We start from the raw sequence: 46,411 nt of genomic DNA on the forward strand, positions 1-46,411 counted from the left end.
CCCCATTTGGCAACGAAAGACGCCCCACAGGAAAATCTACTGACGCGTCATGTATTTCCTCCAGCTCGCAACGCATATAATCTCTCAGATTTCTGACAAATTTTATAAACTCCTTCGGTTGAATATAGAGATTAATTGTAGGCGAATTGAATCGCAGACTTAAATCATGCAATATAACTCCACCCGTACAGTTATTGCAAAAAAGAGAAAAATCTTGATTGACAAGTCGTCTCGATTTATGTTTATGATACCATAGTCGAGGATACTTCAGCAATCGATGGCACAACCCATGAATATGTCCGTTTATTCTTACCATTCTTCTATATGATCTTAGTTTACCATTGCCCTTAGCTGTGCTAAAGATTCTCGTTTATATTCTTTATACTTTTCGTTATCTGCCCTAAGCTGGTATAATTCGCTTTCTTGATAGGTATCAGAACTGTTATATGACGTTATGGCTTTTTCATTCCCAACATTCTTCATTAGGGTTGTACCCCGTCCATCCTTATCATTAGCCGTCTTGACAACGGCTAACAACGGCTTATCAAATACAGTTGCAAAGGCCGTTCCATGAAAAGACGTTGTTATCACGAACTTGGCATGCTGAAACAGCCAAATAAACTCGCATGGTCCAATATGCTCTATGGACAGACAATGGGAATCGTAGACTGTGTATTTACCACCATTATAAACAACCGGTAATCCTAAGGTTTCATGTCCTTAATAATTTATCTCATTATTCAAAGTAGGTTGTTATCTGTATAGTTCTGTTGCTATAGTCTCCAAGAGTGGGTTGTCAGTTATCTTCAGCGTCTATAACGTCCTAACAAGACGTCTTACTAAGAACACAATTCAGACAAGTTTTCTATGATAAAATTCTGTGAGGTTTCCCGCAAAGCCTGCAAGGTAACGTCTGCATTATCCATATCCACTGCAGTAAAGACAGGGCTGTCGATCATTTTTATAAATCGGTTTTTAAGATTTAAAAATCCCAAAAGAGACTCCATCCTTATATCTGCATCATTACCTTGTTGCACAACATAAAAAGGCGTATGAAAGAGAAGAGAAAAAGCAGTACCATGGAACGAGGTTGTTACAACGCAAGCTGCATTTTTTATATAGCCTAAGAACATCTCTGGGGAGGCAGCCTCGTCCATCGTGTCTCTATGATATCCAAGCATTCCATTGGTCAACTCTACAATATCAGCATTTAATTGCTTGGCTAAGCTCTGTGCTTTTTCATATACTTCTTGGTGAGGCTTAATCTCATAGACAAGTATATAAGGCTTGCTTCTATGAACAGGTGCCGCTATTTTATCAAAGACTCTTCTCCCTGCGAGCAGCGTAGGATCAACAACCACAGAAATAGATTTGCCTGTCAATGGCATTAAAAGATCTTTAAACTTATCTTCACGAGTAGAAATGCATGTAACGTTCTGCAGCAATTCTTTTAATACTTTTTTTTGCTCATCGTTAAGTTCAGCCTGGCTTGTACTTGGGGCATAGGAAATCACCTTACACTTAAATCCTTTCCCAAACATCACTGGATCATATTGCCCACCAGTATGATAGGGCGACCACACTTGGTCACTACCTATAAACACCGCATCAAAATAAGAAAAATCGTCATTTTGCGAGTATAGGTAAAAATTAAATCTTGTATTGATAAACTGATTAAATCTTTCCCAACGTTTATGCCTTATCCTTCTATATCTGATATAATAGAGAAGACGTTTTATACATAAAACGACATTACGCGACAGCCATTGCCGACATCCATCTTTTAAATAAGTATTGGTTATATAGTCTGGTCTATAATCGATAACACAAGTCTCGTGACCTTGTTGTTCTAAATACTTATATAGGCCATACGCCTGTAACGTTGCACCATAGTTGTGTGCACTGTGAAAAGTGAGTATTCCTAATTTCATGTCTTAATTCGTTTTAGAAAGGGAAAATATCGAGAAAGTCTTTGAATAATGAGATAAAAATAAACCAACCACAAAGGGCGGTTAATTTCTCTCATGTATTTAGCTAATAACGGGGCTATAGCCTTTTCGAAATCTCCATTGGATCGTTGAATATTTTGCTCAAATTTCAGTCTCATTTCTGTTTTGGGAGTAGGAGTTGTTAGCCGGGGATTGCCTTCCCGCGCTTCTTTTATCGGACGTTCTTCCACAAATAAATTTCTCTCCTTGACAACGTCCCTAAAAAACTCTTTTCCAACTTCCGTACATATCAACACACACGAGACCTTTTCATGATTATAGCTACACGGTATAGTTTTGCCCAACCCATAAAAATCACACAACACTATATCACCAACCCGCTGCTCTTTCGCAAAATGGCAATGATAGCAATTTTCCCTGTAGCTCACACTTCTATGGTAACCATATTGGTAGCTGTCACCATCCTTGGTTCTTTGAGCGTAGAAACATTTTCCATCCTTGTCGTACAACGTAAACATAAAAGTTTGAGTTTTAAAGGCGGGGTCTCTGAAGTTCACACGAAAAGCCTTTGTGCCCATGCCTCTTTCTATCGTTGCAATGTGTTGTTGAAGATAGGTATGTGGTGTCATGCCATGACAGAGTATCTCTACAAAAATAATGTTTGGCTGGTTTCGATACATTTTTCGCATCGCAGCGATTTGGCATGATACTCCGATAGCTACTACATGATGGCCTTGTTTCAGATGATCTTTTATCTCGTTAAAAGCAGTATAACCGGAACTGAATACATATTTTGAATTCTTAAAAGCCGAAATATCTTCTTGTTTATCGGTTACTTTCAATGAGACCGAGAAATCGGGATTTGTTGATGCTCCTACTACGTAATATCCTCTACCAAGTGTATAGTCGTAAATTTCGTGTGCAACACCTCCTGACGCACTTGTACGCCTGTTTTCCATATTTTGCGACCAAGAGGCGTATGCCTCAACGGGACTGTTGCCCTCTGGCTCATTAAGAATAGGACATGTTTTTTCACATGCATGACACTCAATACATCTGTTACCATCAATAACGGGATATATCTGCCCTATCATATCCTCCCGCATCGTAATACATTGCTTAGGGCAAGGATAAGCACACGCACCACAGCCGGTACACAATGATAATGGAGCTAACTTTATCATGATGCTTTTATTTTGTCTTTCACCAAGTTTATCAGAAACTGTTTTTCATTCGATGTCATTCCCAACAACCATATTGATATGATGGATGAGAACACCGCTGCTCCACATACAAATATTGTATTTATCAGAGAAACAGGAAGCCTATAGTGCATATAATAAGGAAGTATTACCGAGAGCATCGACACCAATATAACTGCAACGAAAACCTCCCTCATATATTCTTTTATTGAGAAAGTAGGAATCAGAATTTTCACAATATATAGTCTTAAGAAATAGGCAACCAGAGTCATACATAAAGAAACTTCAAATACGATGATAGGCGGAAAATCATTTGCCAAATATATGTATGATATTGGAAGTATCAATATTTGACATAGTCCCACAACCAACTGATAAGTTCTGATTCTACCGGTTGCATGTGCCATTGTCATAATTGGAGACGACATTGCTGTTATAGCCGAAATAAATATGGTAAATCGGGTAAAATCTACAACATACTCCGGCAATTGGCCTAACCATAAATTAATGATATACGGTGCCTCAATGATAATTGGTAGCGCTACTGTCCAGATTAGATAATATGAATATTTAGAACTCCTAAAAACTAATTTAAACATACTCTGAAGTTCGTCCTGGGCATAGTATTTTGTAATTTGGGGACGCACCGCAACATAAAAGTTTGAAAAAAACATTCCTACCGCCCCGTTTACCTGTGCCGCTATGCCATTGGCTGCATTGACCACCGGAGTAAAAAATATATTAAGCAAAATATTCAATCCCTGTCCTTGGGCTATGCCTGCAACAGAGCCAAATAAATTCCATCCGGAATAGCTTAATATCTCCTTGAACAGCTTCGTATCACGGTAAATCCGGAAATGACACTCCCTGAAATTCCTTATGCAGTATATACGATATATCATTGTAATGATAAGTGATACCAACAGGTATAACGCTCCATAAATTACGAGTCTGTCCAACGGAATAAGGGGTAAACAAAAAACGATCAACAGTTTTAAAGCATTGTCTAAGATACTTACGTACGCAAACACATCCATTCGCTCGTGTGACACGATGGATGCATTATATGGGTCTGTTAGCAAAGAGTTGATGACTGCGAATATTGAAAATTGGTAAACCCAGTTTGCTGCACTGATACGGTCGGGAGGAATGATTAATTGCGTGTTTAAAAACCAAAGCCCTATTGTTTCGCAGATGATGAAGAAAACGATGCAGAGAATGATATAAATAGAAAGGGAAATACAAAACGTCCTGTTCAGCCTTTCAAAATCATCTCTTCCTATTTCGAACGAAAGATAACGTTGGGTAGCAACGGTCATTGCGCTGTTCAACACGCCCATCATGGCAGTGATGCCCCCTACAACATTATAGATTCCAAAATCTTGTACACCTAAGTATTTCAGTATTACCCTGCTTGTATATAGGTTGATGATAAGAATAAAACACATTCTTATATACAGCAGCAACGTATTCTTGGCTACACGCTTATTATTTTCTTGTACTGATGAAGACATTTATAAAGAAATAAGCTTTCTACTTACAGCAGTTAGTATAGTACAAAATCCTGTCATAAAAAACGTTCTCAGTCCTGTCTACAAGCTTTGATATCACGTATGATATCTTGGGTGAACCTTTCTGCGCCAATTCTATTTAAATGATCTCTATCTTTATAATACTTCGTTGTCAAATAGTTTTCATCCTCCGACATATCACGAAAATGTACATCGTTTTCTGTACAATATTTTTTTAGATAAGCATTAAACAACTTGTTGTTATGATAATGACATGGAGAGATATACATGTATAATTCTATGTGTTTTGTCCTACACGTCCTTACAAGTTCGTCTAAGCTTTGCTGTTCTATTGGTTCTACTACCAACTCATCTGCTGGAACCAACTCAGCCCTTGTGTATTCACCATCTAAAGGTGTATATCCGTCGTTACCTCTATTTTGGCCTCTTATGGTACCTATTAATAATGGGAATAAGTTATTGTATCTATATAAATTTGATTTCAATTTTATATTCTCTTGCCATGTATTTATTTGTTCAGCATATTTGTCAACCGTTGGTGACAATCCATATAAATATTTAGGAACACTTGGGGTGTTGTTTAAAGAAAGAGGAGCCATATCTACAATAACTATCTTCGGCGTAGAACGAGAGAGCATTCCTTGTAAGATTAAGTTATAAAAAAACATATCTTCACCGTCTTCCCCCGCATTATAACAGTCCATTTGAAAATCTCTCTTTAGCCTTTTAGGATCTATGCCATGTTTTGCCTTACTTGCTCCTAAGATTAGAATGTCTGTAGTTTCTGTCATAAGTGAGTTTACAGTATGAGGAACATTAGCATTGCTTTGGGGCAGGTGTGCTAAAGTGTATCTACTTACATAGCCTACGACAACATCAATTATAACAATAGATACCAGAATTATAAAAGCCTTGTATAAAAACGTTTTCATTTTTATTTAAAACTGAAAATAAATAAAAGATTTTCCTTCTAATGCTCCAAATAAAATAATATACGAAATGAGGAAAATAACAGTCATAAGTCTGACTACCGAGCTATTAGAACTCATAAAATATCTATGATGACAAAATTCATCCAACGAATCCTTCAGTATCATCATTGCCGTTGAAACTAAGCCCACCGTAAAAACTCGAGGATCGATAAGCGCAATATTTCCAAAACCTTTTTCCATTTGCGAAAAAATAATATTGTAATCCAACAATGAGTTTATACGAAAGAGCTGCCAAGCCAGGCTTACTATGATAAATGTGGAAATGATTGACACTACTCTCTTTAATCCTTCAGGGTGGTATTTGTGACTACGCTTTAAAATAGATTGCGACCAGAGCTTATGGGCGCATAAGGCTATTCCGTGCATAAAACCCCACACCATAAAATTGAGTGCAGCGCCATGCCACATACCACAGAGAGTCATGGCTACCATTTGGTTAATATACATTCTGATTTTCCCTTTCCGGTTTCCACCCAATGGAATATAAATATAATCTCGTATCCACGAAGATAAGGTTATATGCCATTTACGCCAAAAATCGGTTACAGAATCCGCAAAATATGGTCGATTAAAGTTTTCGGAAACCTTGATCCCCATTATTTGAGCAACTCCTATCGCCATGTTCGAATAACCATTAAAATCTGCATAGATCTGAAACGAATATAGAACTGTTGCGAACAGGATAGAAGATATATTATGTTCTGATAAATTGTTAAATACTGCATCTGTGTAAGAAACGAGAACGTCGGCAATGCATAATTTGGTAAACAGCCCCCAAAGTACTCGCTTTAATCCTTCTGACACATAGCCGAAATTGATCAAACGTTGATGATACAATTGTGGAATGAAGGTATTGGGACGATCAATGGGGCCAGACATAATCGTGGGGAAAAATGCAATGTAGGTCGCGAAAGTTATAAAATCGGTTGCAGTGCTTATATTCCCCCTGCGTATCTCAACGAGATAGCTAATTAACTTAAAAGTAAAGAAACTTATACCAATGGGCAAAACAATCTTGAAAGTACTATAATTCGTTTGTAACCCCATCAACGAAAATAGATTGGCAAAGCCTTCTATAAAGAAATTAAGATATTTAAAGTAAAGCAGCAAAACTATTCCTATAATAACTCCAAAAGCTGTTAATTTTGATGCATACTTTGATCTTTCGTGTATAGAGTGGGTTATCGCTTTTCCAAGATAATAGAATATTGCAGTAACAATGAATAACAGTATAGCCATTCTCCTATCAGCCCACCCATAAAAAATATAGGAAGCCAACAGCAGCAATACATTTTGTTTTCTACCACTATTGAGTAACGTGAAATAGGGTAACAAAACTATAATGAAAAAAAACCAAAAAATGATAGAATTGATAAGCATTTCTTGTTATTATTAACTTAGTCCCTTATTTTAATATTAATGCAGATTGGTATATTTTCCTTTATAACAACTTATCTATCACGCGTATTGCCCACCATAAAACAGATTGTTTACCCATCGTATTCTTGATGTAAGTCTGACAATATAGTAGGAAATAAAGGTGAAAACGATGCCAACAACAGGCAGCAGAACCAAACCTTCAAGAACTCCTATCTCAGAAACCTGAAAAAATGGGATAGCAACAGCTAATCATTCAAACACGAAAATCTGCACAACATAGATGCCAAACGTGTATTTTCCTATATTCGACAACTCATCTATGAGTTTTGAAAGTGAAGAAATAGAACTTATAGTTTTGCATATACCCAAACATAGCATTGTGCCTGCAAAGCCTACGATATATTCCGTCGCTATGTAAGTCGGCTTCAATATATTGGCTTGTTATGCCCTAATCCTTACATAAGGGTATGCTTATTATTCCAAAACTAAGAACATTCTACTCCCACCCATCTCCCCACATTTCCTCTGTATCAAGATCGAAGGATTTGGAGTGGGTGCCGCTGGCATCGCCTTCGATGGGATTGCCACTGGTATCAACATTATTGTCTATGTTTATTCCCGGATGCTCTGAGCCGGCTAAAAGCTGAGATGTTGAGTTGTGTTGAGGAGTGCGGTTGTTGGCTGTATATATGGTTTGTGTTGCACGGTATGATTTTATTTGCGAACATACATTTTCTTCCCGTTCCTGATGTAGATTCCGGGTAGCAGGGGCTTGGTGTCGTCCACGGCTATTCCCTAGAGGGTGTATGTTCGGTTGTGGAGTGGTCGTCTATCTGTGTTAATGGTTTTGACTGTTGTCGTTTCGTCCTCGAACTTTATGGAATATTTGGCTTTTGCCGATGCACCCGACGATTTTTGTATCCTGAAGAAAGCGCGCATGCCATTCATCCAATTGCGTGAAGTTGAGGGCTTGTACAGTCTGTCACCGTTGCCGAGGAACAGCTCCGTGCCATCGGTTTCCAACTCAACAGGATCGTAGGTGCCAACAAATGAGTACATTCCTGTGGGAACATTCACCGATTGCGATTTTTGCGCCGTGAAAACCACATTGGTAAAAGTTGGGTTCTTTACTGTTTTCGCGGGTTTGAGGAGATAAGGATTGCCAGCTTTTATTTCTGATACCTTGCTGAATATCATCGTGTTGCCTTCAACCTCACCCGTGAACGTCCTTAATAATTTTCCGGTGCCAAATTTGGCATTTAGGTCGTCCTTGTTTACATCAAACGGCAGACAAATCGTATTCCAGTAGTCTTTCGAGAATGTGCGCTTCACAGTGCATGAAACTGTATCTCGTGCCTTGTCGGGGATTTTTATATTTTGCTTATCGTCCAATCCCGTGACCACCTCAATGGACTTGAGGTACATCTGCTTATTCCGGAAGTCAGGAAACTCGAACCTGACGCTTACCTTGCCCGTGACACCGTAGAAAGGAGCAGTATGTTGCACAAAGTCTTTGCCGTCTCCGTCCTTCTTTTTGCAACAGAAAGTCGTGTCGCTTACTTTTATCGTTATGGTGTAGGCATATTTCAAATATGCATCTACCTTGACTGATTCCACATGGTCGAAGGCGTCTAAAGATTCAATCTCCACGTATCTCACACTATCTTTTTTGGATCCCATATGGAGAACTATATCCCCTGCATTTGTCGCATTGTAGCCGTCTGTCTTCAGCGTCCATTGTGTTCCATATTCCGTGCAGGTGTGCACATCGCCCATATCATCTCCACGACCAATACCTCGGAACATTTTATATAGGTCAAACTTTTGCGCTTGCGCAGTCGATAAAACCAAACAGGCAAGGAAGCTTAATATGAGTCTTCGTGACATCATTACCTATAGGTGTCGTTCAATTTTTGCGTCAATTTTTCTCACCACGGCTCGTATCCATCATAAGGAAGTTCTTCAACCGTCTCACGCACTTCGTCCACGTCAAAGTCGGTGGCATCGATCTCGCCGGTCTCTTTCATCTGCTCATAACCCCAGATGCCACCGCAGTCCTCTTCGGGACATGCTCCCTTGCCGGCAGTACAGGTAGCGTGTTCGGAAGGTTGGTCGAGCACCTTCTCAAGGGCAATGTCGTGTGTCCAGTCGTCGCCAAAATCGTAGACATAGCAGAGTTTTTTTGTCACACTGCCATCTCCAAAAAACTCGCCCAAGGTGTAGGTGTAGGCATCGTAGTCGGGTTCCTGCCAGTCGTCTTCGCTGGGTTCGGCGATGGTGAGTACACGACTGTAGGGCACGTCGCAGAAATTATAGAGATGCTCGTTCCACCAGCCAAAAGCTTCCTGAATAACGGCATGGAAGCCGGAAAACGTGAAGTGGTCAGGCACAAGCACGCGGCGCCATACAGGTGGCTTCGACGTTCCCCGTAATTTTATCTTGAACTGATAGGTCACTTTCAAACCTTTCTTGCCCGAGGGTTGCACCTGGCTTTTGCCCTTGAATAGGTCCGACATTTCACCAGCGTTTTCGAAAATCTCACGCAGACTATTAAGGTCGGATATACTTTCAAGCCCGGGGAAAATAGGAATGATTCTCGCTTTTTTCTTCATGACTCTATGTTATTTGTTATTCAGCAACGGAGTTAGGTGGGAGCAACAAGTCGCTGATTAAATGTTATGTTTTTTGCAACGACTAACACGACTGGACACAACTTAAATGTTGTGAAGAGTTGTGGGTGTCGATGCAGAAATAATTATGAATTATAAATCCGCAGCACCTTCTCCACTATCGGTGCCATGTCGTAGTATTTGTATTCGGCCAGACGACCGCCGAAGATCACGTTTTCTTCCTTGTCGGCCAACGCCTTGTAACGGGCATACAGTTCGCTGTTGCGACTGTCGTTCACGGGATAGTAGGGTTCCATGCCGGGTGCCCACTCCGTTGAATATTCGCGCGAGATGACAGTCTTGGGATTTTTTTCTACATCAGGACCGAACATCTCGAAGTGCTTGTGTTCGATGATACGCGTATAGGGTACCTCGGCCTCCGTGTAGTTCACCACCGCGTTACCCTGGTGGTTGGCCGTGTCGAGCACCTCGTTTTCAAAACGCACGGTGCGGTACTCAAGGTTGCCCTGCGCATAGTCGAAATACTCATCGATTTTCCCGGTATATACAATCTTGTCGGCCACTTTTCTCCACTTGTCCCGATCGACAAAGAAGTCGGTATTCACCCGAGTCTCAACACCATCCAACAGTCCGTCTATCAGCTTGTTATATCCACCGATGGGAATGCCCTGATAGGTGTTGTTGAAGTAGTTATTGTCGAAAACCAACCTCACAGGCAACCGCTTGATGATAAACGCGGGCAGCTCGGTGCACTTCCTCCCCCACTGCTTCTCGGTGTAGCCCTTGATGAGCCGTTCATAGATGTCGCGACCAATGAGTACCAAAGCCTGCTCCTCCAAGTTACGAGGCTCGTCAATGCCATCGGCCTTCATCTTGGCCACAGCTTCGGCACGCTGCTCGTCGAGCTTAGCCTGCGCCTCTGCCGGCGTGGTGACGCCCCACATCTGATAAAAAGTGTTCATGTTGAACGGCAGGTTGTAGAGCCGTCCCTTGTAGTTGGCCACGGGTGAATTGGTATAGCGGTTAAACTCAACGATGGAGTTTACAAAATCCCACACCCTTTTGCTGTTGGTGTGGAAGATGTGGGCACCATACTTGTGGACGTTGATGCCTTCCACATTCTCACAATACACATTGCCACCGAGCTGGGCACGCTTGTCGATCACCAAGCATCGCTTCCCCTGCTTCCTGGCAAGATGGGCAAAAGTTGCCCCAAACAGGCCTGAGCCTACAATAAGGTAGTCGAAATGCATCTTGAAAAAGTTTAGACATTGGACGGACACACCCTCTCCTCCCCCATTGCAAGGCCACAGACGGGGTATGTGGAAGAAAATTATCTTCCGAGGCTGAGAAGGTCGTCCGCTTCAGAGGTTGGCCGAATGTCAAAGGCAACAGGGGTGCTCCATGAAAATACAAAGGGCTTTGCGCCTTTGCTTTTTAACAAATAAGATACTCCCTTTCATCAACCATAGTTGATTTATCCACATGGCCTTGCTCGCAGATTATCAATAACAGTCTTTGTACTGATTGCAAATGTACTATAAAAATAATGAATGTACAACTAATTTCAGGAAAAACACGTAGAGTGACCGGCACGTGCAAATGACCGCAGTAAACCATGTATGGGAATATGGCCACATCATATCTCTATACTACCACTCCATAACACAACAGTATAACCTTGTTACCCTGTCCTTTTTACTTATCGAAGTTGGAAGATTCATCTATTTTATCTACTTTTGTAACCTTATATACAGTATATTACATGAAAAAACAGATACTCTTATTCACTCTATTTGTCGTTAGTCTCTCGTCTTGGATGCGAGCCTCCACCCCACTATATTTCTACCACATAGGGCTGACCGAAGGCTTATCGCAAAGCACCATATTTGATATTGCCCAAGACAAGAGAGGATTTCTATGGGTAGCCACAAGTGCAGGCCTCAATAGATACGACGGTTACGAGTTTAAAGTATTCCGCCATTCAGATAGCAATCAGTATAGTATTGGCGACGACGCCATCAAAAACCTATTCATAGACAGCACAGACCAACTATGGATAGGAACCGCAACAGGTTTGGCGCACTACAATGTTGACAAGGGATACTTTGAAAACTACAAGGCTCCAAAAGGTGGAAGCATACGCCATCTTTGCCAATATGCCAAGAGTAAACTCATCGTGAACAACAATGGTGGCGTGTATCTGTTTGATACACAAAGCCGAAAATTCATTCAGAAACTCCACCTGCCGTACACTTCGTGTATGTATCAAGCCGGCCACACAGTATATATTGCAACCGTATCCGGGCTGTATATGCTCAACACACAGACCCGGAAAGTATGGAAATCGGATTTTGCCAAATGGCAGGGACGGCATATACAAGACATGTTTTTACACAAAAATCGGCTATGGATAGGAACTGAGGGGGAAGGTCTGTACTGTATTGACTTGCAAAACAAGCAAGAACGGCATTTTACAGCGAGCAATTCACCACTATGTTCCAACTATGTGCGCAGCCTGTCAGTAGATAGTGACGGACAGTTATGGATAGGAACGGTCAATGGTCTGAACATCGTTGACATCCAGGACAAATGGCAATACATAGGTAGCAACTCATTCGACGAAGGCAGTCTATCGCAAAACTCTGTCAGATGCATATTGCGCGACAATCAAAAAGGTATGTGGGTAGGTACCTATTTTGGTGGTCTGAACTACTACAACCCACAGAAGAACCGATTCACCAAGATACGCCACAATCGCAGTATCGATGCCAACAACCACAATATAACCAGCTTTATAACACAAGATTCGCATCAAAGACTGTGGCTAGGGACCAATGGTGGTATCGCTATCTACGATTATCAGCAACACGCCTTCAACTATATCACAACACGAGACGGATTACGGTCGAACGACATCAAATCCATCTACATACATCCTACCAACGGAAATATCTATGTAGGAGCCCAATTAGGAGGGTTGTGTATCGTCACCCCGATAACCAATAAGACTCAAGTCTACACTACACATACCGGAAATGCCGACGACAACAGTATCTATGCCATCACCAAAGGTACCAATGCCCATACCTTACTACTAGGTACACTCACCGGATTGAGACACTTCAACACCCTCACCCATCAATTCTCAGAAGTGCGCACAGCCACAGGTGGCAAACTACCCCAACGCAAAATCAGGGTCATAGAACAAGACGGCATGAACCGTCTATGGACCGGAGCCGAAAATGGACTGATAGTCTACGATGCCAAGGAAGCCACACTACGAGAGAATAGTATCATAAACCAGAAGCATCTACTACGCCACGTAGCCATTAACAGTATCACCCTCACCGACCGACAGGCGTGGGTGGGTACCCAACGGGGACTCTATTGTGTAAATATAGCTACGGGGGCTACCAAACAATACACCGTTGCCAGCGGTCTGCCTAGCAACATGGTTTACGGCGTTGTCGTCGATAAGCGCGGTAGTTTATGGATTAGTACCGACAACGGCCTATGTTGCTGGAACACCAAAACCCATCAATTCAGAAACTTTACCAATGCCGACGGCATCTCCAGCAACCAGTTTCTGCCCAATGCCTACTATCAAAGCCCTACCGGAGACATCTATTTCGGCAGCGTAAATGGCATTACAAAATTTAATCCGCAGCACTTTGCGAACAATCATTATGCCCCACAGCCTATACTCACCGAGCTCAGACTGTTTAATACGGTCGTCACTCCAAACGACAAGACCCACATATTACAGACGCAAATAGAACGCACCCATGCCATCACTTTATCCCCCGGACAATCCATGTTGGCCTTTAAATTTTCCGTACCCAACTTCATTGCCGGTGCACACAACACATTTGCCTACAAACTGGAAGGCTACGAAAGTGAATGGCATCAAGGAAATAAGAGCCGTATAGCATCCTATTCCAACCTTCCTCACGGCACCTATCAATTATTAGTAAAGGTAGCCAACAACGACGGTCTATGGGGAAAGGCAAAGAATATGCTCGAAATCGAGGTCTTACCCCATTGGTATCATACGTGGTGGTTTAGGCTATTAAGCCTCATTGTGATAGCGCTGGCGTCTATCATGATATTCCGTTATCTGTTAGAAAGGAAAAAGATGGAAATGCAGTTGGCTCAGGAGCGAGCCGAAAAGAGGCGCATCAGCGAAGTCAACGAGATGAAACATAAATTCTTTATCGACATTTCTCACGAGCTTCGTACGCCACTGACCTTGATAACATCGCCCTTACAAGAATTGCAAGAACGCACAACCGCCCCATGGCAACAGCACCAATTACAACTGATACATACCAATACCAATCGGTTGTTGCACTTGGTAAACCAGCTACTAGACTACCGAAAGGCCGAAACCGGTAATTTCCAACTGCAGGTAAAGCCTATATCGCCGGCCAATCTATTGACAAGATTGTATGAAGTGTTCGGAAAGAAGGCTGCCAAACTAGGCATAGACTATCAAATAGATATAGAGAATTTGCCCAAAGAAACATATTGCGACCCCAATTTTATCGACATTATAATAAACAATCTACTCTCTAATGCTTTCAAGCATACCACACGTGGACAAAAAATTAGCTTAATAGGAAATGTCGAAGACAACTATATGGTACTCTCTGTAGCAGATACCGGCGAAGGAATCGCACCCGAACATCAAACCAAAATATTCGAGCGATTCTACCAAACAGATAGAGACCATGCCGGAACAGGTATCGGACTTTCGCTCGTGAAGCATCTCTGCACGCTGCACCATGGCGAGATTACGGTCGAAAGCAAACAAGGAGAAGGCAGTCGGTTCACCGTTTTATTGCCTTATAGGGCAGAAGACTACCAAGAGAATGAGAAAGTTATTACCACTACTCAAGCCCAAACGGCTGTTTCAGAAAATGCCGAAACCATCATGATAGTGGAAGACAATGACGATATTAGAGAATATATCAGAAGCTCGCTAGCCCCACAATACCGTATCTTGACGGCTGAGAACGGACAAGAAGCTTTAAGTTTATTGACAACCGAACAGCCCCAACTCATCGTCACCGACGTGATGATGCCTCTGATGGATGGCTTGGAATTCTGCAAACATGTAAAACAAACGATAGAGACTTGCCACATTCCGGTCATCATTTTATCGGCAAAAACCGAGCAAAGCGAGCAGTTAGAGGGTCTCAAACTAGGCGCCGACGACTATATGCCCAAACCCTTCTCCATGTCGATACTCAAGAGTAAGATTCACAATATACTACGTACACGCCATCTAGCTATTGAACATTACAAGGGCAAAGTAAACATACAGCCTCAAGAGATAGCCGTCAATCCGATAGACCAAGACTTCTTGAAGAGTGCGCTGGAGATAGTAGAAAAGCATCTCACCGACAGCGACTTCTCTACAGAGAGGTTTGCCCGTGAGATGCTTATGAGTAGATCGAATCTTCATCTCAAGATGAAGGCCTTAATAGGCGAATCTACCAATGAGTTCATCAAGCGCGTAAAATTCAAGAAAGCTTGCGAACTACTACGTAGTAGAAGGTACAGCATCAGTGAAATCGCCTATATGACAGGGTTCAATACTCCCTCCTATTTCACTGCAAGTTTTAAATCTCGCTTCAATTGTCTACCTTCCGAGTATGCCGACAGAGACGTCACTGCCACTTCGGATTCTGCTGATACTTAGGCAATAAGTCTAAGTCGCGCTGTGGAATTGGTAGCAATTCGTGCTTGCCTTCTTGTGTAAACTCCGAACATATATAATAGGTGGCACCCTCACTGTACCAATTGACGAGGTTCTGCTCGGTCTTCTTGATACTCTGATAGTATATGCCCCAACGTACAAGATCCTGTCGGCGCTGTCCTTCGAAGGCTAGTTCGTAAGCTCGCTCATCGCGTACAGCCTGCTGGAACGAGGCATAATCCAACCCCGACAAATCGCAGACACTACTTGGAGTGGCCACAGGCAATCCATAACCACGACGACGTACCATGTTGATAGCGGTGTAGGCCTCAGCCGTGGGACGCTTATGCCATTCATTCAAAGCCTCAGCATAGAGTAGCAACACGTCGGCATAGCGCAGCACATACCAATTGACATTCGACAGATTGGCATCTACCAGATAATTATTTTCTTCCACATACTTCTCGGTATCCCACTTACCCGGACAGATATTATTGGCATACGAGCGCTTCAATTCGTCTTTAGCATCTTCGGCAAAGCTCTCTTCAAAGGTACCTTGGTTAGACAAAGTCTGTTTGCCCTTAGCTGTATAACGATAGTCGGCAAACGAGATTGCCCACCTCTTATCATTGGCATGATTCGGCCAAGAGCCTAAGAAAGTAGGTATGACACGCCAGTTAGCTGCATTACGAATACCTTTGATACCACTAGCCGATACACCGTTCCACTTCCCGATACGCCCACTGGCATCTTCTGTCCCACGTCCTGTAATCGAAGGAGAATAGAACGACACCTCAATAAGGCTTTCGGCAGAATCCCACTTGCCATTACAGGTGTTCTTCCAAAGCTGTTCATAGTCGGTAAGCAGATGGTGTTTGCCCGACTCTATCAACACCTTAGCCGTCTTAGCAGCCTCTTCCCACTTGCTTTCATCGTGTACCGGATACCCCGCCCACGTAGCATACACCTTCGTCAACAATCCTAAAGCAGCTCCTTTAGACATACGGAAAGAGTTATCAGAGCGCAGTTGGTCGTCAGAAGCGTACGGTAAATTCTGCACAGCATACTTCAAATCGGCCTCGATAAATCGGTACACACTGTCGGGAGCAGTTTGTTCGAACGTCTTAGGACTTTCTTGCGAAGCACTGGTCTTCGTTGTCAGCGTGATATGTCCATACCAACGTAACAACTCAAAATAATATAAGGCACGCAGACATCGAGCTTCGGCCATATAAACAGTGGCTAGTTTCTTATCTACATCATTATAAGTATCGACCTTACTTGACAGATTTTCCAAGAAGTCGTTGGTATTATAAATGGCCGAATACAGTTCTTTCCACGTAGCTCTCACCTCGTCTTGTGTGCTGGTATAGGCATTGGCAGGTACCAAACGAAAGCCGTTGGTACTGGAACCTTCGCATTTTGCCAAGTCGGTAGGCAGTGTAAAAAGCAACGACAGATGGTATCTATACAGTCCCTCATTGGTCATACTGCGATACACACCGAGCAAAACTTTCTCGGCATCCTTCGCACTATTCACGTATTTATCTTTTTCCACCTCAGTGAAATTCTGCTCATTGAGCGAGCATGAGCCTAGTACTATCAAAGCTAAAAGCCCACTTGCAATATATCGAAAAATGTTTTTCTTCATGACACTATGTTTATTTATTAGAATTGTACTTCCAAACCGAATGTAAATACACGGCTCTTAGGATATGCTCCCCAATCAAATCCCGGCATCAACGGACTATTACGCATGTTCACTTCGGGGTCGTAACCACTATATTTGGTTAAGCAGAAGAGATTTTGAGCCGTACCATAAACACGCATTTTGCTCAAATGCCACTTGCGGATGAGCTGAGATGGGACGGTGTAACCGAGTGTAATATTCTTCAATCTTAGGTAAGAGCCATCTTCAACAAAGCGTGAATAGAGTTCGTTCTTCACATAGCCTTTGGCCGACGGAACCATGTTAGAAGCATGGGTAGGCGTCCATCGGTCGGCCGTTTCAGCCAATTGGTTGCTGCGTTCGTCCTGAGTTTGCGTATTAAACATACGAGTGGCATTATACACATCGTTACCACAACTGAATTGGAAGAGGATACTCAGATCGAAACCTGCATAGTTAAAGGTGTTGGTAATACCGCCATACCATGTGGGATAACCATTACCAATAACGGTACGGTCGGCAGTATCAATGACTCCATTGCCATCAATATCCTTATATTTCACCATGCCGGGAACCACTTGTCGACCGGCATGCTTGCTAATATCAGCCACACCGGGCTTCAAGGTCATCGTTCCCGATGGCGTAAGATTGAAGTCGGACATCTGATAAACGCCATCAAACTGATAGCCATAAATTTTACCAAGCGACTCACCTACCATCGCTACATAGTCGTAGCTGCTGAAATTGGAGTTGAAACGAGTAGCTGAATACATCGACAGTGTACCGTCTTGCAACGACTTCAAGGTATTTTTAACGAAAGACACATTGATATCGGTCTGCCACATGAACTTCTTGCTACGAATATTGACGGTATTCAAGTTCAATTCCAAGCCCTTGTTCTGAACCTTACCAATGTTCTGCCACTGCGATTCAAAGCCGGTTACATAAGCTAAATTCTGTGCTAAAAGCAGGTCTTTGGTATTTTTGACATAGAAATCGGCCGATAGATTCACTCTACTATCAAACAAGCCAAGGTCTATTCCGGCATTCAATGTCGACTGACCTTCCCACTTCAAGTTCATATTAGCCAACTGTTTCGGGGTAAGCACAGTTACCATCTTGTTGCCAACACCATACTTACTCTCTGTATAGAGGTCCATAGAGAGGTAATTAGAGATACGATCGTTGCCCACAGTACCCCAACCCAAACGCAGTTTCAAGTTAGAAATAGGCTTCACATTCTTCATAAACTTCTCCTCAGAAACACGCCATGCTGCTGAGAACGAGGGGAAATAGCCCCACTTATGGTTCTTGGCAAACACCGTAGAACCATCGGCACGGACAGTTGCTGTGAGCAAATAACGATTGTCGAAGTTGTAGTTAGCTCGCGCAAAGAAAGATAGTAGTTTCTTTTCATAGCGGTTAGTAGCCACCTGACTAGGCGTTGCTCCCAAACCAAGATTGTCGTTTCCTAGATTCTCAAAGGGGAAATCCTTGGCTTGTCCTAGAAGATACTCATTGCTACGGAAAGAAAATTCATGTCCCAACATCGCATCTAAATGATGTTTCTTGGCCAAGATGGTCTTATAGGTTAGGGTATTATTGGTAGACCAACGTAAGTCTTTCTGCATCTGAGTAGAACCATACGTGCCTCCACCACGATAAGCTTGGCTGGAATTCTCGCCATAAAACAAATCGGTACGCGTATTGGTGACATTGTAAGTAGCCGCGCTTCTCAAAGTCAAACCTTTCATCAGTCGCACATTGAAAGCTAAATTGGCTCCCCACAATTCTGCCTGTACACGATTATTAACAGCCTCCGACTGTTTGATAGGGTTGATTTGGGAGTAACTATCGTTCTCTTGAAGCAACAAAGGGTCGAACACCGAGGTGAGCAATTCCTCATCGGTAACTTGCAAGCCACCCGTAGGACGAGCACGAAGCAGATTAGACAGCACGTTCAATGTACCACCCGTGCCGGCCGTACCGATACCTTTTTTCACCGAATTGGAGTAATTGATGGTAGCATCCATGTTGATGCTCTTGTTGATATTCTGCTTCAAACGCAACTTACCGGTATTCTTCTGAAAACTACTATTGGTGAAAATACCGTCTTCATCGAAATGAGAGAACAAGACAGCATACTGAGAATCCTTACTACCTCCGGATATACTGAAGTCATGATTCTGCGACCAAGTAGACTTAAATGCTTCTTTCTGCCAGTCGATACCGGACACATGAAGATAATCATCCAACGACTGGTAGCGATAAGGATTACCATCTGCGTCGTTTCCTTCCTTATAATAAGTGCCTGCATACTTCGTAGGGTTAATCTCCATCTGTAGTTTTGCAAACTCATAAGGATCTAACAAGTCCAAATGTTTTGAGATTGAACGCAGACTAAACGAACCATTATAAGCAATGACCGGACGCCCTTGCTTTCCCGATTTCGTCTTTACCAGCACTACACCATTGGCTGCTCTGGCACCATAGATAGCCGATGCCGACGCATCTTTCAACACATCAATAGACTCTATGTCTGAGTTAGCAAGGTAATCAATATTGCTTACCTCAAACCCATCGACGATAAACAGCGGTGAAGAATCACCATTCACGGTACCGACACCACGAATCTTTATATCAAAACCCGAACCGGGAGTACCATCAGCAGCCGTTACTTGCACGCCGGCCATCTGTCCTCCCAACGCCTCTACTACCGAACCGGTCTTGAAGTTTTGGATTTTTTGCTCGTTAACACTGGTTATGGAACCTGTAATATCGCTGCGCTTCATATTACCATAGCCCACTACTACCACCTCGTTCAACGTCGCATTGTTGCTCTGCATCACGATACGATAGTCCTTTTCAGAGGTAAGACGCATCTCTACATTCTTATATCCGATATATGAAAACACAAAAACCTTGCTCTTCACTTTCGGTATCGTAAACTTACCATCAATATCCGTAATGGTACCACCAGCTCCCGACTTAGCCCTTACGGTAACACCTATCAATGGTTCGCCGTCTTCATCGACCACTGTACCTTTCACGCCGGATTGGGCGAAAGCACTTATTGCGCCTACCAAAAGCAACAATATCATCAAGACGCTCTTCTTTTTCATATCTAGAATTATCTTTCTCATATTTCTTCTGCAATTATTTTCATTAGTATTCAGTGCCAATCCTATTTGAAATTGGTATCAAACCAGATAGCCAATGGGAATATCTGACTACCCTTAGCCACGCTACCTACATTGCCATCGTTGGTAAACGTCATCTGCCCGATGAACACCCCGTTGGCATATTCTTGGTCAACGATCCACTTGTTTGCATTTACTTGGACTGCACAATCCTTCGTTGCGTCCACATAACACAGCGTTGTGTTCAGCGCACCTTGATTATCATAGTACGACACAGGCTTACGAGCACCGGCATTCACAGCCGCACTACCGTAATAGTTTTTCCACATCGCATACATGAACGTGTTGGTAACACCGGCCTTCAATACGCCTGTCACATGCGAAGCAGGTCCACCTATATTATAGTAATTGAACGAACGACGATAGTCCATCAAGAACTTACCCGGCTTACCTCCGCTTACCGTGGGGGCATTAGAGATTCCACCAGTACGCGGATTCACCTGTAATACAAACGGAGTATAATCTACCGACACACCTTTCACAGCTTTCGAGCAATGTACAAACACCGGTGTCTTCACTGTAACCTCGGCCGATGTGCCCTTACCGGTAGTGGTAACAACCAGCACCATGAACACTTTACCGCCTTGCCACTTATTGAACGTAATCTCACCGGTATGCGAATCAATAGTCACATCTGTTGTCGACGAATTCTTAGTATCAATACTATACTCAGCCTCTACACCACTCTGAATATCGGTCGACTGCACTTTCATCACCAGCGGAGCAGCCGATTTAATGCGATATTGGCTCGCATAATTACGCACCGGAGACAATCCGATGTTGTTTCCCCAATGTACATAGGTGAAGAGATATTTATTTTTGATGACCTTCAAAGTGAACGTTGCCGTCATACTTCCCTTTGGATTCTCTGCCACCACGTTGATTGTATAATTTCCTTGAGCTATACCATTGCCTTTATCGGCAGTAATTTCTCCTGTTTGGGCATTGATATTCAACTTTCCGACCAACGCAGTAGGCAAGTCCTTAAACGAATATTTCACCTCATCGCCAGCAATAGCTTTCACCTTTTGGGTCAATGCCGCACCTTCAATCAGTTCTACTGTGGGCTCATAAGCAAACTTCGTAATAGCATGAATCAGAGGAACAATGGTGAAAGTATAGGCTTGTGCGAAGTCGGTAGAGCCATACGCATTGGTCACAGTGACCGCAACCTTACACTCAGTTCCCATCGCTAAGTTGTTCTTTGCCAACGTCAACTCGCCCGTCGTGGCATCTATGCTGACAGGCGTATTGGCCGGAACGACCGACTTCACGCTATATTTCAATCCTTCGCGCGAGCCTACCATTACCGGAGTTACCGTCTTAGTCGGTTCCTCGGTACCTTGTTCCACCTTACTGAAGTTCGGATCATAGGCTAGCGACAACGGTTTGGACGCAACATTTACCTCTATAGCGTTGGCAAACAGTCCCTCGGTCGATTCCGCATCGACCACTGCTGTCGTCAACTTCATATCAATGACATATTTACCGGGCTTCAAATTTTGATGTTTATTACCAAAAGACACCACTCCGGCATCCGATACGGCAAACAGTTCATCATTCTCTACCAGTTCACCTTCGTGTCGTACATTGGCCACAACATACTTCGTGATATGGATATGGTTTCCATCTGTAGTTATAGCAGAGGTGGGTAAATCTGATATACTCTTCGATAATACATCCTCATACTTCACATCTATCTTATTAGGTGTAGCCACAATGCCCTCCGGTACCGTACGCATCATATTCACGTGTACAATATCTTCAAACGCATAGTGTTTCCCAGCCGATTTACAAGCTACGCTCAATGCATAATTACCAATAGCTAACTGGCTGGTATTGGCAATAATAATGGCGCCCGTCTCCTTGTCTATGCCAAAGCTTTCGGTCTGTACTGCCGCGCCATCAAGCATGACGCGCGTTATCTCAAAGTCGTAAGGTTTCGCTCCAATATACGTAGGTGCATAGAGCGTCATGCTCATCGAAGGCCCTATATCGGTAACATCCGAATAGTAAAGTTGGAATTTACCACTGTCTACAGTTTCTTCCGAACACGAAACTACCATCATTCCACTGAGCAACACTATCAGTGTGCATAGGAATGTTTCCGTCATACATTTTATTCTTCGTATCATAGTCTAACTTTAAAGCGTGTATGTCAATTGATATACTTTTCCGTTTACATTCACTTCTACCGACGCTCCACCGGCGTGGAAAGTACCTGCTGCCTCTTTCGGGTTATCGGTAAACCGTGCTTCTACAGTCTGTTTTGCGTAGTCAGCAGCCGAACCGAACGGGCAAATCACGGTAATAAAGCGTGCAGCTCCCTTTTCCGGCTTCCTGATTGTATATTGATAACCGATTCTACTACCATTCACCTCGCCCAATTTATTGGAATAAGGAGAAGTAAGGTTTGCATATCCAAAGTCTTGGTTTGTCTCCGCAAATGTGCGAATAAGCATATTGTTATTATCTCCGAAGGCCGTATGTGCACCATAAACATGCTGAGCCGACAAGTCGTCTACCAGTGTTGTTTCGGCTCCCTTACCTGTTGCTAGATGGAAATTCAGGTTGATTTTATCCTTATTCCCATCTCCATAACCCTCATCTACTATCACAAAGAATCGGTTTTCTACGAAAAACACAGCTCTACGATGCGTCAGATTTTTGTACGATTTGTTCTCTGTGACCAACAACTGTGCCTGAGCTTGCTGCTCGTTCTTCAGCATTTTGCCGTTCATATAGCCTTTACCTATTACCGCACTCAAATCGGTCATCGTGTTATGCATCTTCGTAGCTGCATAAGAGTTACGAGCCACATTACTCTCATAGGTGCCACCATAAGAGTACACACCTGCATCGGGGAAGAAGTTCCGACCATTCTTATAGATGCAGAACGTGCCGTTATCGGGCTGGCAATGCCATTTGTTATTGGGATTGGCATTGTTTTTCAATACCATCATGGTAGCATCGGACTTCCATCCGTTACGCAACATATAATAACCCGACGTAGCATAAGTGCTCACCAAGCGGGTAGGCATCGTCCCTTGACGCCCTTCCGTCGCCAACCATTGTATTTCCGAATCCTCCGGATACATATCGGCATAGACGCGAAGATTCTTTAATATCACGTTCTTGGTATACGATGAGTTGCGCGTATCGTTGAAGTTGTCTAACGAATAATTGGGGAATATCAAGTCGCATACAAACCGTACTGCATTTTTCATCCTACTCGCATAGCTCGACGAGAACACATCCAGACGATTATTCACCTGTGCAAGCTTATACATAGCATTGAAGTCGCTGATAGCAGAGATATGATAACTGGGGTCAAGTTCGTTTTGTACACCATCGTCATTGAACTGATTACTCAACTCGTCGCTCACCATTGCAGCGCCTTCTTTCAACCATTCGGCCGATTTCTTAAACTCCGGCATCAACAATCCGGCTGTAGCAACCGACTTAGCCTGAGACAGTCTGATATTGCTTCCGTCGTTATAATAGCCCAATCTGATGATTTCCACCTCATCATGGAAAGCTCGCAAAACAGTGGTCAACCATCCGGCGCCAAACTTCATCGACTGTATGAAGTAGGGCAATATATCCATTCTGTCCCTTACTCGTTCGGTAGGTTGGAGTCCAACCCATGCTACGTCTTTATCGGCAGGTCGAGCTTGGGGATTGGGATATTGCGCCATCCATGCTCGATAAGTGGCTTTCCACGACTCAAGATACTTCTCGTCGCCCGTCACTCTGTAGGCTTTAGCTAATGCCGGCATCCATTGATGACGATGCAACTGGTTTTTAAATTCCTGATCGGGCATCGTAGCTGCCAGCGTTTCCCAATCTATCTTCCCATTGTTGACGAAAGAATAGTAGGTATCTACACCATTTGCCGTACTCTCTTTGAAGTTACGAATATAGAAACGATGCTGCAATGCTTGGTCGGCCATGTTTTGTTCGGCCGGAGAGATGGTCGGTGTCATCAGGTCGATGTTAGGATTTACCACGTTAGCTCGATTGCGATAATAGGTCAATAGTTCGCAAGCTGCATGGTAATACTGCCTTTGTACATACTGTTCTTTTACTTTTTCCAGTCCGGGATAGTCTAGGTTTAAAACCTCAAATAAGGCTTTATCTACCGAATCGGACGCCACAGAATCCGGGTAAGATACTAAGTCTACCACTTGTTTTTCTGTCGTACTCAAAGTGTCGTTAGAGCATCCTACACTGATAGATGCCCCTATACACAATGCCATAATAGGATAAAACGTGAAGTGTTTCATGATGGTTATTTTATTTATAGTCATTTTTCATATCTCCAATTCCGGCACCACATCTACCAAGGTCTTCCGTATCTGATTGTCCTTGACCAGTGTTTCTTCGCCTCGATATTCCACCTTGGCTCTTCCATCGCGCGTATATACACAGAATGAGCCGGATTTTTGAGCATCTAGAGAGAACTTAATGCGCCACTCTCCTATCTCCCATGTGCCGTCATCGCCCATCGTTATTTTTCTCGGCACGGCTGTCTTGGCATGTGTATCTACAATGGTGGCAAACCGGTACTGTCGAGTCTTGACTGTTTTAGCCGTAAAATGCCAATGGTTGCGATAGGTTTCCATTTTTCCTTTCTCATCGGCTCGCAACCAACTTACAGGTTCATAGAAGAATTGGTCGGTGACGTTGGTAGTCACTTTACTCGAAGAGAAAAGGTAAGCATCGCTGATACCGTGGATGTTTGAAGTAGATATTTTCACTCCATCCGGTCGTTGTTCCACCGTAATAGGCTCTAAAACAGCATGTAACAGATAGCTCCATTCCACAGGTTGGTCGGCTTCCAACTCGTCATAGATGAAGATAATGCCTGTACGCCCCAAACTCACCAAATGTCTCCGATAGGTCTTCAGATGGTTCCTGCCCCATCCGTGAGCCTCATCGAAGTGTACATCGGCCACCGCAGCACGGTTCTTCCACAATTCCGAGACTACCTCGCCATAGGCGTTAGATGCATCGCCTAGCACATAAGACACCTCTGTGCCGTCATACCAACGAGGCATCCATCCATAGCCTTCCGTACCGATGCGCTGTCCCATCCCATCAACCAAAATGGTGTTATGGGCGCGTGTACCACGATGACAATAGATACTATGCGGGTCGACAAACGCCACATGGTGTCCACTGCTATAAAACAACGACTCGCCACCATAGAATGTATTCCATGCATTCTGATTGGCCAGTGCATGCGAGGTAGACCCATACGGACTGGAACGGAAGCTCCACATAGCATTCTGCCGATAGTCGTTCCAATCGGTCATGCCCGAAGCCAGCCCCGATTCAGGGAAAATATAGCTCAGCGGCAACTTGTCCAAGCCGTCTCCAACAGGCAAAGGGCGATGACAAAGCAGGCGGAACCACGACAAGTCGGCCGACTTTCCACCGAACGCTTCTTTTAATATGGTGGAGTCTTCACGTACCGTCCGACGCACGAAATCGGCAGCATAGCCGTTATTCGTTAAACGAGCCAAGGCGTCCAAATAGCCTATTCGAGCCCCAGCGGGCTTCAGTTTCTTCTGATGAGAGCTACCGTTACCGCCCGATTTAGAGAAAGGCGGCTGCTGATACATTGTATAATAGACATTACCTCGATACCAAGGGTCAGCAAAGAAATCGAAGCCGGTAATCTTACTATAAAAATAGGGCAACTCTATGAGCGTGCGAGTATTCACCGTGAAATAAGAATCGCCATTATGCCATGCTCCATCGGCATTCAACCCCGGCATCCGTGTCACCCACACACCGTAGCAATAACGCAACCATTCGGTTGCTTCGGGTTTCTCACCATACACACTCACGGCAGCCATGGTCAAGATACGAAGTGTCATCTGCCACACATGGTTGTCGGCAATATGATTTTCCAATCGGTTTTGGTCGTGCTTATACATCTTTCTAGCCTTCGCACAAATAACCTCGCGCAACTTGTTTTTCTCGGCAGTTGTAAGCAAATCGTAAAACGAATCATACCCTGTTGAAGCCAGCGAAAGTAAGGTAGCATCATTAAAATCGCCCTTCACATTGGGATTCTTGTCCCAATCCATCATCACCAAAATACGTTTCACAGCCTCATGAGCATAGGCCGTATTCTTCGTCAATAGGTAGGCGCGCATCAATGCGTTGCAATTAGTTTCCTCCTTGTCGATGATACGACGACTTTCACGCGTCAGATAGGCTTTCACCTGCATCTCGTTCTTCAGATGTTTCAGCCGGTTGGTACGTATATCCTCTATCTGTTGCATTTGACCTTGCATCACTCGTTCGGCTCGTTTACAATACCATCGGTATTCGGGCATGTCTTTGCGGTTGCGCAACTGCTTCCACTCATCTTTCAACACCAACACGCGAGGATGCATCGCAGGTAGCTTAGATAGCAAAGTCTCGACAGATGGCGGACAGAAATAATCGACTGTGGGATTCATGACCACTCGCAACGTCTTGCTCCAACGCACTTTCTTTCCTTCCACGTAGCCGTATTGCCAATACCACGTACCACGTGCCAAGGTCTTCTCGGTATTGTAAAAGGGATATTTCGTGGTGTGTTCTGTGGTCTCACCACTAGGAAAAGTACTCTTACGCGCGTACCTTATTTTATAGGTAAAGGCCCTCTTAGAAACCGGGCGGTCGCTCTCTAGCCCGTCCAACCCTGTCTCTACAGGTTCTTCCACAGGCAAAGGCCATTGGAAAGCCACTGCCCGATTCGTGATTTCAGCGCCATCGGCAGGCGATGGTGTTGCTCTCATCTCGTGCATCAACGTCACATCACCAAGCACAACGCGCGTCTGTGCCTGCACTCTTGCTACACCGAGTGCCATCAAACACAGCCCTAATACTGCGATATATATTCTTTTGCTTTTCATCATAGATTCATTCTTCATGTGCTGCTGCGGCTTGGCAGCAATGTTGTCTCAATCAGGCAGCGTTGCTGTCGAGCCTTTTCAGCGATGCTGCCAAGGCCTTGCAGCAACATGCCTGTATACCTTTATCGGTCTGTGGGCAACCATTTTGCCTTCAAACGTGTAGCTCCCGACGGATGTTTTTGCATCCATTCAGCCAACATCCGCCTATGTGCCCGCAACACATCTCGGTATTTTGATGTCACAGCAAGATTGATCATCTCGCCCCTATCGTTCGACATATCGAATAATTGCTCGCGGTTTTTACCGGTATCATACATCACATACTTATATCGAGGAGTGCGCACCATCCAGCCCAATGTGCCTGCCGTCTGAGCGAAATTGGTCTCCGTCACGACGTAAGGATGAATCGTCACGCTGCTATCTCCGCGCTCCAAGGCTACACGCCAACTCTTTCCACTGCGCCCTTTGGGCATGGCTATACCGGCAAAATCGCACAGGGTGGGCATTAGGTCTTCACCGTTGTTGACTAATTGCGTCATTACCTTACCACGATTTTTACCACGAGGCATACACACTATCAATGGAATGCTGGCCACATTCTCGTAGAGTGCCGTCTTCTGATTCCACTGATGAGCTGCACAACCGTCGCCATGGTCGCTGGTAAACACCACCAACGTATTGTCCCACAGACGTTGTCGATCCAGTTCGTCGACTATCTTACCGATCTCGGCATCCACGTTCTCCACCAATTGGTAGTAAGCATCCAAGTAATTACGCCAATCATCAGGGGTGTAATCGGCCGTAGGATACATTTTTAGACTAAACTTTTTCTCGTATGTCAAAGCCGAAGCATCGTAAGGATTCCGTGTAAAATTGGCCGGCAAAGGTGGTCGGTCATCGGCCTTTCGTTCCTCTATACGACCGGCCGGAGGATTCTGTCCGCGAGCAAACTCACATATACCATGGGGATTATTAAACGAAGCCACCAAAAAGAATGGCTTATCATGCTTACGACGCAGGAATGAAACACAAGCCTCAGCCAGCCCTTTGTCATCATGTCCATGCAACTTATCGAAGCCAAAGGCCTCTTTTGCAGGCAGTTCATTCGTATTGACATGCCACTTACCGGCGTAAGCACACTCGTAGCCGCCACTTCTTAACACCGTACCCAAGGTCTCTTGGCACAATGAATCGGGCAAGGGTTTACCGTTTTCTTGCATCCCTACCTCGCTAGGCATGTAACCGGTGAACATCGAAGCACGCGAGGGACCACTCAAAGGGAATGCACAATAGGCATTGACAAACATCATACCACGGGCTGCCAAACGGTCCATGTGGGGAGTATTGACGTAAGGATTGCCCATACACGACATGGCCATGGCCGCTTGTTGATCGGTCATGATGTAGAGAATATTAGGACGTTTCTGCGCCATAGACAATAAAGGCAATGTCACAGTCAATGAACAGATGATGATTCTTGCTTTCATAGGCATGGTATTACTATGTAGCGAAAGTACACAAAGCATTCCGTTCACACTAGCAATATTGTACAAACAATTAACAATATCGTGCAAAAATGCCTATAATAGGGCTATTACTGCACAAAACTGACATTGTTTTCAACAAATGAGTTGATATAAACGAGGCTTTTAAGCTATCTTTGCCTAAACATAAAAGTAACCATCAAAAACATTCGCAACTATGAAATTAAGAACATTCGGTGTATCGCTTTTGCTATTGATGAGCGTCGGTATCCGGGCAGCATGGGCGGGAAATGTCGACCATGTCACCGAAGGGGTATTTCAAGAGCTCAATCTTGACTATCCCGGACTGGAGAAAGTAAAGGCATACTATCAAAAGAAGAATATGAAAGGAGCGGCTAAAGAACTGCTCAAATACTATCGGTCGCGCCAAGGGATAACCGATCCCGACATAGATTTATCCAAAATAAAGCTCAGCGACAAGGAACGTAAATGGGCGCAGGAAGCACTCGACCATACTTTCTATGTACACGATGGATACCAACCTTCATTTAATTATGGTAAGGATATTAACTGGCAATACTGGCCGGTAAAAGACAATGAGCTGAGATGGCAGTTGCATCGGCACAAATGGTTCACTCCTATGGGCAAAGCATATCAGACCACTCGCAACGTGAACTATGCCAAAGAGTGGGCTCTCCAGTATGCCGACTGGATTGCAAAAAATCCACTTCTAAAGATTCAGAAGAAAGTGTACGAGGACAATATCAAACTCTCAGACCAACAAAAGGAAAACGTTCGGTTTGCATGGCGTCCTCTGGAGGTGAGCCATAGACTGCAAGACCAGATACACCAGTTTGTACTTTTCCTCAACTCACCGGCTTTCACACCCGAATTTCTGACCTTGTTCCTCGACAATTATCACCGACATGCCGTGCACATCACACGCAACTATTCGGGACGGGGAAACCATTTGCTCTTCGAAGCACAACGCATCTTCTTTGCAGGAACATTCTTCCCAGAATTCAAAGAGGCCAAGCGGTGGCAGACAGAGGGCATAGACATACTGAACAAAGAAATACATTTGCAGGTATACGACGACGGTGGACAGTTCGAGTTAGACCCCCATTATCATTTGGCATGTATCAATATCTTCTGCCGTGCCATCGAAATAGCACAAGCAAATCATCTGCAACAGGTCATCCCACAATCATATATAGACACTGTGGAAAAGATGATTGAGATGTATAGTAACATCTGTTTCCCCGATTACTCGAACCCGTGCTTCAGCGATGCCAAACTTACAAACTACAAAGAAGTCATCAAAGACTACCGAGCATGGGCAAAACTGTTCCCCAAAAACAAACAGATAGCTTACTTCGCTTCGGAGGGAAAAAAAGGCGAACTGCCACCCTATCTCTCGAAAGGATTCCTCAAATCGGGCTTCTTCGTATTCAGAAACAGCTGGAAACAGGATGCCACAGTGATGGTTGTCAAAGCCGGACCGAAGGGAGAATGGCATTGTCAGCCCGACAATGGCACATTTGATATATGGTATAACGGGCGAAATCTCTTCCCCGATAGCGGCTCTTACATCTACGCCGGCGACAGTATTGTGCAAAAACAACGCGACTGGTTCCGCCAAACGGCCGTTCACAACACGTTGACACTGAACAACCAAAACCTAGAAACTACCCAATCGAAGACCATATTGTGGCAACCCGACGGACAAATACAGACACTCGTAACAGAGAATCCCAGCTACAAAGACCTACGGCATAGGCGCACGGTGTTCTTCGTAGATCAGACTTACTTTGTAATAGTAGACGAAGCACTGGGTAAAGCAAGGGGAATGATAGACGTACACTTCCTCCCCGGCGATGGCAAACTGGCTGTCGATGAGGCTCAACATCGCGTAGCCACCTGCTATGATGGCCGGAGCAACATGGTGATACAGGCTATTGGCTCACAACCTTTCAAAACAATTCAAGAAGAAGGTTGGTACTCGCTGGCCTACAGACATAAGACAGCACGCCCCGCTATCAGCTTCAGAACAGAGAAACAGAGTGATGCTCCCGTGCGCTTCGTGACGCTCGTATATCCTTGTCAAGAACAAGGAGCAGTGAAATCTTTCAAAGCCGACATCGTGGAAGCGAGCGAGAAATCACTCAAAATCAATATCAATATTGACGGAAAGAAACGTCAACTCCAGTGGTAAACAGCTTAAAAAACTCTTATTCATCATGAAACTACAAATTATATCGGCTTGCTTATTAGTATCAACTTACTCGATAGGCGCCAATAAACAAAACGAAAAATGGGTGGACAATGCTCTACGCACCGCCACCCATCAGTTACTATACACCGCAAAAACGATTCACACACCTAACACGATGCCCCGTTCGTCGTGGCGTGGATACGACATAGCTTTCCTTGAGAAGCAGATGGAAGCAGACAGCACAGCCTTTGCTCGTGAACTAGTGAAACAGACTCCGACCGAAAAAGTGGGCACTTTACGCACTTGCGACATCTACGATTGGACCAGCGGATTCTATCCCGGCTCGCTATGGTATGCTTACGAGTTGACCCAAAATGGCAAGTTGAAAACCCAAGCGGAACGATTCACAACCATGCTCAACCCCATACGCCACTACACCCAAACCCACGACATAGGCTTCATGATAAACTGTAGTTATGGCAATGCGCTGAGATTGACCCACAACGACACCATTAAAGCCGTCATCATAGAGACGGCCGACAACCTCTGTAAGCGTTTCGACCCACGCATAGGATGCATCCGCTCATGGGATTTCGGTACATGGAACTTCCCCGTCATCATCGATAACATGATGAATCTAGACCTGCTGTTCAACGCAAGTAAGCTCACCGGCAACAACAAATACCGCGACATAGCCATCAAGCATGCACTTACGACTATCAAACATCACTTCCGTCCGGATTTCACCTCGTTCCATGTGGTAAGCTACAATGCCGACGGTAGCGTGGAGAAACAATGTACATTCCAAGGCAAAGCCGACAACTCGGCATGGGCTAGAGGACAAGCATGGGGCGTATATGGCTATACAGCTTGCTACAGAGAAACGCGCAACAACGTGTTTTTAAAGCAAGCCGTGAACATAGCCGACATGATTATGCAGCGCGTAAAGACCTCTGACAACATCCCATATTGGGACTACGACGCTCCGACCTTGCCCAATACACCGCGCGATGTATCGGCAGCTGCCATCACAGCGTCAGCTCTCATAGAACTCAGCAGGCTGGCACCAACAGGCAAAAAATATTTGGACTACGCCCAAAAGATTCTGCGCAATCTGTCGTCTCCGCAATATTTAGCTGCTAAAGGTACCAACAACGGCTTTATCCTCATGCACTCCGTAGGGTCACTGCCCAACGGTTCGGAAATCGACACACCTATCAACTACGCCGATTACTACTATCTAGAAGCTTTAAAGCGCTACATCGATATTAAGAAATAACAACCGCTCTTTAATCATACAGGGGGAGTGAGAGGATAATCCTCCTACTCCCCCTGTACTTTATATGGTGGTATTGCACTTATTTGAGATGTATCCGGCCGCAGTAAGTTCACGCATCTCTTGTTCAGTCGGCATGCGATACTTTCCCTTTGTTGCCCAATAAGCCACATCGCCATACTTAGCTTGACCGAAATCTTTTGTCTCTTGAGTGCAAGCACAATCCAAATACATCTTACCACTTATTTCTCCCGAAGCTTTCGTAGCGTAGTTATCATCTCCCCACGTGAGTGATTTCTCTCCTACTACGCCCCAATTGAAGTGGTCGTGCATCTTATTGCCTGCCTCGTCAACAGGTTCCAACTGTTCGGTATTCTTAAGAGTAATCTTATCGGGATACACTATTTTATAGTTATAAAATTGCCATTGTTCCTCAGCCAATCCCCATGAGTCATCATAATACATCAAATTACCCACTCCCCATTTCTTACCCTTCCAAACTCAGATTCAACACCTTATCAGCCTGCATCACACTTCCTCCATTAGGATAAGGATAAGACAATGCTATCCAATCGTGCTCGTTACAACTTCCCATCCCTCTAAGTGCAACCTTGCGACCTTGAGTATCTGTAGATTCACCATCTAGATTAATGACCGCAAGAGCTCTACTGAAAACAGCCGAGGAAGTAATATTATAAGCAAGCACCTTATCGGTTTTGACCCACAGACATTCAATGCCGTCAGCTTTCTCTGTAAGAAGTGTACGGGAAAGTGCCTTGGTCGTAGGCGTAGGAGCATCTAGCGTATCACGCTCTACCGTTATGGTGAGTTCACGCTCCACTACCGTTGGCTGAGGAGTTGGTGGTGTAGGAACATCCGGCTCAACACCTTCACTCCCACCACAACTAGATAAGATAACGACCACAAAGGCCATCATCAATCTTTTCAAACTGAATTTAGAATCTTTCATCTTTCTATAATACATTGCGATTACCAAAGTTTAATCGAAGATGGAACTGTGTTTTAAGCCATCTTCACTTTCCTGTGTAAAATCAGTTACCTTATTAAAGTCACTTGTTTCCACATACCCGTTTGGGCGGGACACACCTTTGACCGACGGAGTAGAACCCGCCAATAGCTGAAAATCTAAGCAAAGCTCAAAGATTTCCATCTCAGGCTTCACATAACATCTCCGTTCCATAATAGTGATTACAAAACTATCTAAATTAGATTATTTATCCTTTAGTTATCAGTCTCTTATAGTTTGCGAAAGCACAACTCTCCATGACATTCGTGTTATCATCTGATTTATGTTACAATAATTATGAAATTTTCCCATTATATGCAACATTTATACATACTATTTTATATTATTTTAAATATAACGTATATTTTTTTTACCTGCTTAACTCTTGTTTTATTTATACTAAAGTATAATGGTTGAATGGCCATTACACATAAATATTAAATAGATATAAAATATCTCATAAAGATAACGATTGCAAAAACAGATAAAAACAAAAAAAAAGAAGATAAGTCTTGCACTTTATTTCTAAAACGATACTAATTTATCTTTACGCGTTCACGCAAAGACTTACGAGCTAAAATGATTCCACTATTCACTTTCTAGTATCAACTTCACACGCCAAACTCCACCTCTCAACTCTATGCAACCACTTAGCAACATCACTGTCTAGGCTTTTCAGCATTACTGCAGAGCCTAAACAGAAATGCTGCTATCATCTTGCAGCGCCCTCACCTCGCCCCTTTTCCAAGAAGAGATGGGACATATTAAGTTTCCAAGTAAATTAGAATAAAGCACATATTCTTGAGAGTAAAGCTGACAAGCCTGCTTTCTTCCTCAAAAAACAATATCTAGTAACACATCTTACATCTCATCCTCAATAAGCACAAACGAGATAACGGCACAAAAAAAGAGGGTAAGTTTGAAACTTACCCTCTTATATATGAATCGTAATTCTAGATTATTCAGCAACCTGAACAGTAGCACGACGGTTGTAAGAAACTGGTGAAAGTTCGTTTACACCACCCTTACCAGTAGTCTGGATCTTATCACGATCAACACCCATGTTAACAAGTGCATCAGCAACAGTGTTAGCACGACGCTCAGACAGAGTCTGGTTGAATGCTGGAGTACCAGTCTTGCTATCAGCATAACCTGTAACAAGGAGGTTAGTGTTGTTGTCCTTAGCATACTTAGCCAAAGCCTCAACGTTAACGAGATCCTTCTTAGAAGCTACTACGCTCTTACCAATGTTGAAGAATACAGATACAGGAGTTGTAACATATTCCTTAACAGACTTGCTCTCAACAGGCTTCTGGTTAGCCAACATATCCTTCAAACGAGCGATCTCTGCATTAGCATCGTTGAGCTGAGCATTGAGAGCATCGATCTGAGACTGTGAAAGAGCCTTGATAGCGTCAACATCTGGAGTCTTATCCCAAGATGCTTTACCCAAGTTGAAAGTCAAACCAACTTCACCATAAAGGTTGTTGTCGCGATTGTCCCAACCACGATGGCGAGCTAATTTACCAGCCTTACCATCCATATCACTGCTCATGCTGTTCCAACCAAGTTCAACGTTAAGAGCGACTTTCTTACCTACATAGAACTGATTCAAGATACCTGCACTGAAGCCCATAGCGTATTTGTTGTAAGTCATAGAGCGACCTACACCCAAACCTGCGAATGGAACGAAGTTCCAAACACGGCTAGGATTGTAACCACAAAGCATGTTGCTCAAGTTGAACATAACCTGCTCGTTAGCCAACCAATACTTGTTACCGTTACCAGCATTGTCAGCATCAGTTACAGTCTTACCCCAAATACCCTGTACTTTAGTACGAAGACCGAGACCGGGGGTAAACCACTTACCGAGTGCTACAGAGACACCGGGATTAGAACGGAACTTCTTGATTGGGCTATTGCTCAAATTCAAGCCATGTTCTTCCTGAGAATACCAAGCATTCCAATCAGCACCTACTTGGATGAACCAATTGCTCCAGAATGAATTTGTAGCTACACTGTACTTTTCAACAGGATCAGCGTCCTGTGCCATTGTAGCCATTGATAAACCGGCGAAAGCCAGTACCATGAATAACTTTTTCATAATCTATTACTATTTATAATCAAAAAATATTGCTCTCTAACATGATTCCTCATACTATCGCTAGCTGATAATCTAGGAGCAAAGTTAATAATTAATTCCAAACAAAGAATGTTTTTATTAAGAAAAAATGATAAAAGCCACTTATTTTATTGATTTAACGCAATTTTTTGATAGTTTTTTATCTTTTCACTTCAATAGAAGTTCTATTTCACTTTGTTTCAATATACAAAGTACATTTTTGCCATCAGGTGTATAACTGGCATTCTGACAAGCGAAAAGGTTGTTAACAACGCTTTCCATCTCGTCGTTACTCAGTACTTGTCCATAGGGTATCGCTGCTTTTCGAGCCATCACCAAAGCCAACACTTCATGAAGGTCGGTTCGCATATCAATAGGTTTTTCCATGGCAGCTACTACCATTTCTTTTAATAATATAGTTATATCGACACCTTCCAACTCTGCTGGAATGGCATTAACTGCATAGCTATTACCACCTAACGCGGAGAGTTCAAAGCCCATACCATCCAAATCATCCTGAATCTTATCTAATGTAAGGCTCTCCACTGTCGACAACTGAACCGTCTGCGGGAACAAAACCTTCTGCGAGAGAGCATGACGAGTCTGTAATTGGCGCATGTATTGCTCGAAAAGAATACGTATGTGTGCCCGATATTGGTCGATAATCATCAGACCAGACTTGACAGCTGTCATGATATACTTGCCTTTATATTGATAATGTATAGGCGACTTTTCGGCCATTACATTATCATTTGACGATTCCATGGTCGCTTCTTCAGATTGTTGGGAAGCAAACACGTCTTCCTCATGAGGCTGTGATAATCCTTGATACAAGTCTTCCCACTGGCTAGGAGTCGTAATAGACTTCTCTGTTTTAAACGGATTATAGTTGGGATTGTATTGCACTTTCGGCACTTCCACTTGATGATTCTGCGTGAACACGGGAATATCGGGACGCCCTTCGGTATCAAAATCAATAGCAGGAATATCGTTGAACATCCCTACAGATTCTTTTACGGCAGCCATTAGAATCTGCCAAATAGGCTGTTCGTTCTCGAATTTGATTTCAGTCTTCGTAGGATGGATGTTCACATCAATATCTTCGGGGTTCACTTGGAAGTATATGAAGTAAGGTACTTGCTCTCCCATGGGAACCAATCTCTCAAAGGCTGTTTGCACAGCTTTAGCAAAATACGGATGTTTCATGTAACGACCGTTGACAAAGAAATACTGGTAGACACCTTTCTTACGGGCAGATTCCGGTTTACCCACGAATCCATGAATATCGCACATGCTCGTTTCGACATCCACCGGCAACAAATCTTGATTGAGACGTTTACCAAAAACATCGACTATTCGCTGTTTGAGACTTCCTCGACGTAGGTTAAACACTTCTGAATCGTTGCTATGTAACGTGAAAGCTACATCGGGATAAACTAATACGATGCGCTCGAAAGCAGCAATAATATGATTGAGTTCGGTGGAATTTGACTTCAAGAACTTTCTTCTCGCAGGCACGTTGAAGAATAGGTTCTCCACTTTGAAGTTGCTGCCTACCGCACATGAACATGCTTCCTGATTGGTAAACTTACCCGCAGAGATGGTCAATGACGTTCCAAGTTCATCATCCGGCCGACGTGTCTTCAATTCTATCTGAGCCACAGCAGCAATAGAGGCCAGTGCCTCTCCCCTAAATCCCATCGTATGTAGCGCAAAGAGGTCATCGGCTTTACGAATTTTAGAGGTCGCATGCCGCTCGAACGAGAGTCTGGCATCGGTCTCCGACATTCCTTTCCCATCGTCTATCACCTGAATAGAGGTGCGACCGGCATCCACCACAATGACATGTATATTCTTAGCACCGGCATCCACAGCATTCTCCACCAACTCTTTGATGACGCTGGCTGGACGCTGTATCACCTCGCCGGCAGCTATCTGATTGGCCACCGAATCCGGTAGAAGTTGTATAATGTCGCTCATATATGTTCTTTCTTTTAGTCTATTACTTTAGTTTCGTTAGTTAATGTATGGACAGAAATTAGTAGAAGTTAAAGCCTATTTAAGGCTTGAAGTTAACAGACATATGTCCATTTACTCCTTTTTATGATTCCAATGTCTTGATAACATTTAACTCCCGATAACTCCTAAGTTGAGCATTCATGCGAAACGTACATTCTATTATTATATAAGGTATACCCATAGCAGCACCAAGAGTAGTATCAATATCACCAACAATCCAAAAATTAATGTGTTCTCTTGCATCAGCCTGCGCTGTCTACGCCGCTGTACACGAGGCGTTGCTTGTTGAAAAGCCTGTCGTATCGTTTCTGAAGAATAGCCTTCTTCTTTTTCTATCCCCAATTCACGCTTGGCTCGTTGTTCTATCTCTGCGAGTCGTTCGCTGCGTTCATCCACATATATCATCTCATGATGGAAACCGCGTGGCTTGGGTTGTTTGAAGAAACTCATTGCTTTTCACTTTCTTTTGGTTTCGTCACTGCTGGCTTCTGCCTATTCAAATGTTGCAATGGTGCCTCTTGACGCTTCACGACCTTCAGTGTAGAATCGGCAGCTTTGCCACGCCACTCAAAGACATCGGCAGGACTAGTCGGCCGTAGTTCTTCGAACCAAGCAAACTCTGGAAGCTTATACTTGGTCGGAGGTATCTGCGTCATGGGATATAACGTACCCTGCGGTTTGGGCATCCAAATCTTTTCCAATTGCCGATTCTTGTTCATATACATACGCATCGTGTCCGATTCCACATAGTTCAAGCCTATCAACGAAGAATCTTTATCGTCTGTAGGATAGTATATCACCTTTACATTTCCGGTGGCAACAATGCGCCGAACCACCCCGTCCGTGAAATAAGCATCCATCAATTTCGACGACACCTGATTGTAGTTTTTCCCATCAGGCATGCGCTCTACAGACAGAGCCTGCCCCACTACATGGGCATCGCGTATCGTACTGTCTTGCATGTATACCAATATCTTCTCGCCTAATATCTGTCGTTCGCCATTCCAAGTTATCGGATCCTTGTACATAGTCATACAACTATCTTGCGAATTAGCCACCAGCGAGTCGCAGATAGCTTGCATATCTACACGGTAAACCTTTACGTGATTGAAGCAATGAACCTTGCGATACATCGAGTCCGTATTGATATTAAAGGTATATATCTTCATGGAATCGGCGTGCATATAGAGCGTATCTTTCTGAGAATAATCTTTGGCGAGTACCTTTTGAGTCGCCCAACCGTAACCGGTCTTCTCATTATAGTTCATACGCTCGCACTCCAAGCGATTCTTGTTCACCTTATCTATATAGATGACATTTCCGTATCCACGTGCCAACCCGGTATTCTTGTCATAAAACAGACTATCACCAGTAATGGTTTTATCCTTATCTACCACCGTCGAACGGCCATACATCTCTGCCTGATCGGTCTTTGTATCGAAGTAAGCATTCTCCGTATCTATCACACTTCCATTCTGTGTAATCTTCGACGGACCTGTAACATGAGCCTTCGAGCTACGCGTATCATAATGCAAGGTGTCGGTTGTGATAAGCCTACCGGCATTCGTCATACGCACATTGAAACGGAATGTGGCCTCACGTGTATCCATCCTATACTCTCCCCAGTCCGAAGACAATCGGTCTTTACCGTCTATCAATCGTCCACCCTCGAAGAAATAAGCATAATCATACAACTTGTCATAGTCCAGACTATCCGTATAAAGCGTTTGTCGACGATGCTTCAACACGACATTGCTACGCGCCATGAGCATTTGACTTTGACCATCGTACACTCCTCTATCGCATGTTAAAGAGAGTGTATCGCCCTGTTTGAACCGCACATGTCCGAATGCCTTCACCGAATTAGACTGTTGGTAGAAATACGCACTGTCACACCATAGCTGCGCACCTTGGTGTGTGAAGTGTACATGTCCCTTGACTATTTGGGCATCAGGCACCTCTCCATACATGTCAAACTTCAATTCATCCGAGTGAACCAAATACACACGGTCGTCCTGATGCGGTTTCTTGGGTGGCCGAATAGCCCACACTACTTGAAACAGGCATAGTCCAAACAGGCATAAAACCATGCCTATCATGGTTTTATGCCCGCTGTTTATATATTGTTTTCTATCGTTCAGGTTGATCATTTAACCCATCCTTGATATTCAAAGTTGCAATTTTTATAGCGATCGTTCATCCTCACATAGGTGTGTTTGATCTTATTCACTACCCAATCGTGGAGTTTTTTCTCCTTCTCTTTAGCTAAGACCACGTTCTTCATAACTTGGAAATCCTCCGTAATCTTAGCCTTATGACCCTCCGTTCTACTCTTCAGCTTCACGATAGCCACCACTTGTTTACCCTTTTTATTAATCATATCGAAAGGTGCAGAGATGTCTCCCACTTTCATTCCTTCAACTTGTCGAGCCACCTCGGTAGGCAAGTCTTTCATCTGAAATTTAGAAGTCATAATTTGATTCTGCACATCGTTGAAAGCCATCAAACCTCGATTGTTCTTCGTATCCTTATCTTCCGATATATAGGTAGCGGCTTCTTCAAAACTGAATTTACCTGCTTTGATATCATCACTGATAGAGTCTAGACGGGCATGAGCCTTTGCCAGTGCATCGGCAGACACCTTCGGCTTCATTAAGAGATGGCGTACCTTTACCTTATCACCGCGCTTGTCAATCAACTGAATGATATGAAAACCGAACTCACTCTCGCAGATTTTGGAAATCTTTTTAGGGTCGGTCAAGTTGAAAGCCACCGATGCAAAGGTAGGATCAAGCATACCACGCCCCATATAATCCATCTCTCCACCCATACGAGCAGACCCCGGATCTTCAGAATAAAGGCGTGCCAAAGTTGCAAAAGAGGTCTCACCGGAGTTCACACGTTCCGTGAAATTACGCAATTGATCTTTCACCCGGTTAATCTCAGTCTGCTCTATACGAGGCTGACGAACAATAATTTCCACTTCCACCTCGGTAGGAACAAAAGGCAGACTATCTTCCGGAACATTGCGGAAATAGTTGCGTACATCAGAAGGAGTAACCGTTACATCCTTCACAAGTTCGCGACGCATACGGTCAATCAATTCCCTATTCTTGAATTCATCGTGCATCTGTTCACGCATCTGTGCAACAGTCTGGTTACGATATTCCTCAAGTTTTTCACGCGAACCGGCACTGTTAATCCAAAAATTAATCTGCTGGTCAACGCTTTGATTTACCTCTGCCTCAGAAACCTCTATGGAATCGATAGCAGCTTGGTGCAAGAACAACTTCTGAACAGCTATCTGTTCGGGGATAGTACAATCAGGATCTCCACCCCATTTGGCACCTTCCACCTCGGCTTGCAGGCGTGCGGCCTCAACATCCGACTTCAAAATAGGCTCATCACCTACCACCCAAATGACTTCATCTACCACAGCATGCTGTGGAGCTTGGACTTCAGACTTTGCCGAAGTCGTATCTTTCTGAGCACCGAGCCACTTACCGGTCTTACCAGCGCGAGCCGACATGCCGGCCAATAACATCACAGCCAGACAGCCCATCAATATTTTATTTCCTTTTCTCATGTATCTTATGTTTCAGAATATACATTAATGTTTGTTCACGGTGAGCAACACATCGCGGTCTATAGACACTGTGTACTTCTTCCGCAAACCTTCCACCCAAGCCTTTTCCAGTTCCTCTTGATAATCGGCTACCACCAAATAGCGCACATCATCCATAGACTTGGGGACTTTCAACTTCTTTCCGTAGACAGCCATATAAGGATAACCGTCTTTCAAGGCAGACTTTCCATCAACATAACCAAACACCTTGCTATCTATCAAGGCATTGTCGTCCGGTTTGAATAATGCCTGTTCTGCCTGTACACTTACTCCCCCATTCTCTTGAAACGTACGCTTGATTGCACGCATCCATTCCTTAGAATCTGTCGATTTGAGGAGTTTCTTCACAGCCGACAGGTCTTTTTTAGTCTTCGCATAGTAGACAATGCCCTTATAACGTGGCTGTCCCCAACGATATTTCTTTTTATTTTGTCGGAAATAGTGTTCCAATCCTGCTTCATCACGAGCAGCACTATCCCAAACCGTACGGCTACACATATTATATAATAGCAGCCCCTCACGATATTCTTGTAGCAAATAAAGTTGCTCCGGCAACATTTCCTCCAATGTCATTTGATTTTCTTTCGACATCGAGTCCATATTCATTTGCCGTTTTTCTGCCACGAGTTGGGAATTCATCCCTTTCATTCTGCGCAACACATTCTGCCGTTCCACGGTCTTCAGCAATTCCGTACGCACAGCCTCATAAGGCAGATAATCGCACTTCTCCAGCAATTTGATGATGTGAAAACCTGCAGGAGATTCGAATGGCTTACTCATCTCGCCGACTTTCAATGCCGACATCTCCGCCTCAAATTCAGCCATCGTCTCCCCACGTTGCACCCAGTGTAGTTCTCCACCACGTGCAGCCGTGACCTTATCGTCAGAACAACGACGTGCCAACATACCAAAATCAGCACCTTGCTGCAACGCGCGATAAATAGAATCTATCCGCGCTCGCGCCACCATTTCTGCACTCCGAGGTTCACGTTGACCCACATGCAAGTAAATCTGAGCGACTCTGTATAGTCCACCATTACGTATAGCTTGTACCTTATCGGCTTCGTAGAGACTGCGAGCCGCAGCCTCCATATCCGTATTCGATACTCTCATCGACGCCATTAAACCACTACGATAAGAAGCCAATTCATTTTGAAATGACGCCAATGTATCTAAACGCGCATCAAGGGCTGCCTCTACCTTCAACTTGAAGTTTACAAAAAGAGGCAGATATTCCTCGACCGTTTTCTTATCTAAAACGCCTGCTGCGTTGTCTTTATTGTAGGAATATTCAAATTCCGAACGTGTAACAGCCTTTCCATTGATAGTCATCACAACAGGGTCGACAGTTTGTCCGAACGATATGCTCCCCATCAGGAGTATACCCACAAGCAACAACGCAGAAGGTGTACGCACCATCAGTTTATTCGAAGCGAGAATAGTTTGGAGCTTCACTCGTGATGGAAATATCATGAGGATGACTCTCCAACACACCGGCATTGGTAATGCGAGTAAACTTGGCCTCATGAAGCTTCTCTATAGAGGCTGCACCGCAATATCCCATCCCCGAACGCAGTCCACCGGTCATCTGATAAATAACCTCCTGAACCGTTCCCTTATAAGGTACACGACCGGCAATACCCTCCGGCACAAGCTTCTTAACATCTTTCGTATCGCCTTGGAAGTAGCGATCCTTTGAACCGTTCTTCTGCTCCATGCCCTCAAGCGAACCCATTCCGCGATAGCTCTTAAACTTACGACCGTTGAAAATAATAGTCTCACCGGGACTTTCCTCGGTACCGGCTACCAACGAACCTATCATCACACTGCTACCACCGGCTGCCAATGCTTTCACAACATCGCCCGAATAGCGCAGTCCGCCATCGGCTATCAATGGCACTCCGGTACCCTTCAAGGCAGAATATACATCATAAACTGCACTCAATTGCGGTACACCAACACCGGCTACAACACGCGTTGTACAAATAGAACCCGGGCCGATACCCACTTTGATACCGTCGGCACCATTCTCTACCAATAGCTTAGCCGCTTCTCCCGTAGCCACATTACCCACGATTACATCTACTTGTGGGAACGTTGCTTTCACCTCGCGCAACTTTTCTATCACGCCTTGTGAGTGTCCGTGAGCCGTATCAATGACGATAGCGTCGGCTCCGGCCTCCACCAATGCACGCGCACGATCCAAGGTATCGACCGTCACACCCACACCGGCAGCCACACGCAAACGACCTTTCTCGTCTTTACAAGCCATTGGCTTGTCCTTAGCCTTGGTAATATCTTTATAAGTAATCAATCCTACCAAACGGTTGGCAGCATCAACTACCGGTAATTTCTCAATTTTATTTTCCTGAAGAATCTGTGCCGCAGCCGTCAAGTCGGTCTGCTGATGAGTCGTAACAAGATTCTCCGATGTCATCACTTCGTCAATCTTCTTGTCCAATCGACGCTCAAAACGCAAGTCACGATTGGTGACGATACCTACTAAGTGGTTTTCTTCGTCTACCACGGGGATACCGCCGATATGATATTCGTGCATCATTTCCAGCGCATCTCGTACCGTACGACCACGACGAATTGTCACTGGATCGTAAATCATACCGTTTTCAGCACGCTTCACGATAGCCACCTGACGCGCCTGATCCTCTATCGTCATATTCTTATGAATAACACCGATACCTCCTTCACGGGCAATAGCGATAGCCATAGCCGACTCCGTAACAGTGTCCATAGCCGCTGTAACGAAAGGAATATTAAGCGTAATGTTACGTGATAACTGTGTTTTTAACTCTACCTCTTTAGGTAGTACATTCGAATAAGCTGGAATCAAGAGGACGTCATCGTAAGTGAGGCCGTCCATTACAATTTTATCTGCAACAAATGATGACATATTGTAATTTTAAAAATTTATTGCGTGCAAATATAGTAATAATTTTCCACATAGCCCTTCTATCCTCTGAAGATTTCAAATCTTATTAATGCTATTTAACGACCATGTGCAGAGGGTATCTACAACAAGTAAATATTTCATCCTCAAGTACCGTTTTGTAGCAAGAAAGTATTATCGTCACAGCACAACAAACTAGCAATAGCGATGTGGCTTATCGACTCACCGACAACGCCAACTACCATACAACGGAACTTGATACCATTACCCACCTCTTCGGTCGCAACTATGATGGTTGTTCGTTTATCACCGGTCTTGGTGTCAAACAACTAATAGGAAAAACGACCAAGTAGAATTTTCACTCAACGAAATAGCCATCAACTGACAAGCCCCATTGACCTTCGCCCCCGCATTTGCAAGGGAATAGAGGATTCGTATCGAAAGATATGTCTTATTCTTGTTTACTTGTAAACTTGTCTACTAGTCAAATCAATAGACAAGTTCTTCCCTTCCCACTCCCCATTTGTCCTCCCTTGCTTCGGGAGAGGACTGGAGAGAGGTTATTGCAACGGCTTTGCAGCATTGTTGTAAAGCCCGAACAGAAAGACTGAAAAGCCTATACAGCAACACTGCTACGGCTCATCAGTAAATAAAGGAAAATGAGTTTAGGATGCAAGTTCTTGTCATTTTCCCGTTTATTTCTTATCTTTGCAACCCAAAACAGTAATTATTAATCACTCAAAAAAATGAACACAATTATTTTAGCATTCACTATTTTCTTTGCGTTACGCCTTGTATCATTGGCTTATTCCATCTACAACGAGAAACGAATTGTCAAGGCCGGAGCAGTGCAATACGGCAAAACAAACTCCCTGTTACTCACCCTTGCCCACATTGCCTATTATTTTGGTAGTTTGTACGAGGCCTATGTTGGCGGACATACATTCGGTACATGGGCTTGGGCAGGTGTCGGTGTCATGACATTTGCCTACATCATGCTTTTCTACGTCATCTACCAACTACGCGACGTGTGGACGGTGAAGCTCTACATCGTGCCCAACCACCACATCGTCACAAGCTTCTTATTCCGCACTGTGCGCCATCCCAACTATCTCCTTAACATCATTCCGGAGCTCATCGGTGTGGCTCTACTCTGCCAGTCTTGGTTTACATTGACCATCGGATTTCCACTCTACTGCTGTCTATTGGCTGTCAGAATACGTCAAGAGGAAAGAGCTATGGCCGATTTGTGGAAACAATAAGAAACTAATATTCATCGCATGATCAATTCAATCAATATGAAACATCTCATCACGATTATCACATTACTATTCAGTATCAATCTAGCTGTATCGGCACAGCATGCCAAAGCCGACCGAATCATCGGTACCTACATGACCGAGGGCGACAAAGGCAAAGTGGTCATCAGCAAAAACGGCAACGTATACAACGGTAAATTGGTATGGTCTATCACGCCCGGTGCACTCGACAAACACAATCCCGTTCCTGCCGAACGTACAAAAAAGCTGGCTGGAAAGAACATTATCACAGGCTTTCAATATACCGATGGCGACGTATGGGAGAAAGGGAAGATATACGACCCTGAAAGTGGGAAAACCTACAAGTGCAAGATTACCATGAAACCTAATGGCGACCTCATCGTAAGAGGATTCATCGGCATCTCGCTACTGGGCAGAAACACCGAGTGGAAACGAGCAAAATAAGAGCCCGGTATTCCTGCTATACACATAGAAATGACAAAGGCCGCAAATCGCTTCAATACGATTTGCGGCCTTTATTATAGGGAAACAACCTACTTACTTCTTGAGAAAGACTTTCGACAACCACTTACGTACGAGCATATCATAGTAATGCAACAGCACGTAGGCAAGAATAATGTTGGCGATAAGAATAGGAACGCCTACCGGCAAAGCCTGCTCCAAGGGCACATGATTATTCCATACCCACGCATAGAAGAGATAAAGCGAGGGGTAATGGATGGCATAAACAGGATAAGAGACGTCGCCCAAGAACTTACAAATCCAAGCCGATCGTTCGTCGGTAACGCTGCCCGATGCACCCAACCACACCAAAATGGGAAAGAATACAACCACGGCTACAGCATCGTAGATACCATTGGCCACAGCCGTTTCACCAAACTGCAAGTATGGCATAGCCGTCAATACCACGACAAACAGACCACAAATCCAGAAAGCACCGCGTATTTTGACCGGTCGGAACACACGCGACATGAGCAGACCGGCCGTATAACAGAAGAGCATTAAGAGCATTCCGGCATAGTGGAGGCCGTCGGCCATGGTCCAACCTACACCAAGATGGTAGCTTCCGGAACCATTTCCGATAGAGTACCAAGCCAAGCCGACACCCATCAAAGCGGTGAGAACAGCCAGCACTTTGGTTGGTAATCGGTGGATAAAGAGGGCATACAAGATATTCCCGATGTACTCCATGAAAAGCGACCAATACGGTCCGTTGAGCGGAAAAAGTTCACCATTGCCTCTAACTTCGATTCCGGCACCGGGCGCAGCGGGTATCATAAACAGAG

34 protein-coding genes are annotated in these 46,411 nt (G+C 44.1%); 7 read left to right on the forward strand and 27 right to left on the reverse strand.

The features are described 5' to 3' along the window. Together HMPREF0671_RS12665 and HMPREF0671_RS12670 are read right to left on the reverse strand one after the other, a co-directional pair. On the reverse strand, window positions 1–316 hold a 316-nt coding region (locus HMPREF0671_RS12665; RefSeq protein ID WP_156958370.1), incomplete at its 3' end, for a DUF1919 domain-containing protein. Window positions 317–330: 14 nt separating this feature from the next. Further along, complete coding sequence (locus tag HMPREF0671_RS12670; protein ID WP_369793929.1) at window positions 331–591, reverse strand: hypothetical protein; 261 nt, start codon at window positions 589–591, stop codon at window positions 331–333. Here HMPREF0671_RS12670 and HMPREF0671_RS12585 point away from each other — a divergent pair. After that, window positions 571–702: a hypothetical protein gene (locus tag HMPREF0671_RS12585; protein WP_255347964.1), complete on the forward strand. Its 132-nt coding sequence runs from the start codon at window positions 571–573 to the stop codon at window positions 700–702. The two genes, HMPREF0671_RS12670 and HMPREF0671_RS12585, sit on opposite strands and share 21 nt — an antisense overlap. 137 nt (window positions 703–839) lie before the next feature. Here the strand turns inward: HMPREF0671_RS12585 and HMPREF0671_RS05715 are convergent, their stop codons facing one another. The 8 genes from HMPREF0671_RS05715 to glf form a co-directional block, all read right to left on the reverse strand. Further along, window positions 840–1,931 (reverse strand): polysaccharide pyruvyl transferase family protein, encoded by a 1,092-nt coding sequence (locus HMPREF0671_RS05715; RefSeq protein WP_036897870.1) that lies wholly within the window; start codon window positions 1,929–1,931, stop codon window positions 840–842. Next, complete coding sequence (locus tag HMPREF0671_RS05720) at window positions 1,928–3,133, reverse strand: Coenzyme F420 hydrogenase/dehydrogenase, beta subunit C-terminal domain (RefSeq protein WP_084589725.1); 1,206 nt, start codon at window positions 3,131–3,133, stop codon at window positions 1,928–1,930. Before HMPREF0671_RS05720 ends, HMPREF0671_RS05715 begins: the two co-directional genes overlap by 4 nt. Next, window positions 3,130–4,665 carry a hypothetical protein gene (locus HMPREF0671_RS05725; RefSeq protein ID WP_036897876.1) on the reverse strand — a complete coding sequence of 512 codons (1,536 nt, stop codon included), beginning with the start codon at window positions 4,663–4,665 and terminating at the stop codon, window positions 3,130–3,132. Before HMPREF0671_RS05725 ends, HMPREF0671_RS05720 begins: the two co-directional genes overlap by 4 nt. Window positions 4,666–4,733: 68 nt before the next feature. Continuing rightward, on the reverse strand, window positions 4,734–5,615 hold the full coding sequence (locus HMPREF0671_RS05730; RefSeq protein ID WP_036897880.1) for a hypothetical protein: 882 nt from the start codon (window positions 5,613–5,615) through the stop codon (window positions 4,734–4,736). 6 nt (window positions 5,616–5,621) lie between these two features. Next, window positions 5,622–6,914, reverse strand: coding sequence for an MBOAT family protein (locus HMPREF0671_RS05735; protein WP_198025884.1), 1,293 nt, complete (start codon window positions 6,912–6,914; stop codon window positions 5,622–5,624). A gap of 936 nt (window positions 6,915–7,850) precedes the next feature. After that, window positions 7,851–8,861, reverse strand: coding sequence for a hypothetical protein (locus tag HMPREF0671_RS05740; protein WP_036897883.1), 1,011 nt, complete (start codon window positions 8,859–8,861; stop codon window positions 7,851–7,853). Between the two features lie 122 nt (window positions 8,862–8,983). Next, window positions 8,984–9,541 (reverse strand): plasmid pRiA4b ORF-3 family protein, encoded by a 558-nt coding sequence (locus HMPREF0671_RS05745; RefSeq protein ID WP_232223170.1) that lies wholly within the window; start codon window positions 9,539–9,541, stop codon window positions 8,984–8,986. Window positions 9,542–9,810: 269 nt separating this feature from the next. Further along, window positions 9,811–10,938, reverse strand: coding sequence for a UDP-galactopyranose mutase (gene glf / locus HMPREF0671_RS05750; protein ID WP_036897889.1), 1,128 nt, complete (start codon window positions 10,936–10,938; stop codon window positions 9,811–9,813). A 512-nt stretch (window positions 10,939–11,450) separates the two neighbouring features. On the opposite strand from glf, the gene HMPREF0671_RS05755 reads away from it, so the two are divergent. Then, window positions 11,451–15,392, forward strand: coding sequence for a two-component regulator propeller domain-containing protein (locus HMPREF0671_RS05755; protein WP_084589726.1), 3,942 nt, complete (start codon window positions 11,451–11,453; stop codon window positions 15,390–15,392). Here HMPREF0671_RS05755 and HMPREF0671_RS05760 read toward each other — a convergent pair. From HMPREF0671_RS05760 to HMPREF0671_RS05785, 6 genes are all read right to left on the reverse strand, one after another. Continuing rightward, window positions 15,361–17,040, reverse strand: coding sequence for a RagB/SusD family nutrient uptake outer membrane protein (locus HMPREF0671_RS05760; RefSeq protein ID WP_036897892.1), 1,680 nt, complete (start codon window positions 17,038–17,040; stop codon window positions 15,361–15,363). The two genes, HMPREF0671_RS05755 and HMPREF0671_RS05760, sit on opposite strands and share 32 nt — an antisense overlap. 17 nt (window positions 17,041–17,057) lie before the next feature. After that, complete coding sequence (locus HMPREF0671_RS05765; protein WP_052052873.1) at window positions 17,058–20,201, reverse strand: TonB-dependent receptor; 3,144 nt, start codon at window positions 20,199–20,201, stop codon at window positions 17,058–17,060. Window positions 20,202–20,242: 41 nt separating this feature from the next. Continuing rightward, entirely contained in the window at window positions 20,243–22,393 is a 2,151-nt protein-coding gene (locus HMPREF0671_RS05770; RefSeq protein WP_036897898.1) for a surface glycan-binding family protein, read from the reverse strand. 9 nt (window positions 22,394–22,402) lie between these two features. After that, on the reverse strand, window positions 22,403–24,568 hold the full coding sequence (locus tag HMPREF0671_RS05775; RefSeq protein WP_231725669.1) for an alginate lyase family protein: 2,166 nt from the start codon (window positions 24,566–24,568) through the stop codon (window positions 22,403–22,405). 3 nt (window positions 24,569–24,571) lie between these two features. Beyond that, the gene (locus tag HMPREF0671_RS05780; RefSeq protein ID WP_084589728.1) at window positions 24,572–27,175 is read right to left on the reverse strand and encodes a DUF4962 domain-containing protein; all 2,604 of its coding nucleotides are present in this window, start codon (window positions 27,173–27,175) and stop codon (window positions 24,572–24,574) included. A 119-nt stretch (window positions 27,176–27,294) separates the two neighbouring features. Further along, window positions 27,295–28,659, reverse strand: coding sequence for a sulfatase (locus tag HMPREF0671_RS05785; RefSeq protein WP_052052882.1), 1,365 nt, complete (start codon window positions 28,657–28,659; stop codon window positions 27,295–27,297). Window positions 28,660–28,912: 253 nt separating this feature from the next. On the opposite strand from HMPREF0671_RS05785, the gene hepC reads away from it, so the two are divergent. Further along, the gene (hepC, locus tag HMPREF0671_RS05790) at window positions 28,913–30,871 is read left to right on the forward strand and encodes a heparin-sulfate lyase HepC (protein ID WP_232223171.1); all 1,959 of its coding nucleotides are present in this window, start codon (window positions 28,913–28,915) and stop codon (window positions 30,869–30,871) included. Window positions 30,872–30,896: 25 nt separating this feature from the next. Further along, window positions 30,897–32,150 (forward strand): DUF4995 domain-containing protein, encoded by a 1,254-nt coding sequence (locus HMPREF0671_RS05795; protein WP_036897904.1) that lies wholly within the window; start codon window positions 30,897–30,899, stop codon window positions 32,148–32,150. Window positions 32,151–32,210: 60 nt separating this feature from the next. Here HMPREF0671_RS05795 and HMPREF0671_RS05800 read toward each other — a convergent pair whose 3' ends face one another. The 10 genes from HMPREF0671_RS05800 to guaB all read right to left on the reverse strand — a co-directional run bounded on the left by HMPREF0671_RS05800 (window position 32,211) and on the right by guaB (window position 43,848). Beyond that, window positions 32,211–32,624: a hypothetical protein gene (locus tag HMPREF0671_RS05800; protein WP_156958373.1), complete on the reverse strand. Its 414-nt coding sequence runs from the start codon at window positions 32,622–32,624 to the stop codon at window positions 32,211–32,213. A 10-nt stretch (window positions 32,625–32,634) separates the two neighbouring features. After that, window positions 32,635–33,117 carry a hypothetical protein gene (locus HMPREF0671_RS05805; protein ID WP_156958374.1) on the reverse strand — a complete coding sequence of 161 codons (483 nt, stop codon included), beginning with the start codon at window positions 33,115–33,117 and terminating at the stop codon, window positions 32,635–32,637. Between the two features lie 30 nt (window positions 33,118–33,147). Further along, window positions 33,148–33,348, reverse strand: a complete 201-nt coding sequence (locus HMPREF0671_RS05810) for a hypothetical protein (RefSeq protein ID WP_036897910.1) — start codon at window positions 33,346–33,348, stop codon at window positions 33,148–33,150. Between the two features lie 784 nt (window positions 33,349–34,132). Next, window positions 34,133–35,278 carry an OmpA family protein gene (locus tag HMPREF0671_RS05815; protein WP_036897913.1) on the reverse strand — a complete coding sequence of 382 codons (1,146 nt, stop codon included), beginning with the start codon at window positions 35,276–35,278 and terminating at the stop codon, window positions 34,133–34,135. A 186-nt stretch (window positions 35,279–35,464) separates the two neighbouring features. After that, the gene (mutL, locus tag HMPREF0671_RS05820) at window positions 35,465–37,276 is read right to left on the reverse strand and encodes a DNA mismatch repair endonuclease MutL (RefSeq protein WP_036897917.1); all 1,812 of its coding nucleotides are present in this window, start codon (window positions 37,274–37,276) and stop codon (window positions 35,465–35,467) included. A 201-nt stretch (window positions 37,277–37,477) separates the two neighbouring features. After that, a complete protein-coding gene (locus HMPREF0671_RS05825) occupies window positions 37,478–37,765 on the reverse strand; it encodes a hypothetical protein (protein ID WP_036897920.1) in 288 nt (95 codons plus the stop codon). Continuing rightward, window positions 37,762–39,414 carry an OstA-like protein gene (locus tag HMPREF0671_RS05830; RefSeq protein ID WP_369793930.1) on the reverse strand — a complete coding sequence of 551 codons (1,653 nt, stop codon included), beginning with the start codon at window positions 39,412–39,414 and terminating at the stop codon, window positions 37,762–37,764. Before HMPREF0671_RS05830 ends, HMPREF0671_RS05825 begins: the two co-directional genes overlap by 4 nt. Window positions 39,415–39,461: 47 nt before the next feature. Further along, window positions 39,462–40,901, reverse strand: a complete 1,440-nt coding sequence (locus tag HMPREF0671_RS05835; RefSeq protein WP_036897924.1) for a peptidylprolyl isomerase — start codon at window positions 40,899–40,901, stop codon at window positions 39,462–39,464. Window positions 40,902–40,925: 24 nt separating this feature from the next. Next, the gene (locus HMPREF0671_RS05840) at window positions 40,926–42,413 is read right to left on the reverse strand and encodes a peptidylprolyl isomerase (RefSeq protein ID WP_198025885.1); all 1,488 of its coding nucleotides are present in this window, start codon (window positions 42,411–42,413) and stop codon (window positions 40,926–40,928) included. Next, window positions 42,364–43,848 (reverse strand): IMP dehydrogenase, encoded by a 1,485-nt coding sequence (gene guaB / locus HMPREF0671_RS05845; protein ID WP_036897930.1) that lies wholly within the window; start codon window positions 43,846–43,848, stop codon window positions 42,364–42,366. The genes HMPREF0671_RS05840 and guaB overlap by 50 nt, the downstream gene beginning before the upstream one ends. Window positions 43,849–44,054: 206 nt before the next feature. Between guaB and HMPREF0671_RS12230 the strand changes: the two genes are divergently transcribed. From HMPREF0671_RS12230 to HMPREF0671_RS05860, 3 genes are all read left to right on the forward strand, one after another. After that, window positions 44,055–44,198, forward strand: coding sequence for a hypothetical protein (locus tag HMPREF0671_RS12230; RefSeq protein ID WP_156431113.1), 144 nt, complete (start codon window positions 44,055–44,057; stop codon window positions 44,196–44,198). Between the two features lie 393 nt (window positions 44,199–44,591). Continuing rightward, entirely contained in the window at window positions 44,592–45,107 is a 516-nt protein-coding gene (locus HMPREF0671_RS05855) for an isoprenylcysteine carboxyl methyltransferase family protein (protein ID WP_036897936.1), read from the forward strand. Between the two features lie 36 nt (window positions 45,108–45,143). Beyond that, a complete protein-coding gene (locus tag HMPREF0671_RS05860) occupies window positions 45,144–45,569 on the forward strand; it encodes a DUF2147 domain-containing protein (RefSeq protein ID WP_036897962.1) in 426 nt (141 codons plus the stop codon). 93 nt (window positions 45,570–45,662) lie between these two features. Here the strand turns inward: HMPREF0671_RS05860 and HMPREF0671_RS05865 are convergent. Then, window positions 45,663–46,411 (reverse strand): acyltransferase (locus tag HMPREF0671_RS05865; protein WP_036897965.1); only part of this gene is annotated, 749 nt, incomplete at its 5' end.

The sequence above is a fragment of the Prevotella sp. S7 MS 2 genome (genome assembly GCF_000762865.1).
GTDB lineage: Bacteria > Bacteroidota > Bacteroidia > Bacteroidales > Bacteroidaceae > Prevotella.

Bases quoted from the DNA above. Each gene is read 5' to 3' on its own strand.
- HMPREF0671_RS12585 (WP_255347964.1), top strand. From the start codon at position 571: ATGAAAAGACGTTGTTATCACGAACTTGGCATGCTGAAACAGCCAAAT.
- HMPREF0671_RS05715 (WP_036897870.1), bottom strand. From the start codon at position 1,931: ATGAAATTAGGAATACTCACTTTTCACAGTGCACACAACTATGGTGCA.
- HMPREF0671_RS05720 (WP_084589725.1), bottom strand. From the start codon at position 3,133: ATGATAAAGTTAGCTCCATTATCATTGTGTACCGGCTGTGGTGCGTGT.
- HMPREF0671_RS05725 (WP_036897876.1), bottom strand. From the start codon at position 4,665: ATGTCTTCATCAGTACAAGAAAATAATAAGCGTGTAGCCAAGAATACG.
- HMPREF0671_RS05730 (WP_036897880.1), bottom strand. From the start codon at position 5,615: ATGAAAACGTTTTTATACAAGGCTTTTATAATTCTGGTATCTATTGTT.
- HMPREF0671_RS05735 (WP_198025884.1), bottom strand. From the start codon at position 6,914: ATGGCTATACTGTTATTCATTGTTACTGCAATATTCTATTATCTTGGA.
- HMPREF0671_RS05740 (WP_036897883.1), bottom strand. From the start codon at position 8,861: ATGTTCCGAGGTATTGGTCGTGGAGATGATATGGGCGATGTGCACACC.
- glf (WP_036897889.1), bottom strand. From the start codon at position 10,938: ATGCATTTCGACTACCTTATTGTAGGCTCAGGCCTGTTTGGGGCAACT.
- HMPREF0671_RS05755 (WP_084589726.1), top strand. From the start codon at position 11,451: ATGAAAAAACAGATACTCTTATTCACTCTATTTGTCGTTAGTCTCTCG.
- HMPREF0671_RS05760 (WP_036897892.1), bottom strand. From the start codon at position 17,040: ATGAAGAAAAACATTTTTCGATATATTGCAAGTGGGCTTTTAGCTTTG.
- HMPREF0671_RS05765 (WP_052052873.1), bottom strand. From the start codon at position 20,201: ATGAGAAAGATAATTCTAGATATGAAAAAGAAGAGCGTCTTGATGATA.
- HMPREF0671_RS05770 (WP_036897898.1), bottom strand. From the start codon at position 22,393: ATGATACGAAGAATAAAATGTATGACGGAAACATTCCTATGCACACTG.
- HMPREF0671_RS05775 (WP_231725669.1), bottom strand. From the start codon at position 24,568: ATGACTATAAATAAAATAACCATCATGAAACACTTCACGTTTTATCCT.
- HMPREF0671_RS05780 (WP_084589728.1), bottom strand. From the start codon at position 27,175: ATGATGAAAAGCAAAAGAATATATATCGCAGTATTAGGGCTGTGTTTG.
- HMPREF0671_RS05785 (WP_052052882.1), bottom strand. From the start codon at position 28,659: ATGAAAGCAAGAATCATCATCTGTTCATTGACTGTGACATTGCCTTTA.
- hepC (WP_232223171.1), top strand. From the start codon at position 28,913: ATGAGCGTCGGTATCCGGGCAGCATGGGCGGGAAATGTCGACCATGTC.
- HMPREF0671_RS05795 (WP_036897904.1), top strand. From the start codon at position 30,897: ATGAAACTACAAATTATATCGGCTTGCTTATTAGTATCAACTTACTCG.
- HMPREF0671_RS05805 (WP_156958374.1), bottom strand. From the start codon at position 33,117: ATGAAAGATTCTAAATTCAGTTTGAAAAGATTGATGATGGCCTTTGTG.
- HMPREF0671_RS05810 (WP_036897910.1), bottom strand. From the start codon at position 33,348: ATGGAACGGAGATGTTATGTGAAGCCTGAGATGGAAATCTTTGAGCTT.
- HMPREF0671_RS05815 (WP_036897913.1), bottom strand. From the start codon at position 35,278: ATGAAAAAGTTATTCATGGTACTGGCTTTCGCCGGTTTATCAATGGCT.
- mutL (WP_036897917.1), bottom strand. From the start codon at position 37,276: ATGAGCGACATTATACAACTTCTACCGGATTCGGTGGCCAATCAGATA.
- HMPREF0671_RS05825 (WP_036897920.1), bottom strand. From the start codon at position 37,765: ATGAGTTTCTTCAAACAACCCAAGCCACGCGGTTTCCATCATGAGATG.
- HMPREF0671_RS05830 (WP_369793930.1), bottom strand. From the start codon at position 39,414: ATGATAGGCATGGTTTTATGCCTGTTTGGACTATGCCTGTTTCAAGTA.
- HMPREF0671_RS05835 (WP_036897924.1), bottom strand. From the start codon at position 40,901: ATGAGAAAAGGAAATAAAATATTGATGGGCTGTCTGGCTGTGATGTTA.
- HMPREF0671_RS05840 (WP_198025885.1), bottom strand. From the start codon at position 42,413: ATGATATTTCCATCACGAGTGAAGCTCCAAACTATTCTCGCTTCGAAT.
- guaB (WP_036897930.1), bottom strand. From the start codon at position 43,848: ATGTCATCATTTGTTGCAGATAAAATTGTAATGGACGGCCTCACTTAC.
- HMPREF0671_RS05855 (WP_036897936.1), top strand. From the start codon at position 44,592: ATGAACACAATTATTTTAGCATTCACTATTTTCTTTGCGTTACGCCTT.
- HMPREF0671_RS05860 (WP_036897962.1), top strand. From the start codon at position 45,144: ATGAAACATCTCATCACGATTATCACATTACTATTCAGTATCAATCTA.